The 46,285-nt window shown below is 61.8% G+C and carries 42 protein-coding genes; 22 read left to right on the top strand and 20 right to left on the bottom strand.

Translation table 11 applies throughout. The features are described from left to right. Window positions 1-306: 306 nt before the first annotated feature. The 3 genes from cueR to KPB06_RS13005 all read left to right on the top strand — a co-directional run bounded on the left by cueR (window position 307) and on the right by KPB06_RS13005 (window position 1,556). On the top strand, window positions 307-711 hold the full coding sequence (gene cueR / locus KPB06_RS12995) for a Cu(I)-responsive transcriptional regulator (RefSeq protein ID WP_059583527.1): 405 nt from the start codon (window positions 307-309) through the stop codon (window positions 709-711). A gap of 215 nt (window positions 712-926) precedes the next feature. Next, a complete protein-coding gene (locus KPB06_RS13000; RefSeq protein ID WP_080970925.1) occupies window positions 927-1,073 on the top strand; it encodes a DUF3563 family protein in 147 nt (48 codons plus the stop codon). 147 nt (window positions 1,074-1,220) lie between these two features. Further along, a complete protein-coding gene (locus KPB06_RS13005; protein ID WP_059583561.1) occupies window positions 1,221-1,556 on the top strand; it encodes a hypothetical protein in 336 nt (111 codons plus the stop codon). Window positions 1,557-1,571: 15 nt separating this feature from the next. On the opposite strand, the gene KPB06_RS13010 is transcribed toward KPB06_RS13005, so the two are convergent. Both KPB06_RS13010 and KPB06_RS13015 read right to left on the bottom strand, forming a co-directional pair. Continuing rightward, window positions 1,572-2,417, bottom strand: coding sequence for a 23S rRNA (adenine(2030)-N(6))-methyltransferase RlmJ (locus KPB06_RS13010; RefSeq protein ID WP_059583529.1), 846 nt, complete (start codon window positions 2,415-2,417; stop codon window positions 1,572-1,574). A gap of 112 nt (window positions 2,418-2,529) precedes the next feature. Beyond that, entirely contained in the window at window positions 2,530-3,501 is a 972-nt protein-coding gene (locus tag KPB06_RS13015) for a potassium channel beta subunit family protein (protein ID WP_059583531.1), read from the bottom strand. Window positions 3,502-3,665: 164 nt separating this feature from the next. Here KPB06_RS13015 and KPB06_RS13020 point away from each other — a divergent pair, with 164 nt between their 5' ends. Beyond that, window positions 3,666-4,454 carry a 3-hydroxybutyrate dehydrogenase gene (locus tag KPB06_RS13020; RefSeq protein ID WP_059583533.1) on the top strand — a complete coding sequence of 263 codons (789 nt, stop codon included), beginning with the start codon at window positions 3,666-3,668 and terminating at the stop codon, window positions 4,452-4,454. Window positions 4,455-4,573: 119 nt separating this feature from the next. Here KPB06_RS13020 and KPB06_RS13025 read toward each other — a convergent pair whose 3' ends face one another. After that, window positions 4,574-5,773, bottom strand: coding sequence for an amino acid aminotransferase (locus KPB06_RS13025; protein ID WP_059583535.1), 1,200 nt, complete (start codon window positions 5,771-5,773; stop codon window positions 4,574-4,576). A gap of 259 nt (window positions 5,774-6,032) precedes the next feature. On the opposite strand from KPB06_RS13025, the gene uvrB reads away from it, so the two are divergent. The 5 genes from uvrB (at window position 6,033) to KPB06_RS13050 (ending at window position 11,586) form a co-directional block, all read left to right on the top strand. Beyond that, window positions 6,033-8,123 (top strand): excinuclease ABC subunit UvrB, encoded by a 2,091-nt coding sequence (gene uvrB, locus KPB06_RS13030; RefSeq protein ID WP_059583537.1) that lies wholly within the window; start codon window positions 6,033-6,035, stop codon window positions 8,121-8,123. A 223-nt stretch (window positions 8,124-8,346) separates the two neighbouring features. Further along, entirely contained in the window at window positions 8,347-8,898 is a 552-nt protein-coding gene (locus KPB06_RS13035; protein WP_059583539.1) for an iron transporter, read from the top strand. Between the two features lie 55 nt (window positions 8,899-8,953). After that, complete coding sequence (locus KPB06_RS13040; RefSeq protein WP_059583540.1) at window positions 8,954-9,292, top strand: cupredoxin domain-containing protein; 339 nt, start codon at window positions 8,954-8,956, stop codon at window positions 9,290-9,292. A 57-nt stretch (window positions 9,293-9,349) separates the two neighbouring features. Beyond that, a complete protein-coding gene (locus KPB06_RS13045; protein ID WP_059583542.1) occupies window positions 9,350-10,192 on the top strand; it encodes an FTR1 family iron permease in 843 nt (280 codons plus the stop codon). Further along, complete coding sequence (locus KPB06_RS13050; RefSeq protein ID WP_059583543.1) at window positions 10,189-11,586, top strand: 4Fe-4S binding protein; 1,398 nt, start codon at window positions 10,189-10,191, stop codon at window positions 11,584-11,586. Before KPB06_RS13045 ends, KPB06_RS13050 begins: the two co-directional genes overlap by 4 nt. 276 nt (window positions 11,587-11,862) lie before the next feature. Here KPB06_RS13050 and hemP read toward each other — a convergent pair whose 3' ends face one another. From hemP to KPB06_RS13065, 3 genes are all read right to left on the bottom strand, one after another. Next, window positions 11,863-12,108: a hemin uptake protein HemP gene (hemP, locus tag KPB06_RS13055; protein ID WP_034207822.1), complete on the bottom strand. Its 246-nt coding sequence runs from the start codon at window positions 12,106-12,108 to the stop codon at window positions 11,863-11,865. A 140-nt stretch (window positions 12,109-12,248) separates the two neighbouring features. Further along, window positions 12,249-12,731: an SRPBCC family protein gene (locus KPB06_RS13060; RefSeq protein ID WP_059583545.1), complete on the bottom strand. Its 483-nt coding sequence runs from the start codon at window positions 12,729-12,731 to the stop codon at window positions 12,249-12,251. Between the two features lie 100 nt (window positions 12,732-12,831). After that, the gene (locus tag KPB06_RS13065; protein ID WP_059583547.1) at window positions 12,832-13,704 is read right to left on the bottom strand and encodes a pirin family protein; all 873 of its coding nucleotides are present in this window, start codon (window positions 13,702-13,704) and stop codon (window positions 12,832-12,834) included. A 121-nt stretch (window positions 13,705-13,825) separates the two neighbouring features. Here KPB06_RS13065 and KPB06_RS13070 point away from each other — a divergent pair, with 121 nt between their 5' ends. Next, entirely contained in the window at window positions 13,826-14,800 is a 975-nt protein-coding gene (locus tag KPB06_RS13070; RefSeq protein WP_059583548.1) for a LysR family transcriptional regulator, read from the top strand. A 405-nt stretch (window positions 14,801-15,205) separates the two neighbouring features. Here KPB06_RS13070 and KPB06_RS13075 read toward each other — a convergent pair whose 3' ends face one another. From KPB06_RS13075 to KPB06_RS13115, 9 genes are all read right to left on the bottom strand, one after another. Further along, window positions 15,206-15,634 carry an ExbD/TolR family protein gene (locus KPB06_RS13075; protein WP_059583550.1) on the bottom strand — a complete coding sequence of 143 codons (429 nt, stop codon included), beginning with the start codon at window positions 15,632-15,634 and terminating at the stop codon, window positions 15,206-15,208. A 13-nt stretch (window positions 15,635-15,647) separates the two neighbouring features. Further along, window positions 15,648-16,382, bottom strand: coding sequence for a MotA/TolQ/ExbB proton channel family protein (locus KPB06_RS13080; RefSeq protein ID WP_059583552.1), 735 nt, complete (start codon window positions 16,380-16,382; stop codon window positions 15,648-15,650). Window positions 16,383-16,417: 35 nt separating this feature from the next. Beyond that, entirely contained in the window at window positions 16,418-17,149 is a 732-nt protein-coding gene (locus KPB06_RS13085) for an energy transducer TonB (RefSeq protein WP_060011405.1), read from the bottom strand. A gap of 218 nt (window positions 17,150-17,367) precedes the next feature. Beyond that, entirely contained in the window at window positions 17,368-17,604 is a 237-nt protein-coding gene (locus KPB06_RS13090) for a (2Fe-2S)-binding protein (RefSeq protein WP_059583555.1), read from the bottom strand. A gap of 150 nt (window positions 17,605-17,754) precedes the next feature. After that, window positions 17,755-18,612, bottom strand: coding sequence for a glutamate racemase (gene murI, locus KPB06_RS13095; protein ID WP_059583556.1), 858 nt, complete (start codon window positions 18,610-18,612; stop codon window positions 17,755-17,757). Between the two features lie 39 nt (window positions 18,613-18,651). Then, entirely contained in the window at window positions 18,652-19,128 is a 477-nt protein-coding gene (bfr, locus tag KPB06_RS13100; RefSeq protein ID WP_006478315.1) for a bacterioferritin, read from the bottom strand. Window positions 19,129-19,321: 193 nt separating this feature from the next. Continuing rightward, on the bottom strand, window positions 19,322-20,845 hold the full coding sequence (locus KPB06_RS13105; protein ID WP_034183495.1) for a fumarate hydratase: 1,524 nt from the start codon (window positions 20,843-20,845) through the stop codon (window positions 19,322-19,324). Between the two features lie 44 nt (window positions 20,846-20,889). Beyond that, a complete protein-coding gene (locus KPB06_RS13110) occupies window positions 20,890-21,474 on the bottom strand; it encodes a TIGR00645 family protein (protein ID WP_059583558.1) in 585 nt (194 codons plus the stop codon). 111 nt (window positions 21,475-21,585) lie between these two features. Next, window positions 21,586-22,494: a DMT family transporter gene (locus KPB06_RS13115; RefSeq protein WP_059642269.1), complete on the bottom strand. Its 909-nt coding sequence runs from the start codon at window positions 22,492-22,494 to the stop codon at window positions 21,586-21,588. Window positions 22,495-22,819: 325 nt separating this feature from the next. Between KPB06_RS13115 and acs the strand changes: the two genes are divergently transcribed. The 8 genes from acs to KPB06_RS13155 all read left to right on the top strand — a co-directional run bounded on the left by acs (window position 22,820) and on the right by KPB06_RS13155 (window position 34,092). Then, complete coding sequence (gene acs / locus KPB06_RS13120) at window positions 22,820-24,802, top strand: acetate--CoA ligase (RefSeq protein ID WP_089464952.1); 1,983 nt, start codon at window positions 22,820-22,822, stop codon at window positions 24,800-24,802. Between the two features lie 85 nt (window positions 24,803-24,887). Further along, window positions 24,888-25,232, top strand: coding sequence for a DUF4212 domain-containing protein (locus KPB06_RS13125; RefSeq protein WP_060966372.1), 345 nt, complete (start codon window positions 24,888-24,890; stop codon window positions 25,230-25,232). Window positions 25,233-25,235: 3 nt separating this feature from the next. Next, on the top strand, window positions 25,236-27,251 hold the full coding sequence (locus KPB06_RS13130) for a sodium:solute symporter family protein (protein ID WP_060314223.1): 2,016 nt from the start codon (window positions 25,236-25,238) through the stop codon (window positions 27,249-27,251). A gap of 256 nt (window positions 27,252-27,507) precedes the next feature. Further along, window positions 27,508-28,761 (top strand): tyrosine-type recombinase/integrase, encoded by a 1,254-nt coding sequence (locus tag KPB06_RS13135; RefSeq protein ID WP_275920447.1) that lies wholly within the window; start codon window positions 27,508-27,510, stop codon window positions 28,759-28,761. Between the two features lie 375 nt (window positions 28,762-29,136). After that, on the top strand, window positions 29,137-29,460 hold the full coding sequence (locus tag KPB06_RS13140) for a helix-turn-helix transcriptional regulator (protein WP_275920448.1): 324 nt from the start codon (window positions 29,137-29,139) through the stop codon (window positions 29,458-29,460). Then, entirely contained in the window at window positions 29,460-31,133 is a 1,674-nt protein-coding gene (locus KPB06_RS13145) for a hypothetical protein (RefSeq protein ID WP_275920449.1), read from the top strand. The genes KPB06_RS13140 and KPB06_RS13145 overlap by 1 nt, the downstream gene beginning before the upstream one ends. Window positions 31,134-31,310: 177 nt before the next feature. Continuing rightward, window positions 31,311-32,099 carry a hypothetical protein gene (locus KPB06_RS13150; RefSeq protein ID WP_275920450.1) on the top strand — a complete coding sequence of 263 codons (789 nt, stop codon included), beginning with the start codon at window positions 31,311-31,313 and terminating at the stop codon, window positions 32,097-32,099. Window positions 32,100-32,292: 193 nt separating this feature from the next. Beyond that, window positions 32,293-34,092, top strand: a complete 1,800-nt coding sequence (locus KPB06_RS13155; RefSeq protein WP_275920451.1) for a UvrD-helicase domain-containing protein — start codon at window positions 32,293-32,295, stop codon at window positions 34,090-34,092. Window positions 34,093-34,244: 152 nt separating this feature from the next. Here the strand turns inward: KPB06_RS13155 and KPB06_RS13160 are convergent, their stop codons facing one another. After that, on the bottom strand, window positions 34,245-34,820 hold the full coding sequence (locus KPB06_RS13160; protein WP_275920452.1) for a hypothetical protein: 576 nt from the start codon (window positions 34,818-34,820) through the stop codon (window positions 34,245-34,247). 233 nt (window positions 34,821-35,053) lie between these two features. Between KPB06_RS13160 and KPB06_RS13165 the strand changes: the two genes are divergently transcribed. Next, on the top strand, window positions 35,054-35,305 hold the full coding sequence (locus KPB06_RS13165; protein WP_186165079.1) for a helix-turn-helix domain-containing protein: 252 nt from the start codon (window positions 35,054-35,056) through the stop codon (window positions 35,303-35,305). 52 nt (window positions 35,306-35,357) lie between these two features. Here KPB06_RS13165 and KPB06_RS13170 read toward each other — a convergent pair whose 3' ends face one another. Together KPB06_RS13170 and KPB06_RS13175 are read right to left on the bottom strand one after the other, a co-directional pair. Then, complete coding sequence (locus KPB06_RS13170) at window positions 35,358-35,996, bottom strand: hypothetical protein (RefSeq protein ID WP_275920453.1); 639 nt, start codon at window positions 35,994-35,996, stop codon at window positions 35,358-35,360. A gap of 16 nt (window positions 35,997-36,012) precedes the next feature. Beyond that, a complete protein-coding gene (locus KPB06_RS13175; RefSeq protein WP_275920454.1) occupies window positions 36,013-36,306 on the bottom strand; it encodes a hypothetical protein in 294 nt (97 codons plus the stop codon). Window positions 36,307-36,851: 545 nt separating this feature from the next. Between KPB06_RS13175 and KPB06_RS13180 the strand changes: the two genes are divergently transcribed. Beyond that, on the top strand, window positions 36,852-37,691 hold the full coding sequence (locus KPB06_RS13180; RefSeq protein ID WP_338083646.1) for a PAAR domain-containing protein: 840 nt from the start codon (window positions 36,852-36,854) through the stop codon (window positions 37,689-37,691). 156 nt (window positions 37,692-37,847) lie between these two features. Beyond that, complete coding sequence (locus tag KPB06_RS13185) at window positions 37,848-42,821, top strand: DEAD/DEAH box helicase (protein ID WP_275920455.1); 4,974 nt, start codon at window positions 37,848-37,850, stop codon at window positions 42,819-42,821. A 148-nt stretch (window positions 42,822-42,969) separates the two neighbouring features. Here KPB06_RS13185 and KPB06_RS13190 read toward each other — a convergent pair whose 3' ends face one another. Beyond that, the gene (locus tag KPB06_RS13190; protein ID WP_275920456.1) at window positions 42,970-45,555 is read right to left on the bottom strand and encodes an AAA family ATPase; all 2,586 of its coding nucleotides are present in this window, start codon (window positions 45,553-45,555) and stop codon (window positions 42,970-42,972) included. 56 nt (window positions 45,556-45,611) lie between these two features. After that, window positions 45,612-45,752, bottom strand: a complete 141-nt coding sequence (locus tag KPB06_RS13195) for a hypothetical protein (protein ID WP_198105328.1) — start codon at window positions 45,750-45,752, stop codon at window positions 45,612-45,614. A 271-nt stretch (window positions 45,753-46,023) separates the two neighbouring features. Here KPB06_RS13195 and KPB06_RS13200 point away from each other — a divergent pair, with 271 nt between their 5' ends. Then, window positions 46,024-46,203 carry a hypothetical protein gene (locus KPB06_RS13200; protein WP_420831940.1) on the top strand — a complete coding sequence of 60 codons (180 nt, stop codon included), beginning with the start codon at window positions 46,024-46,026 and terminating at the stop codon, window positions 46,201-46,203. Window positions 46,204-46,285: the final 82 nt, after the last annotated feature.

A 46,285-nucleotide genomic window follows, 5' to 3' on the forward strand; every position in this document is an offset into this window, starting at 1 on the left:
CCCACCCCTTCCCATCCCGAACAGGACCGTGAAACGACTCTACGCCGATGATAGTGCGGATTCCCGTGTGAAAGTAGGTAATCGTCAGGCTTCCTAAGCCAAGAACCCCCGCCTGACAAGGCGGGGGTTTTTGCATTTTGGCATCCCAAAAAGCATGCGCCGAGCCGCGCCCGTTCCATCCGCGCTCCTGCGACCAAGCTGTCCCTCGGAACGAAACCTCTCGATTTGATACGATCGACGTGTCGTCGGCGACGGCATTCGTCGCCGTTCGTGTTCGAAACCAGGGCTTGATGAAGAGGGCAGGGAATGAATATCGGCGACGCGTCGCGCGAATCCGGGGTCAGCGCGAAAATGATCCGGTACTACGAACAGGTCGGCCTTCTTGCGCCGAGCAAGCGGACCGATGCCGGCTACCGGATCTACGGCGCGGACGAAATCCATATCCTGCGATTCATCCGTCAGGCGCGGCGACTCGGCTTTCTGGTCGAGGACATTCGCAAGCTGCTGATGCTTTGGCAGGATCGCTCGCGCGCCAGCGCCGAAGTGAAATCGATTGCTCTCGAGCACGTGGCCGAACTGGACAAACGCATCGCCGAACTCAGCGACATGCGCGACACGCTGGCCGATCTGGCCGCGCACTGCCATGGTGACGGGCGGCCTGAATGCCCGATTTTGGCGCGCCTCGCCGACCCCGTCGATGAACCAAATTAGTGCGCTTCCTCGAGCCGCAAAACGGGCCCCGACTACATTCCTATAAAAATCAATGAGTTATAGGTGGTCGGTGCGGCTCCATTCCAAATCGGAATGGTTCCCATGCAAGTATTTCACTAGCATCTTGGTGCGGCGTCGCTATAATTCGGGATAACCCTATACGGGAAATCCCTGAATATCGATTCACCAGGGGTCCCTCTTCCTTGGAGAACGTCATGATCGCCTACATCGTCGAAAAGCTGAGCAACTGGTTCGAGTCCGCAGAACGTGAGCGCCGTGAGGCTTACCTCGCCACGTCGTCGGACATCGTTCAGCTCGAGCGCCGCATCCGCTCGCTCGAAACCAACGGCTACTCGCTGTAATCGGAGTGACCGTCGGGTGCCGAGCGGTACCGAACGATAAGCAAGCCCCGTATTGACGGGGCTTTGTTTTTTTGTGCGCCGGATCTGGCGAAATCGCCGGTGCAGCGCTATGGTATGGGCCTACTTTTCATCGGGAAGGACACGATCATGCGTGTGCGTGTCGATGTGCGACGCAGTACCTGCGCGCGTCTCGTTCTGGGCGCGGCAATGCTCGTCCATGGCTTCGCGGTAGGTGCCGCGACGTCGTCCAGGCCGCTCGTGCTCGATACCCAGCGCGGTATCCAGGACGGCAGGGGCGGGTTGGTGTTGCAGACGGCACCGTTGTCTTCGGAGCCGATCGTCGAGCCGGCAGGCATGCGGGCTCCAGCCGGGCAGGGACCGAATACGTCGGTTCCGCTGTTCGTCGCGCCGTACATCAATGTTCCCGCATGGAACGGGCAGCCGGCCAACCAGCCGAGACTGGCGCCCAGACCGCAACCGTAACCGCCGGTCGCCCGATCAGTTGCCGCGGTGCTCGATCTGGCAGCGGGCGCCGCTATCCTGTCCCAGCTTCTCGACCAGGTAGGGCAGGACCTCGTTCATGCTCTGGGCGAGCGTATATGGCGGATTCAGGATGAACATCCCGCTTCCGTAGAGGCCCAGTCCATCGGTCGGCGGATTCGACACCGTCAGCGTCAGGTGGAGCCAGTTGTTCGGCTGCAGGCGCTTCAACTGCTCGGGAAAGCGTTGCGATTCCGTCCGCGTGACCTGCGGATACCAGATGGCATAACAGCCGGTCGCGAAACGCTTCAGGCATTCCGTCACGCAGCTCACCGTGCGCGCGTAATCCTTCTTGTCCTCGTAGGACGGGTCGATCAGTACGAGTGCGCGTCGCGGCGGCGGCGGCAGCAGCGCCTTGATACCTTCGAAGCCGTCGCCGGCGAAGATCATCGCGCGTCGCCCCGCATCGCGAAAATTGTGGCGCAGCACATCGATTTCCGTCGTATGCATTTCGAACAGACGCATCCGGTCCTGCTCGCGCATCGACCGCCAGGCGATGTACGGGGAGCCCGGGTAGAAGTGCAGTTCGCCGTCGTCGTTCAGCGCGCGGACTTCATCGATATAGTCGCCCAGCGCTTCCGGAAGGCTCTTTTCGTTCCACAGCCGGCCGATGCCGGTATCGAATTCCGACGTCTTCGCTGCATAGCCGTCGCGCAGCGAGTACACGCCGGCGCCCGCGTGCGTATCGATGTACCAGTACGATTTGTCTTTCTTGTTCAGGTAGCGCAGCAGCTGGACGACGACGGTGTGCTTGAGCACGTCCGCGTGGTTGCCTGCGTGAAAACCGTGACGATAACTGAGCATGGCTGGCTGCCTGAAACGAAAGGTGAATCGATTAAAAACGGTCGAACGTGCGCGGCCGTCAGGCCGGGCACCGATGCGGCCGCGTATTGTACGCGAGTGGTCGCGAGTCGCCTTACTCGTATGCGTCGCCGACTACCGCCTCGATGCGCTGCTTCACATCCGGCGTCAGCTTCGCGGCAACGTCGAGCGCGCGCATGTTGTCGCCGATCTGGTCGACCCGCGAGGCGCCCGTGATGACCGAACTCACGCGCGGATTCGCGAGCACCCACGCAATGGCCAACTGGCCGGTGCTGCAGCCGAGCTCGGCGGCGATCTCGCCGAGCCGTTCGACGATGTCGTTGGCGGCCCGATCGGTCAGGCGTTCGCGCATCCAGTCGTAGCCTTGCAACTGCGCGCGGCTGCCGGCCGGCACGCCGTTGCGGTACTTGCCGGTGAGCAGGCCCGACGCGAGCGGGCTCCAGGTCGTGAGGCCGAGGCCGTAATCGTCGTAGAGCCGCGCATATTCCTGTTCGACCCGGGTGCGGTGGAACAGGTTGTACTGCGGTTGTTCGACGACCGGCCTGTGCAGATGATGCCGCTCGGCGATCTCACATGCCGCGCGGATCTCGTCGGCGCTCCATTCCGACGTGCCCCAGTACAGCGCCTTGCCGCGCACGATCATGTCGCTCATTGCCCAGACGGTTTCCTCGATCGGCGTATGCGGATCGGGGCGATGGCAATAGACGAGGTCGACATAGTCGAGCTGTAGCCGGCGCAGCGAGCCGTCGATCGCGTTCAGCAGGTATTTCCGGTTCAGCGTGTGATACTGGTTCGGGGCTTCCGCGAGCCCCCAGAAGAACTTCGTGGACACGATATAGCTGACGCGCGGCCAGTCGAGCGACTTGAGCGCGTGGCCCATGATTTCCTCGGATTTGCCGCCGGCGTAGACCTCGGCGTTGTCGAAGAAATTGACGCCCGCGTCGCGTGCCGCGGCGAGGCATTCGCGCGCGACCCGCTGGTCGACCTGGTTGCCGTACGTCACCCACGAGCCGAGGGAAAGCTCGCTGATCTGCAGGCCGGAGCGGCCTAGCCGTCGATAGTGCATGAGATTCTCCTGCTGAACGGAACCGACCTTAAGCTTAGACGTTTTGCGCGCGAACGGCGGGTCCGATCGGGCACAATGGCGGCTGGCACGCCGATGCGATTTCGCGATGCGCGCGGATGCGGCGGGCGCGTGTTTCATCGATCCGACAACGGGAGGAGACGGACATGGCAGCAGATCTGAATGGCAAGACCGCAGTCGTCACGGGCGCCGCGAGCGGCATCGGCAAGGAAATCGCGCTCGAGCTCGCCAAGGCAGGCGCGGCCGTCGCGATCGCCGACCTGAACCAGGACGGCGCGAACGCGGTCGCCGACGAGATCGTCAAGGCAGGCGGCAAGGCGATCGGCGTCGCGATGGACGTCACCAACGAGGAAGCGGTGAACAACGGCATCGACAAGGTCGCCGCGACGTTCGGCTCGGTCGACATCCTCGTGTCGAACGCGGGCATCCAGATCGTCAACCCGATCGAGAACTACTCGTTCGCCGACTGGAAGAAGATGCAGGCGATCCACGTGGACGGCGCGTTCCTGACGACGAAGGCCGCGCTCAAGCACATGTACAAGGACGATCGCGGCGGCGTCGTGATCTACATGGGCTCGGTGCACTCGCACGAAGCGTCGCCGCTGAAGTCGGCGTACGTGACGGCCAAGCACGGGCTGCTGGGTCTCGCGCGCGTGCTGGCGAAGGAAGGCGCGAAGCACAACGTGCGCTCGCACGTCGTGTGTCCGGGCTTCGTGCGCACGCCGCTGGTCGACAAGCAGATTCCGGAGCAGGCGAAGGAGCTCGGCATCAGCGAAGAGGACGTGATCAAGAAGGTGATGCTCGGCAACACGGTCGACGGCGTGTTCACGACGGTGCAGGACGTCGCGCAGACGGTGCTGTTCCTGTCGGCGTTCCCGAGCGCCGCGCTCACGGGCCAGTCGGTGGTCGTCAGTCACGGCTGGTTCATGCAGTAACGCGGATGTGGGCGGTGTCGCCGCCCGCCGCGTTGGATGGCGCAAAAAAACGCGCTCCGTGGAGCGCGTTTTTCATGTCGGCAGGGCGGGGCCGGCGACGGCCGCCGCCCGGCGCCGCTTTACTTCAGGACCGCTGCGACCGCTTGGGCGACCACGTCGAGGTTGCGCGTGTTCAGCGCGGCGACGCAGATCCGGCCCGTGCCGACCGCATAGATGCCGAACTCGTCGCGCAGGCGATCGACTTGTGCCGAGGTCAGGCCCGAATACGAGAACATCCCGCGCTGCGCGTTGATGAAGCTGAAATCGCGATCGACGCCGCTTGCCTTCAGGCGTTCGACGAGACCGTTGCGCATCGCACGGATGCGGTCGCGCATTTCGCCGAGTTCCTGGACCCACGAAGCGTGCAGTTCCGGCGACGCGAGCACCGCTGCGACCACCGCGCCGCCATGGGTCGGCGGGTTCGAGTAGTTCGTGCGGATCACGCGCTTCAGTTGCGACAGCACGCGCGTGGCTTCTTCCTTGCTCGACGTGATGATCGACAGCGCGCCAACGCGCTCGCCGTACAGCGAGAACGACTTCGAGAACGACGACGACACGAACGCGTTCAGGTCGGCCGCGGCAAACAGGCGCACGGCAGCGGCATCGGCTTCGATGTTTTCGCCGAAACCCTGGTAGGCCATGTCGAGGAACGGCACGAGGTTGCGCGCCTTCACGACGTCGACGACCTGTTGCCATTGCGCTTCGGTGAGGTCCACGCCGGTCGGGTTGTGGCAGCACGCGTGCAGCACGACGACCGTGCCGGCCGCGTAGCTGTTCAGCGCCGACAGCATGCCTTCGAAGTTCACGCCGTTGGTGGCCGCGTCGTAATACGGGTACGCGACGACTTCGAAGCCGGCCGCCTCGAACAGCGCGCGGTGGTTTTCCCAGCTCGGATCGCTGATCGCGACCTTCACGTTCGGATTCACGGTGCGCAGGAAATCGGCGCCGATCTTCAGCGCGCCCGTGCCGCCCAGGGCCTGCGCCGTGACGACGCGGCCCGCCGCGATCAGCGGCGAATCGTTGCCCAGCAGCAGCTTCTGCACGGCCGCATCGTAGGCGGCGATCCCGTCGATCGGCAGGTAACCGCGCGGCAGGCCGGCTTCGACACGCGCCTTCTCCGCGTCGCGAACCGCGCGCAGCAGCGGAATCTTGCCTTCCTCGTTCGTGTACACGCCAACGCCGAGGTTGACCTTGGTCGGACGCGTATCGGCGTTGAAGGCTTCGTTCAGGCCCAGGATCGGGTCGCGGGGAGCAAGCTGGACAGCGGAGAAGAGCGACATGATGATTCGGCAGTAGTGAAAAGAGGGTCAGGCTTTCAGCCGGCGGGACGGGTGCAGCGGACCGCGCCAACGGCGCGACGCCGGAAAGCGCAGCAGCCTGACATTGTAGCGAATTCGCGCTGGCGGGGGCGGTGATTCCGTCGCGATTGGCGCGGCGAAACGCGATTTCGGGCGGCCGTCGCGCGTCAGGAGCCGACAGCAGTTCGCTCGGCCGCGAAGCGCTAGAATGCTTTCTTTGCCCTTGCTCCGGCCGCATTCCATGTCCGAACATCATGCCGAAGTCGGCGACGCGCTCGACGAATCCAAATTCGTCACTTTCGAAGGGTCGCCGTTCCAGCTTTACCAGCCGTATCCGCCCGCGGGCGACCAGCCGAGCGCGATCGACACGCTCGTCGAAGGGGTCGGCGACGGCCTTGCCTTCCAGACGCTGCTCGGCGTAACCGGCTCGGGCAAGACCTTCACGATGGCCAACACGATCGCGCGGCTCGGCCGCCCGGCGATCGTGTTCGCGCCGAACAAGACGCTCGCCGCCCAGCTTTACGCGGAGTTCCGCGAGTTCTTCCCGCGCAACGCGGTCGAGTACTTCGTCTCGTACTACGACTACTACCAGCCCGAGGCCTACGTGCCGCAGCGCGACCTGTTCATCGAGAAGGATTCGTCGATCAACGAGCACATCGAGCAGATGCGGCTGTCGGCGACGAAGAGCCTGATGGAGCGCCGCGACGTGGTGATCGTCGCGACGGTGTCGGCGATCTACGGTATCGGCAACCCGTCCGAATACCACCAGATGATCCTGACGCTGCGCACCGGGGACAAGCTCGGCCAGCGCGACGTGATCGCGCGGCTGATCGCGATGCAATACACGCGCAACGAGCAGGATTTCCAGCGCGGCACGTTCCGCGTGCGCGGCGACACGATCGACATCTTCCCGGCCGAGCATGCGGAAATGGCCGTGCGCGTCGAGCTGTTCGACGACGAGGTCGAGACGCTGCACCTGTTCGACCCGCTGACAGGGCGCGTGCGGCAGAAGATCCCGCGTTTCACCGTGTATCCGTCGTCGCACTACGTGACGCCGCGCGACACCGTGATGCGCGCGGTCGAGACGATCAAGGACGAACTGCGCGAACGGCTCGAGTTCTTCCATCGCGAAGGCAAGCTCGTCGAGGCGCAGCGCCTCGAGCAGCGCACGCGCTTCGACCTCGAGATGCTGCAGGAGCTCGGCTTCTGCAAGGGCATCGAGAACTATTCGCGGCATTTCTCGGGGGCGGCGCCCGGCGATCCGCCGCCGACGCTCGTCGACTACCTGCCGCCCGATGCGCTGATGCTGCTCGACGAATCGCACGTGCTGATCGGCCAGTTGAACGGCATGTACAACGGCGACCGCGCGCGCAAGGAAAACCTCGTCAATTACGGGTTCCGCCTGCCGTCGGCGCTCGACAACCGGCCGCTGAAGTTCCACGAGTTCGAGCGCAAGATGCGCCAGGTCGTGTTCGTGTCGGCCACGCCGGCCGACTACGAGAAGCGCGTGACGGGTCAGATCGCCGAGCAGGTCGTGCGGCCGACGGGCCTCGTCGATCCGGAAATCGAAGTCCGGCCGGCGAGCTCGCAGGTCGACGACGTGCTGACCGAAATCAACGCGCGCGTGAAGGCCGGCGAGCGCGTGCTGATCACCGTGCTGACGAAGCGCATGGCCGAACAGCTGACCGAGTTCCTGGCCGACCACGGCGTCAAGGTGCGCTACCTGCACAGCGACATCGACACGGTCGAGCGCGTCGAGATCATCCGCGACCTGCGGCTCGGCACGTTCGACGTGCTGGTCGGGATCAACCTGCTGCGCGAGGGCCTCGACATTCCCGAAGTGTCGCTCGTCGCGATTCTCGATGCGGACAAGGAGGGCTTCCTGCGCGCCGAGCGCTCGCTGATCCAGACGATCGGTCGTGCCGCGCGGAACGTGAATGGCAAGGCGATCCTCTACGCGGACAACATGACCGAGTCGATGAAGCGCGCGATCGGCGAAACCGAGCGGCGCCGCGCGAAGCAGATCGCCTACAACGAAAAGATGGGCATTACGCCGCGCGGCGTCGTGAAGCGCATCAAGGACATCATCGACGGCGTCTACAACGCCGACGACGCGCGCGCGGAGCTGAAGGAGGCGCAGCAGCGCGCGAAATTCGAGGACATGTCGGAAAAGCAGCTCGCGAAGGAAATCAAGCGCCTCGAGAAGCAGATGGCCGACTACGCGAAGAATCTCGAATTCGAGAAGGCCGCCGCGACCCGCGACCAGCTTGCCGTGCTGCGTGAACGCGTGTTCGGCGCGAACGTCGGCGACCACATCAGCGGTGGCCGGTAAATCTTTCCAAGCGTCACGGAATCCTTCGGTAAAGCGCCTGTAAGCCTTGTCGGATCAGGGGTTTACGGCGCTCCCCGTTTGTTCCGGAACGGGTTCGGTGCTAAACTCCGCATGTATTGAGAATAGTTCGCATTAACGTTCTTCGTCGCGTTAGTGTTTCCGGCGGGCGGCAGCGGCGGCTCGCATGTCGTCAAGATAGTCAGACAAATAACAAGGAGTGTCCATGTTGGGTTCTTCGTTCATCCGCACGACGGTTGCGGTAGCGGCGGCGTTTGCCGCGATGTCGGCCTCGGCTGCCGAGTATCCGATCGGCAAGCAGCAGATCCAGGGCGGCATGGAAATCGGCGCGGTGTATCTGCAGCCGATCACGATGGACCCGGAAGGCATGATGCGCAAGGCGTCGGATTCCGACATCCACCTCGAGGCCGACATCCATGCGGTCAAGAACAACCCGACGGGTTTCGCGGAAGGCGACTGGATGCCGTACCTGCAGGTCACGTACAAGCTGACGAAGCAGGGCGACACCAAGTGGAAGGCCGAGGGCGATCTGATGGGCATGGTCGCGAGCGACGGCCCGCACTACGGCGACAACGTGAAGCTCGCCGGCCCGGGCAAGTACCACCTGACGCTGGTCGTCAAGCCGCCGATGCAGTCGGGTCACATGGCGTTCGGTCGTCACGTCGACAAGGAAACGGGCGTGGGCCCGTGGTTCAAGCCCATCACGCTCGAGTACGACTTCCCGTTCGCCGGTATCGGCAAGAAGGGCGGTTACTGATCGGTGGTATCACGAACGGCGCGCTTCGGCGCGCCGTCGGCGTAGAGAACCCAGAATGAAAATTCCCCAGAAAATCGTCGCCGCAGCCGCAGCCGCTGCGCTGTGGCTTGCCGGCGCGGCGCATGCGGCCGATCTGCCGACGTTCAAGCTCGAGATGACGGATGGCAAGCTGAATCCCGCCCGCATCGAAGTGCCGGCCGGCCAGCGTTTCAAGATCGAGATCAGGAACACCGGCAAGGGCGCCGCCGAATTCGAGAGCGTGCAGTTGCGCAAGGAGAAGGTGCTCGCGCCGGGCGCCGATTCGTTCGTGGTCGTCGCCCCGCTGTCGCCGGGCGAATACAAGTTTTTCGACGATTTCCACCAGCAGGCACAGGGCGTGATCGTCGCGAAGTAACGTGTTTTATCTGCGCGCGGGCGGGCCAGGCCGTGCCCCGCGCGTCAGGAGGTATCGATGGGTCAGATCTTGTTCATCGTCTGGCGGGAGAGCGTCGAAGCGCTGCTCGTCGTCGGCATTCTCTATGCATGGCTGAAAAACGGCGACGACGACGCGCGCCGCGGTTTGCCTTTCCTCTGGACGGGCGTCGCTGTCGGCCTGCTGATGGCAGTCGGCCTCGGCGCCGCGCTGGTCGGGTTCACCGAAGTGTTGTCCGGCGACGCGCAGGACTATTTCCAGACGGCGATGGTGCTGATCGCGTGCGTGCTGATCGTGCAGATGGTGCTGTGGATGCGCCGGCACGGCCGCACGCTGAAGCGCGACATGGAGCAATCGCTGCAGCAAAGCACGCGTGATTCGAACTGGTGGGGCGTCGCCGTGCTGGTCGCGCTCGCGATCGCGCGCGAAGGCAGCGAGACGGTGATCTTCCTGTACGGCCTCGGTTTCGGCCAGTCCGGCCACGTCGACGGCAGCCAGATGCTCGCGGTCGTGATCGGCCTGGGCCTCGCGTTCCTCACGTTCTATCTGCTGCAGCTCGGCGGCAAGTACTTCTCGTGGCGGCATTTTTTCCGCGTCACCGAAGTGATGCTGCTGTTCCTCGGCGCGGGCCTGTTCCAGACCGGCGTCGACAAGCTGATCGACAAGGAAATCCTGCCGCTCGGCATCTCGCAGGTGTGGGATACGTCCGCGATCCTCGATGATTCGGGCACGTTCGGTTCGCTCGTCGCGACGCTGACCGGCTATCGCGCGCACCCGGCGCTGACCAACCTGGTGGCGTATGCGGTGTACTGGGCGGTCGTCTGGTTGCTGATGAAGCGTGCGAGCCGCCGTCCGGCCGTCGTAGCGGGTCGCGCGGCATGAGCGTTGTCGCCGCCGTCAAGCCGGGCTGGCTCGCGCAGGCCGGCCAGTGGATGCAGCGCCACGGTGCGCTGATCCGCGGTATTCAGTGGATCGTCGTCGCCGTCTACGCGTTCCTGATCATCGTGCCGGCGGTGTTGCCGCTGCCGGACGATTCCGCGCATCTGTGGAACAACCTCACGCTCATCGCGCAGTTCGCGTTCTGGGGCATCTGGTGGCCGTTCGTGCTGCTGTCGATGGTGATGCTCGGCCGCGTCTGGTGCGGTGTGCTGTGCCCGGAAGGCGCGCTCACCGAATACGCGAGCAAGTTCGGCCGCGGCGGCCCGATTCCACGCTGGATCCGGTGGGGCGGCTGGCCGTTCGTCGCGTTCGGCATCACGACGATCTATGGGCAGATGGTGAGCGTGTACCAGTACCCGCTCGCGGTGCTGTTCGTGCTCGGCGGCTCGACCGTCGGCGCGATCGTGATCGGCGTGCTGTACGGCCGCGAGAAGCGCGTGTGGTGCAAGTATCTGTGCCCGGTCAACGGCGTGTTCGGGTTGCTCGCGCGGCTTGCGCCGATGCGCTACAAGGTCGACGAGGACGCGTGGCGCCGTTCGTACAGGAACGGCGAGCACGGCCATCGCGTGATTCCGATCAATTGCGCGCCGCTCGTCCCGTTGCGCAACATGAAGGGCGCGGCGGACTGCCATATGTGCGGTCGCTGCAGCGGGCACCGCGACGCGATTTCGCTGTCGCTGCGCTCGCCGTCCGACGAAGTCGTGAACCTCGGTGCGGAGCGAGCCAACCCGTGGGACACCGCACTGATCCTGTACGGCCTGCTCGGCGTGGCGATCGGTGCGTTCCACTGGACCGTCAGCCCGTGGTTCGTGCAGATCAAGCAATGGCTCGCGGGCTGGCTGATCGACCACGACATCACGTGGCCGCTCGAGACCAATGCGCCGTGGTTCCTGCTCACGCACTACCCGGATCGCAACGACGTGTTCTCCTGGCTCGATGGCGGGCTGGTCGTCAGCTACATCGTCGGCACGGGGCTCGTATACGGCACGGCACTCCTAGTGTTGCTGGCCGGCGCCACGCTGATGCTCGGCCGCTTCGATCGCGTGCGCCTGCATCACCTCGCGCAGGCGCTGATCCCCATCGCGGGTGCGGGCGTGTTCCTCGGGTTGTCGGCCACGACGCTGTCGTTGCTGCGCGCCGAGCATGTGCCGCTCGGCTGGGCAACCGATGTGCGCATCGCGATTCTGGTCGGCGCCAACGTATGGAGTGCGTGGCTCGCGTGGAAGGTGACGGGGCGCTATGCGGCGTGGCCGCGCCGGCTCGCGGCATTCGCGTGGTTCGCCGTCGGGCTGGCTGTCGTCGACAGCGCATGGTGGTTGATGTTCTGGGGATTCTGAGGCGGCGCGTATGCCGCTCTCGCCGTCGCGCATTGACGGCAGCCACGACACTTGGGCAGCGTGCTTCGCGCATCGGCTGCCCAAACAAAAAAAGCGACACGTCCATCGACGTGTCGCTTTTTTCTTCCTTGTGCGAGAACCAAAAAAAGTGGCTTGGCTTGCTGCAACGGCTGCTTGAGTGTGTTTGCACGAAGGGGTCTAGATCTCGCGTGCAAGCCGTTACGCTGGCTACTGCCCAACACCTCTCAGGGAGGTGGTCCCCACAATACTCGGTCGTTACTTCGTCAGGATCAGTTTGCCGAGCCGCGTGGCGCGCAACTGATACGTCTCTCCGTTATGCGCGATGCTGACGTGGCTTTGGCCTTGCAGCAACGCATCACTGTTGACGACCCGCGTGCCTGCATCGCGGTTGCCGGCGGGTTTCGCCGGCGTGGTGACCGCTGCCGTCTTCTGACGGCTGCTGGCTGCGGTGCCGGTGGTCCGGCGCAGGGTCAGCGTGGTCGGGCGCATGGTGTCGGTCATTCGGTTTGATCGGTGACTGTCGATACGATGGAATGAATTCTAAATGATAACTATTCCCATTTACAAAAACTCTTTATCGATCGATGGTTCTAGTCTGATAGTTTGAATCAAAAGGGGCGGCCCGCAGGCCGCCGCCGGGCTCAGTGCAGCGGATCGGGGTCCTTGCGACCCTGCGCGTATTCGCGGATCAGGCGCACCGTGTCGATATCCGACGTGCGGTATGCCTCCTTGACGATCCCATGCGTCTGTCGCGCTTCTTCGCTGTCGTCGGTGACCGTCAGCGTCGTCCGGTACTCGAAACGCAGGAACAGTTCGTGGTCGTCGCGCTCCTCGATCGTCATCGTCAGCGAGCCGCCGATCTCGCCATCGGCTGCTCGGATGTCGTAGCGGACCTGCTGGTTCGGCGTGAACGTCACGTGGTCGCGCACCGTCGCGTGGCCGTAGTGCAGTTCGCGTTCGAGCGTCGTGTCCGTCCGTTCGTGGATGACGCAACTGTCGAGGCCGATCACGAACAATTGCGGCTGTTCCGCACGGAGCACGAGGCCTTCCCAGAGCTGGTCGCGAGTGAGAGTCGGCACGGCCGGATCGTCGGAGTTGATCTGGATCAGATGTTCGAAGTTCAAGGGGACGGGTTCCTTCTGGGTGGCGGGTGGCCACATGGTTCAAGAAGTTATTGTGACGCAAAACCGCCGGCTTCGCGGCACCTGCGACCCCCGATCGAAACTACGCCTCGATGCGACCCATGCGCCCGGTCTGATAGTCGACAACGGCCTGCCGGATCTCTTCCTCGGTATTCATCACGAACGGGCCGTAACGGACGATCGGCTCGTTGAGCGGCACGCCGCCGATCAGCAGCAGGTCGAGCGACGTGTCGCCGGCAGCGAACGTGACGGTGTCGCCATCGTCGCCGTAGACGATCATGTGTCGCGGGTCGACAGCCTGCCTGTCGGGCCCGTAGAGGCCCGTTCCGTCGATCGGATAGGCAAACACGCGATAACCGGCCGGCACCGGCTGCGTGACCGTTGCGCCGGGCTCCAGCGTGAAATGCTGATAGAGGATCGGCGTGCGCGTCTCGATCGCGGCCTGTACGCCAAACGCTTCGCCGGCGATGACGCGCACGCGCGCGCGACCGTCCGGCGACGTCGCCGCCGGAATGCGAGCGGCCGGAATCTCCTGGTAGCGCGGCGCGATCATCTTGTCGCGGCGCGGCAGGTTGACCCACAGCTGGAAGCCGTGGGAGCGGCCGCCGGCCTGCGCGAACGCCGGGTCCGGCATTTCGCTGTGGACGACGCCGGCTCCGGCCGTCATCCATTGCACGTCGCCCGGGCCGAGCGTGCCGGCATGGCCGGACGAGTCGCGATGGCGGAAGCGTCCGTCGAGCGCGTAGGTCACGGTCTCGAAGCCGCGATGCGGATGGTCGGGCGCGCCCACGGCTTCGCCGGGCGCGTAATCGACAGGGCCCATTTCATCGAGCAGCAGGAACGGATCGAAATCCATCAGCAGCCGCGTCGGGAACGGGCGGTGAACCACGAAACCGCCGCCTTCGGTGGTGCGAAGCGCGGGGTAGGTGCGATCAAGCGAGCGAGCGGTGGTCATGGGAAGCCCTCGAAATCATCGGAATAGCGTTATTTTCGAAACATAGCGCTATTATATTGGGCGTTTTACCGGTCGATTTGCGGCGGATCGCAATGGATTGTTCTGAAATTGGAACGATGAGATGAATATCGATGCACATAACCTGAACGACCTGATGTACTTCTCGCAGGTCGTCGAACATGGCGGTTTCTCGGCCGCCGAGCGCGTGCTGGGCATCTCGAAATCGCGTCTGTCGCGGCGCCTGACCGAGCTCGAGGCGGCGCTTGGCGTGCGCCTGCTGCAGCGCTCGACGCGCAAGCTCGCGCTGACCGAGGCAGGGGAGCTGTTTTACCAGCATTGCCAGGCGATGCTCGCGGAAGCGCAAGCCGCGATGAACGCCGTGCAGCAGTTGCGCGCGTCGCCGCGCGGCTCGGTACGTGTCAGCGTGCCGGTGACGCTGTCGCAGACGATGCTGTCGCGCATCCTGCCCGAATTCCTGCGCCGCTATCCCGAGGTGAAGGTGCACGTCCGCGTGACGAACCGCGTGATCGACCTGTTCGAGGATTCGATCGACGTCGCGTTGCGCGTGCGCTCGGAGCCGCCGCAGAACGCGAACATCGTCGTGCGGCCGCTGTGGCGCACCGAGCAGATGCTGGTCGGCGCGCCGAGCCTGCTGAGCCAGAATGCACCGCCGCTGGTGCCGGACGACCTGACCGGCTTCGAGACGCTCGATACGCCGAGCGTCGACGGCCGGCACGTCTTCAACCTGATCGCGCCGGACGGGACGCGCCACGTGCACGAGCACGATCCTCGCCTCGTGACGGCCGACCTGATGACGATCCGCGAGGCCGTGCTCGACGGCCTCGGCATCGCGGCGCTGCCGGAGATGATGTACGGCAACGCGCTGCGCGCGGGGCAACTGTCGCCGGTGATGCCGGGCTGGACGCTGCCGGTGCCGCAGTTGTATGCGGTGTTCGTGTCGCGGCAGGGGATGCCGCCCGCGGTACGTGCATTCGTCGATTACCTCGTCGAGAAGCTCGACCATGGCGCGTACAAGGATCCGGGTTGCCCAGAACGTGCGAAGAAGGAAGCGGCGGCCGATGTTTCGGCCACCTGAACACGGCGGGCACGACGACGCAAATTTGTTTTGTCATTGAAGCGCCGCCTGCAATCGCAAGTTTCAATCGCCGGAACCTTGAATGCGTGCGCTGGCGAGCCTATATTGAAATCCCATTTCGTGAAGGAAGTTCTGAGCGAAATCAGGTGGCCGCATATATTGTGAGCCAGATAGGGCAGAACGCGCAGTCCGTGCAGACCACGGCAAAGTCGCATTTGCGTTGCTCGAGGCGTAACCGATACCGCCGAAGAGCCCGCCGCCCGAAGGCGCCCGCGTGCGCATGAAAAAAGGCCTTCATCTGGCGATGAAGGCCTTTTACTTTGGGTGCGGCCGGCTAGGTGCGGCCGGCTAGGTGCGGCCGGCAAGGCGCGCAGTGACTACTGGCGACGACAGAACGTGCGCGTGTTACTTCGTTTTCGCGCCGGGCTCCGTCACGAAGCCGAGCTTGGTCAAGCCGCCAGCCTGTGCATCCGACATCACTTCCGCGACGTGCTCGTAGGCCACCTTGCGGTCCGCGCGCAGATGCAATTCCGGCTGCGGCGTGCGCTTCGCGGCTTCCGCGATGCGCGCCTGCAATTGTTCGCGCGTGACCGTGTGGTCGTCCCACAGGATCGTGCCGTCACCCTGGATCGCGACGTCGACGGTCTGCGGCTTTTCGTCGACGGGCTGGCTGCTGGCGTGCGGCAGGTCGATCTTCACCGCATGCTGCATCGCCGGGATCGTCACGAGGAAAATGATCAGGAGTACGAGCATGACGTCGACGAGCGGCGTCATGTTGATCTCGCTCATCACGGCATCGTCGTCATCGTCGCTGAAACCGGTGTTCATGGCCATGGTTCACCTCGTCTCAGCTGGCGGTGCGCGATGCGAGACGCAGGCCATCGCGCGTCGACGACGACGCGAGGCTCGCGCCCGTCACGAAGTACGCGTGCAGACCGTGCGCGAAGCGGCGCAGCTTGCTGACGATACCCTTGTTCGCGCGGATCAGCGCGTTGTAGCCGAGCACCGCGGGAATCGCGACGAACAGGCCGAAGGCCGTCATGATCAGCGATTCGCCGACCGGACCCGCGACCTGGTCGATCGACGTCTGGCCGGTGGCGCCGATCGCGAGCAGCGCGTGGTAGATCCCCCAGACCGTGCCGAACAGGCCGACGAACGGCGCGGTGCTGCCGACCGATGCGAGGATCGCGAGGCCGCTCTGCATGCGCGAAATGCCTTCGTCCATCGTGTCCTTCAGGCAGCGCGTGACCCAGTCCGATACGTCCATGCGATCGTGCAGATGCGGTTGCGTGTGATGGTGGTGGTCGACGGCTTCCTTGCCCGACAGCGCGAGCGCGAGGAACGGGTTGTCGTTCGGCGTCGACGCGGCGAGGCCGAGCTTCTTGATGCCGTCGTCGAAATCGTCGGAATGCCAGAAAGCCTGTTCGGCGTTCTTCGTGAGGCGGTTCAGGCGGATCACGTTCCAGCCCTTGATGACGATCACGATCCACGACAGGACCGACATCACGAGCAGCGTGATCGCAATGGCGCGCGTGACGAAATCACCTTGCGCCCAGACGTGCGCGATACCGTAGCTTTGCATTTTTTGTTTCCTTTGAATCTTCCGGATGAGGCAGGTTAGTCGGTGAGCCCGAAGCTGTAGGGCTGTGTGCGGGCGGCGCGGATCGCCTCGCCGTTCTCGACGTACGGACGGCAGGTGGTCGCGCGCATCGCGTCGAGTGCGGCATCGTCGAGGCGCGGATAGCCGCTGCTCTTCTGCAGATCGATGCTTTCGATCTTGCCGGTCACGCCGACGACGAAGTGGACATAGGCGGTGCCCGATTCGCCGCGGCGTCGCGACATCGACGGATAGTCGGGCTTCACGAAGTTGCATTGGAGCGTCGGCACGTTCTTCGGCGCGCTGACCTGCATCGTTTCGCGCGCCGGGCCCGGCGTAGCGGCCGGTGCCGCGGGAGCGGGCGCGGCGGGAGCGGGTGTCGGATCGGCGGCGGGAGCCGGGGTGGGCGACGGCGCCGGCGAGGGCGCGACCGGCTGCGGGGTCGGCTTCGCGGCTTTCTGCACCGGTTTCGGCTCGACCTTCGGCTTCACGCGCGGCACGGGCTTCGGCGGGGCGGGCTGCGGAATCGATTCGGCCGCGACCTGCTGCGCGATCGGCGCAGGCGTGATGAGCTGCGCGGTGATCGTCTGGACCTCGACCGATTTCGGCGGCGGCGCGTTGCGATGGAGCCATGCGGCCGTCAGCATGATCGCGTGTGCGGCTAGCACGCCGACCGCGACGACGATCACTCGGGGATTCATACGTGGTGCAGCCGGCATGGCGCCGGCAGGAGCGAGATGCGAAGCCTGCATGTTAGCTTGAAAGAACGACGCCGCACCCGGGGCGCGGCGGGTGAATCGGCATCACTTGCGGAAGATCAGCAGCGAGATGCAAACGGTGGTTACGAATCCAATCAGCAATTCCATCACAGGCTCCTTGGCAGGTAAGCCGTTGGCTCGCGCAGACGGTGGCTTGCTGACGGTCAAGACAAAAAATGCGGCCCGGGCCGCATGCACACGCTTGGCGCCGCTCAGGCCGCCTTGCGGTCGTAGAACGTGACCGGGATCGGATGAGCATGATGCTCGACACCGCACCGGCTCGCGCAGACGCCTTGCTCGGCCATGAGGTCGCGTACGGACTCCTCGCACTTGCCGCAGCACGTGGCCACGCCGAGCTCGAACTGGAGTTCATCGAAAGAGTCCACGCCCTCCGCGAGGGACGCGCGAATCTTGCGATCGGAAACAGACTTGCACACGCACACGATCATGATGAGTTGCGATAGCTAACGTTAATGCGAATTATTATCATTAATTTTGCAGGTGTTGACAAGCCTGGGTCGGGCTTTTTTTAAGGTCATCGGACCCTTGAAAGGAAGCGGCGGCTTGGCCGGTGCGGGAGCCCGGCGTGCCGGCCCGCGTCAGGCGGTCGCGCAGGCGTGCGCGTTCGGCGAGGAAATGGTGACGGATTCGACCGGTGCCTCGAGGCCGAGCAGCGTCGACGCGAGCGCGCGCAATTGCAGGCCGTCGCTCGTCGAGCACAAGCGCGTCGGCGCGGCGTGCGTGCCGGCCGGCGCGCGCAGCCCGCGTTCGTCGAGCACCCGCGCGAGCTGGCGGGCGATGGCATCGCTCGTGTCGACGATCGTCAGCCGCTCGCCAACAATGTCACGAATCGTTTCTGTGAAGAACGGATAGTGCGTGCAGCCGAGTACCAGCGTATCGGCGCCGTCGTCGAGCATCGGCTGTATGTAACGCTCGAGCAGTGCCCGTAGTGCGGGCGAGTTCGTGTCGCCGCGCTCGATCGCTTCGACGAGCCCGTGGCCGGGCTGACAGATGAAGCGGCGGCCGGCGCCGTAGCGGTCGAGCAGCGCCTGGAAGCGCGGGCTGTTCAGCGTCGACTGCGTGGCGAGGACGCCCGCGACGCCGGTCGCGGACAGCGCGGCGGCCGGCTTGATGCCCGGCTCGACGCCGACGAGCGGTATCGACAGGCGTTCGCGGATGGCCGCGATCGCCCGAGCCGTTGCCGTGTTGCATGCGATGACGAGCGCTTTCGCGCCTTCGCGCGCGAGCCACTCGCCGATGGCCAGCGTGCGTTCCGTAATGAATGCCTCGTCGCGCGGGCCGTATGGCGCGTGGTGCGAGTCGGCGACGTAGACGAACGATTCGCCGGGCAGGTGCGCGCGCGCGGCGCGCAGCACCGACAGGCCGCCGAGCCCCGAGTCGAAGATGCCGACAGGGGCGGCGGCGTGCGGCGCGCTAGCGGCGGACGGGTGCGTCATCGTCGGGCGGGCGGCGGGCTGGCGGGCAGGGCAGGGCGATTACTCGGCCGAACCCATCATCGTTTGCTGATAGTTCTGCAGGCCGACCTTGCCGATCAGGTCGATCTGCGTTTCGAGCCAGTCGATGTGCTCTTCGGTGTCGTCGAGGATTTTTTCGAAGATCTCGCGCGACACGTAGTCGCGAACCGATTCGCAGTAGGCGATCGCTTCCTTGCAGGTGGACTGCGAGATCTGCTCGAGCTTCAGGTCGCACTTCAGGATCTCTTCGGTTTCCTCGCCGACGAGCAGCTTGTGCAGGTCCTGCAGGTTCGGCAGGCCGTCGAGCATGAACACGCGTTCGATCAGCCAGTCGGCGTGCTTCATTTCGCCGATCGACTCGTCGTATTCGTGCTTGCCGAGCTTGTCGAGGCCCCAGTGCTTGTACATGCGCGCATGCAGGAAGTACTGGTTGATCGCCGTGAGTTCATTCTTCAGTTGGGCGTTCAGATATTCGATGACTTTCTTGTCGCCTTGCATGGCTGTTCCTTGTTCAGTGGAGCTTCAGAAACCGAACGATAATCGCTCGAACGAGAAAAGCCAAGCCTCGAAGCCTTGTCGGGCCTGCCTTTTGCGTGTAATGAGAATCAGCCTTGAATAACCGGCCGCGCACAATAATGAGAATGAGAAGTAAAAAGGCCGGACGTGCGTCCGGCCTTTCGTTCGATCGCGCTTACGCGGCTGCGACCGGGATCTTGCCGATCTTCGCCTGCCATTCCTTCGGACCCGTCTGGTGCACCGACGTGCCCGACGAATCGACAGCAACTGTTACAGGCATGTCCTGCACGTCGAATTCGTAGATCGCTTCCATGCCGAGGTCTTCGAACGCGAGCACCTTCGCGCCGCGAATCGCCTTCGACACGAGGTAGGCCGCGCCGCCGACCGCCATCAGGTAGGCGGCCTTGTGCTTCTTGATCGCGTCGATCGCGACCGGGCCGCGCTCGGCCTTGCCGACCATCGAGATCAGACCCGTCTGAGCGAGCATCGTCTCGGTGAACTTGTCCATGCGCGTGGCCGTCGTCGGGCCGGCCGGGCCGACGACTTCGTCGCGCACCGGATCGACCGGGCCGACGTAGTAGATCACGCGGTTCGTGAAGTCGACGGGCAGCTTCTCGCCCTTCGCGAGCATGTCCGCGATGCGCTTGTGCGCGGCGTCGCGGCCGGTGAGCATCTTGCCCGACAGCAGCAGCGTCTGGCCCGGCGTCCAGCTCGCGACTTCTTCCGGCGTCAGCGTGTTCAGGTCGACGCGCTTGCTGGTTTCCGTGTTCGGTTCCCACTGCACCTTCGGCCAGGCGTCGAGCGACGGCGCTTCAAGCTTGGCCGGGCCCGAGCCGTCGAGCACGAAGTGCGCGTGGCGCGTGGCCGCGCAGTTCGGGATCAGCGCGACCGGCTTCGACGCCGCGTGCGTCGGCGCCGCCATGATCTTCACGTCGAGCACGGTCGCGAGGCCGCCGAGGCCCTGCGCGCCGATGCCGAGCGCGTTGACCTTCTCGTGCAGTTCGACACGCAGTTCCTCGACCCAGTCCTTCGGGCCGCGCGCGATGATTTCCTGGATGTCGATCGGCTCCATCAGCGATTCCTTCGCCATCAGCATCGCCTTCTCGGCGGTGCCGCCGATGCCGATCCCGAGCATGCCCGGCGGGCACCAGCCGGCGCCCATCGTCGGGACCGTCTTCAGCACCCAGTCGACGATCGAATCGGACGGGTTCAGCATCACGAATTTCGACTTGTTTTCCGAGCCGCCGCCCTTCGCCGCGACCTGCACGTCGACCTTGTCGCCCGGCACGATCTCGTAGTGGATCACGGCCGGCGTGTTGTCCTTCGTGTTCTTGCGGGCGCCTTCCGGCGGATTGACGATCGACGCGCGCAGCACGTTGTCCGGGTGCGTGTAACCGCGGCGCACGCCTTCGTTGATCATGTCGGTGAGGCCCATCGTCGCGCCGTCCCAGCGCACGTCCATGCCGACCTTCACGAAGATCGTGACGATGCCGGTGTCCTGGCAGATCGGACGCTTGCCTTCCGCGCACATGCGGCTGTTCGTGAGGATCTGCGCGATCGCGTCCTTCGCCGCCGGGCTCTCTTCCAGCTCGTACGCGCGGCCGAGGGCCTGGATGTAGTCGAGCGGGTGGTAGTAGCTGATGTACTGCAGCGAATCCGCGATGCTCTGGATCAGGTCTTCCTGTTTGATGACGGTCATGGCTGAGACTCTGTGGGGACAGTGGGGAATGCGTTGCCGACGGTTCAGGCCGCCGGTCGGGACGCTGCGGACGCATGCGCCTCGTGGAAATGGGCCGGGTGCGTGTGCGTCGTCAGGCGGTCGACCCACGCCATCACGAGCGCCGACACGAGGAACGACACGTGGATGATCACCTGCCACATGATCGCGTGCGTCGTGTGCTGGTCGGGGTTGATGAACGTCTTCAGCAGGTGGATCGACGAAATGCTGATCAGCGCCATCGACAGCTTGACCTTCAGCACGCCCGCGTTCACGTGGTCGAGCCATTCGGGCTCGTCGGGGTGGCCCTCGATGCCGAGCCGCGACACGAACGTTTCATACCCGCCGACGATCACCATGATCAGCAGGTTCGAGATCATCACCACGTCGATCAGGCCGAGCACGGCGAGCATCACGCTGATTTCGTCGAGGCCCGTCGCATGCGACAGCAGGTGCCAGACTTCCTTCAGGAACAGGAACACGTAGACGGCCTGCGCGACGATCAGGCCCAGATAGAGCGGAACCTGGAGCCAGCGGCTCATGAAAATCAGCGCGGGAAGCGGGCGAAGCGGGCGACGGCCAGGATGGCCGGGCGAATGCGGGGCGGACATGTCGGGGTACGGGCGCGGTGCGCAGGTATCGGGGTAATCTTGAAAAGGCGCGCTATTGTAACGCGTCGGCTGGCGCGACTGCAGCGACGCGCCGGCGCCGCGGGGGACGGATCAGGAGGCGGCCGCCGGCACGCGTTTGACGCGCAGGCTCGCGAGCACGATGCCGGCGACGACGCACGCGAGCGCGATGCCGTGCGCGAGCGTCGGGCGCTCGCCGAGGAACGCGATGCCGTACGCGGCTGCTGCGATCGGCAGCACCGCGCTGAACACGCCGGCGAGGCTCCCCGGCACGTGCCGGATGCCCTTCATCCACAGCCAGAACGAGAAGATGCTGGCCGACAACCCGTACCAGACGACGAGCGCCCAGGTGCCGGCGGGCACGCTCGCGTAATCGAAGCGCCACAGCGCCGTCGCGCCGAGCGGCAGCATCAGGAACAGGCCGAACAGGTGGGTATACGCGCAGATGTCGATCGGCGCGAGCGTCTGCGTGAGCCGGCGCGACAGGATCACGTAGATCGATTCGCAGCACACCGCGCCGAGAATCAGCAGGTTGCCGGCGAGCGAGCCGGACGCGTCGCCCTGCGCGCCGTGGCCGGCCGCGCTGCCGTTGGCGAGATTGATCGTCACGACGCCGATGATCGCGAGCGCGATCGACACGAGCGCACGGCCGTTCGGTTTTTCACGCAGGATCAGCCATGCGAACAGCGCGACGATCGCCGGGATCGTGCTCGTGATGACGCCCGCGGCCACCGCGCTCGTGCGCTGCACGCCGTTGAGCATCAGCAGCGTGAACATGAAGGTGCCGAAGAACGCCTGCAGGAACAGGTTCAGCCATTCGCCGCGCTTGACCGCGCGCATCTTCGCGGGGCTGAACAGCGGCCACAGCACCGCGATCGCGATCACGAAGCGCAGCGTGGCGAGGATGGCGACGGGGACGAATGCAACGATGGATTTACCGATACCGACGTTGCTGCCGACGAACAGCATCGACAGGATGAGGAAGAGGGCGTAGCGATTCAAGCTGGAATCCGGAAGGCGAGTTCAGTTAGGATTGTAGGGTCGCGGTTGTAACAGCGTAAAGCTGGCCTCGATGCGGCGCGTCGCGCACGAAACGGCCATGCCGCGTAAGTGACGGGTAAGTTGGCGCGCTTATCGTGGAACTGCCGCGCCGCGGGTCACGTTTGCGTGACGTGACTTGATGTGGTGCGGTGCAGCATCGTGCGCAGGCCTTCGCGGCCGCGCGCGGGTGGTGGGAGACAGCGGCGCGCAGCGCCGGCCAGGACGACGCGCGGCGCGCACGATCGCGCCACCATGCAGAGGATTCATGTTCACCAAGGGGTAGTCGATGTCTGCGATTGAATCGGTTCTTCACGAAACCCGTCAGTTCGCGCCGCCCGCGGCGCTCGAGAAGACGGCGACCATTTCCGGCATGCCGGCCTATCGCGCGCTCGTCGCCGAGGCCGAGCAGGATTACGAAGGCTTCTGGGCGCGGCTCGCGCGCGAGGGCCTCACGTGGCACAAGCCGTTCACCAAGGTGCTCGACGAGCGTAACGCGCCGTTCTACACATGGTTCGACGACGGCGAGCTCAACGCGTCGTACAACTGTCTCGACCGTCACGTCGAAGCCGGCCACGGCGAGCGCGTCGCGGTGATCTTCGAGGCCGACGACGGCACCGTCACCCGCGTCACCTATGCCGATCTCCTCGCACGCGTGTCGCGCTTCGCCAATGCGCTGAAGAAACGCGGGATCGGCAAGGGCGATCGCGTCGTCATCTATATCCCGATGTCGATCGAAGGCATCGTCGCGATGCAGGCCTGCGCGCGCATCGGCGCGACGCACTCGGTCGTGTTCGGCGGCTTCTCCGCGAAATCGCTGAACGAGCGGCTCGTCGACGTCGGCGCCGTGGCACTCATCACCGCCGACGAACAGGCGCGCGGCGGCAAGACGCTGCCGCTCAAGAGCATCGCCGACGAGGCGATCGCGCTGGGCGGCTGCGAAGCCGTCAAGAGCGTGATCGTCTATCGCCGCACCGGCGGCAAGATCGACTGGCATGCGGGCCGCGACCTGTGGATGCACGAGCTGACCGACGGCGAATCCGACCGCTGCGAGCCGACCTGGGTCGGCGCCGAGCATCCGCTGTTCATCCTGTATACGTCGGGCTCGACCGGCAAGCCGAAGGGCGTGCAGCACAGCACGGGCGGCTACCTGCTGTGGGCCGCGCAGACGATGAAGTGGACCTTCGACTGGAAACCCGACGACGTGTTCTGGTGCACGGCCGACATCGGCTGGGTCACGGGCCATACGTACATCACGTACGGGCCGCTCGCGTGCGGCGGCACGCAGGTCGTGTTCGAGGGCGTGCCGACGTATCCGGACGCCGGGCGCTTCTGGAAGATGATCGGCGACCACAAGGTGACCGTGTTCTACACCGCGCCGACCGCGATCCGTTCGCTGATCAAGGCGGCCGAAGCCGACGACAAGGTTCATCCGAAGAGCTATGACCTGTCGAGCCTGCGCATCATCGGCACGGTTGGCGAGCCGATCAATCCGGAAGCGTGGATGTGGTACCACAAGCACGTCGGCCACGAGCGCTGCCCGATCGTCGATACGTGGTGGCAGACCGAAACCGGCGGCCACATGATCACGCCGCTGCCGGGCGCGACGCCGACCGTACCGGGTTCGTGCACGCTGCCGTTGCCGGGCATCATGGCCGCGGTGGTCGACGAGACGGGCCAGGACGTGCCGAACGGGCAAGGCGGGATTCTGGTCGTCAAGCGTCCGTGGCCCGCGATGATCCGCACGATCTGGGGCGATCCGGAGCGCTTCAAGAAGAGTTATTACCCGGAAGAACTCGGCGGCACGCTCTATCTGGCCGGCGACGGCACGGTACGCGACAAGGAGACCGGCTACTTCACGATCATGGGCCGGATCGACGACGTGCTGAACGTGTCGGGCCACCGGCTCGGCACGATGGAGATCGAATCGGCGCTGGTGTCGCATGAACTCGTGGCGGAGGCGGCGGTGGTCGGCCGCCCGGACGACACGACGGGCGAGGCGGTCGTGGCATTCGTGGTGCTGAAGCGTTCGCGCCCGGAAGGCGACGAAGCGGCGGCGCTCGCGAAGGCGCTGCGCGACTGGGTCGGCAAGCAGATCGGGCCGATCGCGAAGCCGAAGGACATCCGCTTCGGCGACAACCTGCCGAAGACGCGCTCGGGCAAGATCATGCGGCGCCTCTTGCGCTCGCTCGCGAAGGGCGAGGCGATCACGCAGGATACGTCCACGCTCGAGAATCCGGCCATCCTCGAGCAGCTCACCGAAGTGCGCTGAGCGCCTGCCGGTTGCGCATCACGCGCGCGAGCCCCTGCGCGGCAATCCCGATTGCCCGCGCAGGGGCTTTTTGCTACATAACGGCATGACCGTTCCGACCCGTTCGGCGCCTGCTGCGCCACCTCCCGTTCCCGCGCCGCTCGCGCGTGCGCACGCACGCTACTGGCGCTTCAACGTCGCGCTGATCGCGGTGCTGATGGTGATCGGTTTCGCGGTGTCGTTCATCGTGCCGTTCTTCGGGCCCGCGCTCGCCGGGGTTCGCTTCGCCGGCTTCAGCCTGCCGTTCTATGTCGGCGCACAGGGCGCGATTCTCGTGTACCTCGTGCTGATCGTCGTCTACATCGGGCTGATGCAGCGCGCCGACCGCACGCTGCGCCGCGCGTACGACGAGCATGCGGCGCGCGCCGGCCATGCGAACGGCGGGCGCTGATTCATGCTGACACATCGACTGATACGCGCGTACGCGCTCTATACGCTCGGGTTTCTCGGTTTCGTGCTGCTGATGTGGCGGATCGAGCGCGCGACGGGCTCGGGCGTGTGGATCGGCTACGTGTTCCTGTTCGTGCCGATCGCCGTGTACGCGGTGATCGGCTTGTTGTCGCGCACGTCCGATCTCGTCGAGTACTACGTGGCCGGGCGGCGCGTGCCGTCCGCGTTCAACGGGATGGCGACGGCGGCCGACTGGCTGTCGGCCGCGTCGTTCATCGGTCTGGCCGGCTCGCTCTACGCGACCGGTTACGACGCGCTCGCGTACGTGATGGGCTGGACGGGCGGGTTCTGCCTCGTCGCGTTCCTGCTCGCGCCGTATGTGCGCAAGCTCGCGCGCTACACGATTCCCGATTTTCTCGGCACGCGCTTTTCGAGCACGGCCGTGCGCGCGCTCGCGGCCGGCGCGGCGATCCTGTGTTCGTTCGTGTACCTGGTCGCGCAGATCCAGGGGATTGGCCTGATCGCGACGCGCTTCATCGGGGTCGATTTCGCGATCGGCATCTTCTGCGGGCTCGCGGGCATTCTCGTGTGCTCGTTTCTCGGCGGGATGCGCGCGGTCACGTGGACCCAGGTCGCGCAGTACATCATCCTGATCAGCGCGATCCTGATTCCGGTGTCGCTGATCGCGATGAAGAACGGGCTCGGCCCCGTGCCGCAGTTCAATTACGGCAAGCTGATGGAGCGCGTCGCGGCGCGCGAGGCGCAGGTGCGCGACGCGCGCGACGAGCAGCAGGTGCGCGATGCATACCGCCGGCAAGCCGCGGACATCCAGACGCGGCTCGACCGGTTGCCGGCGTCCTATGCGGACGCGCGCCGGCATCTCGTCGACCAGCTTGCGGACCTGCGGCGCCACAACGGGCCGCTGCGCGAGATCAGCCAGCGCGAGCGCGAGCTGGCCGATTTCCCGCGCGATCCGGCGGCGGCGCGCGTGGCGTGGACGCAGGCGCGCGACGACCTGCTCGCGCGTGCCGAGCCGCCCGTGCCGATGCACGAGCCGTTTCCGGCCGCGAGCGAAGACGAACGCAAGCCGCGCGAGCGGAATTTCCTCGCGCTGCTGCTGTGCCTGTCGCTCGGTACCGCGAGCCTGCCGCACATCCTGACGCGCTACAACACGACCACGTCGGTTGCGTCGGCACGGCGCTCGGTCGGCTGGACGCTGTTCTTCATCGCGCTGTTCTACCTGAGCGTGCCTGTGCTCGCGGTGCTGATCAAGTACGAGATCCTCGCGAATCTCGTCGGGCGGCCGTTCGCCGAATTGCCGGGGTGGGTCACGCAGTGGCATCACTTCGAGCCCGACCTGATCAGCGTCGTCGAGGTGATTCGCGACGGCATCGTGCACTGGTCGGAAATCCAGATGCAGCCGGACATGGTCGTGCTGGCCGCGCCGGAAATCGCGGGGCTGCCGTACGTGGTGTCGGGGCTGATCGCGGCCGGTGCGCTGGCCGCGGCGCTGTCGACCGCGGACGGGCTGCTGCTGACGATCGCGAATGCACTGTCGCACGACGTCTACTACTGCATGGTCGCGCCCGATGCGTCGAGCCAGCGGCGCGTGACGATCTCGAAGGTGCTGCTGCTCGGGGTGGCGCTGTTCGCGTCGTATGTCGCGTCGCTCAATACCGGGAAGATTCTGTTTCTGGTCGGCGCCGCGTTTTCGCTGGCGGCGTCGAGCTTCTTTCCGGTGCTGGTGCTGGGGGTGTTCTGGAAGCGCACGACGACGCGTGGCGCGATTGCCGGGATGGTGACGGGGTTGGCGGTGTGCGTGTACTACATCGTGTCGACGTATCCGTTCTTCACGCAACTGACCGGGTTCGCCGGGCGCACGTGGTTCGGGATCGAGCCGATCAGTTCGGGCGTGTTCGGGGTGCCGGCGGGGTTTGCGGTGGCGATCGTGGTGAGTCTGTGCGACAGGCGGCCGGATGAGTATACGCGGGCGTTGGTGGATTACATTCGGCATCCGTGAGGGGGCGGGGCGATGTATGGCGTGTCGGCGGTCCCAAAATGAAAAGCCCCTGATTCCTAGGGAAATCAGGGGCCTCACGTATTCTGGCGGAGAGAGGGTCCGTCAGCATTGAATGCATCGGCGTTCATCGAAGTTCATGGATCATCGCCGAAACCCTTGCCCACATTGGGGTTCGTCGAAATTTGTCGCCAAGTGAACGCAAACGAACTGCGGTAAAATCACACTATAATTTGATAGTCGAATTGATAGTTGATCCATGCCGAGAGCCATAAACAAACTGAACCCACTGGCCGTCACCAAGACAACTAAGCCGGGGCTGTACGCCGATGGTGGCGGTCTATATCTGCAGATCACCACAGCCGGCGTCAAGTCGTGGCTCTTCCGCTACATGCGAAACGGCAAAGCGCGCGGAATGGGTCTTGGACCTGTACACACGATCGGTCTCGCCGATGCCCGAGCACGCGCCCTCGCCTGCCGCCGCCAGTTGCTCGACGGCATCGATCCCATCGACTCGCGCAACGCTGAACGAGCGGCGCAGGGGATCGCACAAACCAATGCCGTGACATTCCAGCATTGCGCCGAAAAGTACATTGAAGCGCACCGGGCCTCGTGGAAGAATGCCAAGCACGCGGACCAGTGGACGAACACGCTGACCACATACGCATATCCGATCTTCGAATCGCTCGCCGTCTCCGCTATTGATACGGCTTTGGTCATGAAGGTGCTGGAGCCGATTTGGACGACGAAAACCGAGACGGCATCTCGCGTTCGAGGCCGTATCGAGTCGGTACTCGACTGGGCCACGGTTCGCGGCTACCGCGTTGGCGAAAATCCTGCCCGCTTGAAGGGGCACCTCGACACATTGCTGCCGAAGCGCTCCCGCGTTCAGAAGGTGGAACATCACCCAGCGCTCCCGTACGCGAACCTTCCTGACTTCATGAAAGAGCTGCGAGCTGCGGAAGGCACCGCCGCACGCGCACTTGAGTTCCTGATTCTGACCGCCACTCGAACAAACGAGACGATTGGCGCGACTTGGCAGGAATTTGATCTGAACGAAGGCGTCTGGACGGTCCCGGCTGAGCGCATGAAGATGCGCAAGGAGCATCGCGTACCGCTCTCGGTGCGCGCGATTGCACTCGTCAGGGCCCAGCAGAAATTGAAGCGGGGCGACTATGTCTTTCCGGGAGCGCGCGACAAGAAGCCTTTGTCCAACATGGCGATGCTGCAACTGCTGGAACGCATGAAGCGCAATGACATTACCGTACACGGCTTCCGGTCAACCTTCCGCGACTGGGCGGGAGAAACGACCCACTACCCGAGGGAAGTATGCGAAGCCGCGCTGGCACACGGGATCAAGGACAAGGCCGAAGCGGCTTATGCTCGCGGCGATCTGTTCACGAAGCGTGCGGCGTTGATGCAAGACTGGGACAAATACTGTAAGCAGGCGGTGACGACGCCGCCCGCACCGACGGAGCCTGATCACGTACCGGCCTCAGATGAACGCGCGTGATGCCGAGGAACAGCTATGAAGATTGACTATCTGGATTTTCGTGCTAGATTTCTTTCCTCGTAGATCGGTCGGTTAATTTGCCGCAATGTTCTGATCTGGAGCCGTGAGCCGGATCGTTTCTGACAAAGCGACCACCTCCATCTACCAAATCGGTGTAGTAACCGAGTCGGAGTCGTTAGCCGACCTTCGGAGCCGTCAGCTGAACGCCCGTCACACTGCGTGAGTGGGGTTTGCCTGTATCTGTTTATGTTTGCGCGTCCAGCGCAGCGCACGCTTTGGCGAATTGCCCGGCGCGTGCGTGAACAGATTGGGTAAGCCCGACTGCGTCTGGACGTTGCACACATGAACGTGTGTCAACCTGATACCAGTACGCAAATGGACTCACGCAAAAAATCTCCCGTCCCGTCGCCTCTGGCCGCTGCCCTTTCGGACGGCTCTCTGGTCACGACTAATTCGCCGGTCGCACAGCATGCGGTCGCCATGCCGCCGTCGGACACCGGAACGGCCGACACGACCGCGCCCGCCGTCGAACCTAATTACCTCGCGCACGAAGTCTGCCAGATGCTCAAGATCGGCAGGACGACCTTGTACAAGCTCGTGAAGTCAGACCAGCTCGTACCGCTGCACATCACCGCCCGCATCCGCGTGTTTCCGCTCTCGACTATCAAGGCGTTCCTCGCCTCGAAGGGGGCCGAATAATGATGCACCAGCAAACATCGGTGCCGGAAGCAACGGGCGCGCAAATCGGTGACGAGGCAGATCAAGCGAGGGTGCCGGATGCGGCCGGCGTGGTCAGCCGTCCGGTTTTGGATTCGCCGCCGGTGCCGAGTATCGACTACCGTGCCGAACCGCATAGCAATTCGAACGAGGTGCAATCATCGGAGCAGCGTGACATCGAAGTGATTGCGACCGCATACGATCTGCACGGCCGCGAACCGCGTCGCGTGATCGATTTCGATCACGCGTCTGGTCGCCGTGTACGTCGGTTGCTGCCGGAACGCGTCTTCACGTCGGCAACTCGGGCTCGGACGGCGCTGATCAAGGCGGGTGTGTCGCTCGGCGGTAGTTCTGTCGCTTCGTCGGCACTCTTCTATGTTGTGATGAAGTGCCCGAATGCGATCGGCATGTATGGGATTCCCTACGGCTGGTCGCACGGTCAGGATGACGGACCGATCTATCGCTTCGGCGATACGGTCTATTCGTCGTCTGGGCCGATTCCCGTCTATGCCGAAGGCCTCGTACCTATCGGTAAGCAAACCGACGACCTTGCGCTGCTGAAGGAAGTGTTGACGGCCGACGTTTCGTCGTGCTCGATCATTCTGGTGGCCGCTCACCTCGCAGGGTTGCTGGTGCCGCTGCTTGGTTGTAACCCGCTCGTGATTGTCGCGTCTGGCGTCTCCGCTCCGGACGAAGCGCATATCAATTCGCTTGCGGATTCCGCATTCGGCACGAAGACCGCCGCTGCTTGGCATGCGCGCTCGTATGCGAACGACGACACGCTCGTTTTGCTCTCGACGGCCAAGTCGCGCAAGCTGGCGTTCCAGCAGGTCCGCCCGCTTTGCGATGCAGCCACGGGCGGTGAATGCCGCGCTGGCAAGCTCGACGCGACACCGGCTCCTATTACGTTCGTAATGACCCGCGAGCCGGACACTTCGGTGAATCTCGGCTCCCCCTGTCCGCCGAACGGATGTGTCGAGATTACCTTTGATGCGTCGCAGGTCGCTGTCGGTGGAGGTGCAGCGCAATCGTCTTCGGCTTCATATACGCCCCTCGATGCAGTGGTAGCGAAGGCGTTCATCGATGCCGTGCTGCGCGACCCGGAGGGAGTTATTCGTAACGCCGACAAGATGATGCCGAAATTCGTCGACCGTTATCTCGGAATGGTGAAGGGCGATCCCAGTGAGGAAGCCGTTCGCATCACGGCGTCCACCTTCGCGATGTTTCGCTACGCGCTTACGTGCGGGCGTCACTTCGGAGTCGTTCCGTGGGAAGTGGAAGCTGTCGATGTGACGATGGACGCCTGCGTGGCACGTTGGTCGGAACGCCATCGCAACCGCAAGCAGGCGTTCGAACGTTACGTCATCGATGCTGTAAAGAAGCTGGCCGATCCGGGCATGGCAGGTCAACGCGTGAAGCCGGTCGAGCGTGAGGTCATGTTCGAGACGGTAAAGGAACGGGAACTCATGTTGATCGAACCCCGTACGTTCGACACGTACATCGCCGCTCACTTCGACAAAACCCGTGTCCTCGATGTGCTCCGCAAGCATCGACTGCTCGTGACGAATGGCGACGGCGCGCAGTACCAGAAGCGCATCGACGGCGCGCGGGCGCGCTACTACGCCGTCGACTTCGCCCATCTCCGGACGTTGTAGGCGAGAAGTGCAAGCGACTTTGCGGCTCGCTTGCGCTTCTCGGTTCGCCTTCAATCCATACCGCGACGGTCCGCGTATTCGACGCGACATCGGCCCAATTCTTCTTGCATTATGAAATCTACGCATACAAAGCAGCCCGTAGAGGTCCAACGCGCATGCGACGCGATCACGAGAAGCGTGATCGGGTTCGATCGCTTGACTTGCTGGATCGATCATCCGGCCCCCGACATCCCGGTTTCCCTTGTGCAACAGCACTGCGGCGAGATGACGATCACGCAATGCTATTCGCGACCGTTCCATCCGGTCTGGCAAACGGAGGTCAAGATTTTTCAACCGAGTCGCGAGGCACTGATCGAATTGCAACGCGCGCTTCGGGCGCGTCACGGCATCCGTATGGGTTACGCCGAGCTGGCATTCGATTGGCTGGTTGCCGATCGGGACGCCGCCGACATGCTCTACCGCTTCATCTTGAAGCATATGCGCGTGTCGTACCTCCGTCACGCAGTCACGTTCGCAGAAGAGACTGCCTATTTCGCGCCGCGCGCAGCGGATGACTTGTCGAAGAGTGCGCGCAACGCCGTGCTATATGCCGATCGACCCAGCAAGTTGTGGGCAGCGCGTCAGGACTGCTCCCCGTGCTGCCATCTGGAGCATCGATTCCAAGGTGTCGACACACTGGCGCAGCACCGACTGTTGAGCTTGGAAGACTGCATCCGTTTCGACCATCGGGCGTATTGGGCTGAGCATCTGAGGTTGTATCGGCTGCCGTCGAAAGTCGAACTCGGCCGCTGGCTCAACCCGGACAGCATCGACGTGTCGGGCACGGCACTCGCAAAACGCGCCGATCGGTTCCTCGATCGCTATAGCCACGGCGGAACCTTTGTGTTGCAGGATTGCTGGCGCGGGAATCCGAGCATCGCGAATGTGTTGACACCGATCGACAATGCGCCGTTCCTCGTAGCGTGACGCCGTGACTGTGTGACGGGAAGAAGGGGGTGAGGCAATGATATATACCCCCAATCTTCATCTCCTTATCCTTCCATCACTTCCGTATCTATATCCATTTCCATCGATACGTCATGGCGATTTCGCATCTTCGTGCCTGTTTCCACGTGATTTTTGAAGAGAAAATTCACAACCTCTTGGCCGGAAGCAGCGCATGGATGTACGTCACGCCGTCACGTGTCACAGGCAATTGATCGTGAAAAATATCCACCTCACCGCCGAGCAACTTGCGATCGTCAATACGAAAATTCCGCGAGTATTCGTGTCCGCCTGCGCCGGTAGCGGCAAAACGCACACGTTGAATGCGCGCGTGCGTCGTCAGCTTGATCGCGGCGTGCTCGCCAAGGAAATTCTTGTGCTGTGCTTCTCGAACACGGCTGTCAACGAATTGAGGAAGCGCCTGCCTGATGCTGTTACGGTGCGGACGTTCCACTCGTTTTCGTTGGATCTCGTGCGTCGAACTGGCGGCCGTAACGCCACGCGTCCTGTGCTGCTGTCGTTGCAACGTAGCATCGTGTTACTTGAGAAAACGCTGCTGGCCTGCCCGAATGCATGCCGTGCCGTGCGGGAAAATACCGGTATTACGCTGCGCACGGACGTCGAAACAAGGCGACTGGCCGCGTTCTTCAAACGATGCAACGGAAGCGATGAAGTGGCACGAAGTCTTGTCGATGACGCTGAATCCGACTTCTCGGACTATGCGGACGTGCTGATGGAGTTGCACCTGATCCGGATCGCGTATGAGAAGCGCATCGAACGTGCGGGTGGGATCGACTATCCGGCCATGCTGCGTCGTGCTTGCTCTGTCATCGATAGCGTTGCGCTTCCGTATGAGCACGTCTTTGTGGACGAGGTGCAAGACATGGACGCCGCGCAGATGCAGCTTCTCGTTGGTTTGGCGAAGCGCGTGCGCAACCTGATGGTCTTTGGTGACCCGAATCAGGCGGTGTACGGCTTCATCGGTGGTCAAGCGAGCGATTTGCGCGAAGTGATCCGTGACGTTGTGACGCTGCCGCTTTCTCGCTCGTTCCGGCTCACGCATGAAAATGCTGCGCTGGCAAACGCGATACTGAGCAACGGCAAGGATCGTACCGTTGGCAATCGTCACGGCGTCACGCCGTCACTGACGCAGTGTGGCTCTGTGCTCGAGCAAGAAGACGAAGTGGTCGAATTGATCAGTAGGCTGAAGGAAGATGGTGTGCCTGGTAATCACATTGCCATCCTCAGTCGAACGAAAGCGCCGCTGCGAGCTGTCGAGCAGGCGCTGCTTGCTGCCGGTCACGAAACGAATTCGATGTACGGCCCTCGGCTACCCGAGTATGTCGATCGTGCTTTGGATACGCTGTCGCTGGTTCAGGCATGCGTTGCCACGGCGAAGGCCGATCGGAAGCCGCAGCGGCTCTGGAGAACCCGCCGTCTTCGCGAAATCATCGGGAGCGACGTACGGGAGGCCGTTATCGATGACTGTCTGCGCATGCTGGCGAAGGCGTCGCGTATCCCGTCGTTCGAAGGTCGCTACGTCATGGCGACGCGAATTTATCTTCGCCTGGCAAGAGCGTCGGGCGACATGCCAAAAAATCTCGCGAGTGAACTGGGGCGCTGGCAAGCCACCAGTCGAAGGTTCAGCACGGTGCGGGCATTTCGTGAGCACATCACGACACTTGGCATGCAGGCGCCCATCGTCACATCGTCTATTCACGGAGCAAAGGGAGGCGAGTGGGATTACGTTATCGTGCTCGGCGTGACTGATGGTTCGATTCCGTTCTATCGCGAGATCAAGAAGGGCGAAATCAGGGAGGAGCGCAGGCTCTTCTACGTTGCGGTTACGCGCGCGCGCAAGCAGTTATACCTGTTCCATGCGCCTTTTTATCATGCGCCATCGCGACAGAAGTTTGTCGAACCATCTCGTTTGCTCGATCGCCGTGTGAGAGCGACGTTGCGTTGCGGCGAGTAACGACGCTGACGCGATAGCCCATGTAATGTCTAGCGGGGTCCGCTACCGGAACACCTCGCTAGTCGCAGCTCAGATTGGTCGGTCGTTAACGTACTGAGCAGTTCGTTAAGTCATCCGCTGAGATGACGCGGGCAGTCAAAGCATGCGGGTGTTTACCATTTTGGGCGAACGCATGGTGTTCCGCGCTGGAGGCATGTGTTGTAGTAATCGGAGATTGCTTTTCCTCTATTCGGATCGGTCACGTTGTCTTCGTAGATATCTTGGACCATGGAAGCCGCATACGCTTGGGCCATTACGGGCAAACCGCCCACGAAGGTCATCTGCTGCTCCTCCGTAAGCCCCTTATTGCGACATCGAATGATCCGCTCTCCCGAGTTGATCTTAGAGTTTGTAAGGTCGGGGCACATGCCCGCGATTTTCCTCGCAGCGTCAAGCTGCTGCTGCCCTTGCTGCTGATCGCGCCGCTGCATAGCCTCATATTTCTGCTTGTCATCAGCATCGAGCGGACAGTTGGCGTTGCAAGGCGAGTGCTGCTTCAGATAGTCGATCCGTTGCTGTTGAGCTTGCTGCGCTTGCTGCTGGGCGGTGTCTTGCTGTGGTATCAGGTTCTTCACTTCCGTGACGGCGTACTGAGCTGAATGAATCGCCCCAAAAATCTGGTTCATCTGCGCGTGTGCGACGGCAGGCGCAATGATGGCGAGAACGATCGAAATTCGCGAAATTCTCATGGTTTCTGATCTCCGTAGCGAATACAAGATAGACCTACAGTTGAATGGAAATTGTCCGGGCGTCCGAGTAAGCCCCTTGCGGGATCGGTGCTGCCGTCGTCATTGCACGACTTGGCTATTGGTATAGCGCGGCATAGTCCACGATCTCTCGCTCCCGTCTTGGAATTCTCGTACAGCCGTTATGTGATGCAAAGTCCGTAGATGAAAACGCATCATAACGTAAAGATCGGGGCATGTCCGCACCGCTCCGAGGCCCCGATCCCAAAGCTAAACTCGTCTCCCTTCGGGACGTGCTGGCTTACAACATCCGCGCCAATCGAGTCGCGAAGTCGTTGTCTCAAGAAGAGCTGGGCTTTGCTGCCGGGTTAGACCGCACGTTTATCAGCCAAGTCGAGCGTGCCCGAGTGAACGTATCAATCGATAACATTGAACGTTTGGCAATTGCCCTTGACGTCGAGCCCGTCCAATTGTTTGAGCGTCCGTAAGTCCTTACAGAAGGCTGCACACGTCAAAGTGGGCGGGCAAGGGTCGGACGAGCTACGGCGGCTTGCTGCCCCGGATTGATATTGCGCCGGTGAGTGCGACTTTTCGCTTATCGAACCCGGTGATGTACTGCGCGTGGTCGGTCGGGCGGCCACGGCGGTCCTCTGTCCGTGTCAGCCGCGCGTTGTAGGCCGCGAGTACGGGTTCTGCTTCGGCGGAATCGACCACCAGCAACGTGTGTCCGTCGAAGGTACGGCCGACCCTCCGCCCTTCGATTCCGACGGCAAGTGCCGCATGCAGGGCGGCCCGACGTGACTGTCGAAACGTCAGGATTACCGGCCGACCGCGCAATACTTCTCGTTCGCTGAACCGGAAAACGTCGTCGTGCGCTCCCTCGAAACAGGTCGGGCGCAAACCCCATTCGAGTTCCCGAATCAGCATTTGCAGCCCATCGAGAGACACACCCGAGAGGTAAAACGGCTGCGCGCGACGCCAGAATTCCGCTTCAGGGTCGTGACGACGCGACGACAAACGTAATGGATCGGACAAGCAACCGAGCATCGCGAGTGCCATCGCCGCCGCGTGCAGCGCGCAGCCGCCGTCCCAGCAGCCTTGGAAACTGAATGCCGGAATATCGGAGCCAGTAAGCGTAAGGCGTCGGCCGGACTGAAGTGCCGGATGGAGTTTCTGCACGGTGGCCTCCATCGGGTCAGTATTCGGAGGGCCGGATGATGAACGTCGCTCGGCGGTCCGCCTCGGTGAGCACCCACAATTTTTCTCGGCGGTCCCCCAGTTCGTAGGCGGAGAGGATTCGCGTGCCGTTCACGATGGCCAGATTGTTCGCTCGTGCATCGGCCGAACATACGACACCCCAATCCCCCCGCAAATGGCGTCGCAATAAGTCATCGACATTGGTGCCGGTTCTATCGAGCAGATCGATTGCTCCCGGCGTGGCAAGGACGCGTCCAAGAGGAAACAGATGTTCGAGACTAAGCGCTATCACGATTAGGTATCCAAATTAATGAAGACGAGCAACGGCACCGAACGAATGTTCGGGATCAGGCTCAGGGGTGGAAAAACAGAAACGCGAGGCGACTACAGGGACATTTCAGGAAAGCGAGGTACGGCGAATGGGATCGAGGGCACTGTTGAAGGCGCGACGCCCAGGCGGAGCCAGAAAGCGCGCAGGCAGCTACGAGGTGGCAGGCAAAACGAGGCGTTTGTGCCAAAAATTCACCAGAAATCAGCCGCGAACCGCCCATCGATGGGTGAAATGTAGCACAAACGACCCAAACCAATAAAAGGGGCGGACTATCCGCGCCCAACATCGGTAATGTTTACTTATCTGGCCCACTGGTCGTGTTCCGGACGCTCTCCGCGTCCGGAGAATGGCCCTCCGACCCGTTTTCCGGCCCGCCAGCGGCTTCGATTTGCCCCGGATAGGGCTTGAGTAGGGTACGGTTATGCAGCGGTGCTACGACTCTGATTTTGCAATGAAAGGGTATTGAAATAAATGCTGCGGCGCAGCAATCGCCGGGCTGCCCATTTTTGGGCAGGAAAACAAGCAATTTTGCTCAATTTTTAAGCAAACAGGTCGTTTCAGGTAATTTGTATTCCGAAGATTTGGGCGGGATTGTGCCGAACCTTGTTTTTGCCTATCCGCAGCCTATCCAAATCAGAGTTTTCTGCGATCCACGCCGCTACCGGCTCATGGCTGTGGTACATGTCATCGCCTGTTTGCGTTATCAGCAGACAAATGATGTACAGTGGCGAGCGTCTAAGCATCCGGTAAAACCAATGAGCGCATTTATCGTTGAAGGTGACACGACCTCCCACGGCGGCAAGGTATTCGGCTGCGTCTCGATCAGTATAATTAACGGCAAGCGAATCGCGCGACTGGGAGACATGGTGTCTTGTCCCAAATGCGGCGGCGCATACCCGATTGTCACGAGCAAAAATCCCGGCATGGACATGAACGGTCGTCCACCGGCTTTTGAGGGTGACAAAACAGCTTGCGGCGCGACGCTCATCTCGTCGCAATCGCTCGCGTCGGCTAACGTCCCGACTGGCGTGGGCTCGGTGGCTGGCCGTGAAGCATCGGTTTCCCACGAGGCCCCCGACCGTTCAGATGGCCGATATCGCGGCCGATTTCAAGTCCTTAACGAGACCACGGGTGAGCCGATCCCGAACCATCCGTACACGCTGCACACGGCAGATGGCCGAACTCTCTCTGGCAAAACCGACTTGAACGGTTACACGGAGTGGCATGAGGCCGACGCACCCGCTTCTCTCCAGTTCTCGTCGGCATCAACTCAAGCGGTTGGCTGGAACGGTATCCTCGACACGCCGCCTCTATCGATGGCCAACGCGTTACCCAATCCCCTATAGTTCTCCCGATACTTGGCTGGGCAAGGTCACGGATCATTTCTGCACAGCACACGCCGCAGGCACATGTCGGGCTCGGTGCCGTTCCGCTACGCTAGGCCGAAAGGCATAATGTCGGCTTCGTGGTTTCATCGCCACAATAACAAGCGACTCAGCACTATGACCGCCCTCGAAATGCTTCTCGACACCTTCCGCCAAACCGCCATTACCGAAAGGGAGAAGGGAACCTACTTCGAAGAGTTGATCGTCACCTATTTGCGGAATGAAGCCACATACCGCGACCTGTACAGCGACGTATGGACTTACTCCGAATGGGCCAATCTGCAAGGGCTGGACAAGCGGGACACGGGTATTGACCTTGTGGCGAAGACGCGCGGCACGGATGAGTTCCATGCGATCCAGTGCAAGCTGTTTGCACGAGAATACAAGGTCCAGAAGAGCGACATCGACAGCTTCTTCACGGCATCGGGCAAGAAGCCGTTCACACGCCGGATCATCGTCGCAACGACGAATCATTGGAGCGAGCACGCCGAGGATGCGTTGCTGGATCAGCAGCCACCGGTTAGCAAAATCGACCTGACCGCCCTTGAAGAGAGCCAGATCGATTGGTCGCGGTATCAGCCGAAGACGGCACCGGTCATCAAAGCGAAGAAGCGGTTGCGTGACCATCAGACCAGCGCGTTGAACGCAGTCGTTCATGGTCTGGACGACTCCGACCGTGGCAAGCTGATTATGGCTTGCGGGACAGGGAAGACGTTCACCAGCCTGAAAATTGCTGAAGCCTTGGGCGGTGCCGGCAAGCGGGTACTTTTCCTTGTCCCCAGCCTGTCGCTGCTCTCACAATCCCTGACTGAATGGACGCAGGAGAGTGAGACGCCACTTCATAGCTTCGCGGTTTGTTCCGACAGCGACGTTGGCAAGAAGCGCAAGAAAGAAGACGACATGGTGCAAACCTTCGTCCATGAACTGCGCTATCCAGCCACGACGGATTCAGCCCGATTGGCGGCTGAGATGGCGAAGCGGCATGACGGGTCGCACATGAGCGTCGTTTTCAGCACGTATCACTCAATCGACGTAATCAGCCGTGCGCAGAAGCAGTTTGGGATGGCCGACTTCGACCTGATTGTCTGCGACGAAGCGCACCGCACGACTGGCGCGACGTTTGGCGACGATGACGAAAGCACCTTTGTCCGGGTTCACGACGCCGACTACATCCGCGCCGCCAAGCGCCTGTACATGACGGCGACGCCACGCATCTATGGGGATTCAGCCAAGGCCACGGCTGAACGGGACAACGTGGCGCTTTGTTCGATGGATGACAAGGCACTGTACGGCGACGAACTGTTCGTCATCACGTTCTCGGAAGCCGTCAAGCGCGGGCTGCTGGTGGATTACAAGGTGATCGTGCTGGCGGTCGAAGAGACACACGTCAACCGGCGTCTGCAAGACCTGCTGCGGGACGAGAACAACCAGTTGAAGGTGGACGACGCGGCCAAGATTGTCGGCTGCTGGAAGGCTCTGTCCAAGCAAGGGTTGACTGAAGACTTGGTTGGCGACGGCGATCCCATGAGCCGCGCGGTGGCCTTCTGTCAGGTCATCGAAGTCTCGAAAGGTGCCAAGTCGCACAAGGTCAGTTCGAAACAGATCGCCGCAATGTTTCAAGCGGTCGTCGAAGCGTATCAGGAATCGGAAGAGACAGAAGAATTTGAACAGGCGGCCCGTCTTCACTGCGAAGCCGAACACGTTGACGGTGGCATGAATGCCAGCGAGAAGGAAGCGAAGCTGGCATGGCTGAAGGCCGAGACGCCCGAGAATACCTGTCGCATTCTCAGTAACGTGCGCTGCTTGTCCGAAGGTGTCGATGTCCCCGCACTGGATGCCGTGCTATTCCTGACGCCGCGTAACTCACAGGTTGATGTGGTGCAGTCGGTTGGCCGTGTCATGCGCAACGCGCCCGGCAAGAAGCGCGGTTACGTGGTGTTGCCGGTGGTGATCCCGGCTGGCATCGAAGCGCATGAAGCCCTGAACGACAACAAGACCTATGCCGTGGTCTGGCAAGTGCTGCAAGCACTGCGTTCGCACGATGACCGCTTCGACGCGATGGTGAACAAGCTGGACCTGATTGGCCAGGACACCAGCAAGATGGAAGTCATCGCGATCACCGACAAAATTCAGAAGAAGCAAGCGAAGGGCAAGGGTCCAAAGAACAAGGACGCCGGTAAGGGCGGCTTCACCATCGGCGAAGCGGTCAAGAAGCGCACGGAACCGGACCAGCAGGAACTGCAATTCGAGATCGGCGAGATCGAGAAAGCCATCTACGCCAAGCTGGTCCAGAAGGTCGGCAACCGACATCACTGGGAAGACTGGGCGAACGACATCGCGAAGATCGCCCGCACCCACATCGACCGCATTGCGGCCATCGTCGAGAATCCAGCCAATGTGAAGGAACGAGATGCGTTCTGTGCGTTTGCCGATGAACTGCGTGATGACCTGAACGGCAGCATCACGGACGGTGAGATCATCGAGATGTTGGCGCAGCATCTCATCACGAAGCCGGTGTTCGATGCGCTGTTTGCAGACTACAGTTTTGCGAAGCACAACCCGATGTCGCTGGCGATGCAGCGCGTGTTGGACGTTCTGGATGAACATCGCCTGGACAAGGAAGCCGACACGCTAGAACGGTTCTATGAGAGCGTGAAGCTGCGGGCCGAAGGCATCGACAATGCGGCGGGCAAGCAAAAGATCGTCGTCGAGCTATACGACAAATTCTTCCGCAACGCTTTCCCGAAGATGACCGAACGGTTGGGGATCGTGTATACGCCGGTCGAAGTCGTGGACTTCATCATTCACAGCGTCGGGCATGTGTTGGAGACCGAATTCGGCCAGACGTTGGGTAGCAAGGGGGTCCACATCATCGATCCCTTCGTCGGGACGGGCACGTTCGTGACCCGCCTATTGCAAAGCGGTCTGATAAAGCCGGAAGAACTGCCGCATAAATACAAGCACGAAATACACGCTAACGAGATCGTCCTGTTGGCGTATTACATTTCTTGTATCAATATCGAGTCGGTCTATCACGGCATCGTTGGCGGCAAGTATCAGCCGTTTGAAGGCATCTGTCTCGCCGACACCTTTCAGCTTTACGAGAAGGAAGACTTGGTTGACATCGCATTGGCGCAGAACAGTGCCCGGCGCAAACGGCAAAAGAAGCTGGACATTCGCGTCATTTTTGGCAACCCTCCATATTCGGTTGGTCAGGCCAGCGCGAACGACAACAACCAGAACGTTGCGTACCCACATCTCGATAATCGTATTCGCGTCACGTATGCGGAGCGATCTACTGCGACGTTGAAAAATGCTTTGTATGACAGCTACATTCGTGCAATTCGATGGGCTAGTGATCGTATCGGCGACAGCGGTGTGATCGGCTTTGTGACCAACGCGGGCTTTTTGGAAGCCAGCACTGCTGATGGTCTGCGGCAATGTCTCGCTGAAGAGTTTTCTAGCGTCTACGTGTTCCATCTGCGGGGCAACCAACGAACTTCCGGCGAACGATCACGTAGAGAAGGCGGTAAGATTTTCGGTAGCGGAAGTCGTGCTCCGATTGCAATTTCATTGCTCGTCAAGAATCCGAGCGCCGCGCAGCACGGCCAGATTCATTTCCACGACATCGGGGATTACCTGACGCGGGAAGAAAAGCTCGAAAAAATTAGTGCGTTTGCAAGCATCGCGGGTATCACACAAGCGGGGGGCTGGCAAACGGTAACACCGGACAAGCATGGCGACTGGCTGAATCAGCGGGACGACCACTTTAGCGATTACATTGTCTTGGGTGACAAAGACTGTACCGAAACGAAGAAGCTATTTGCTAACTATTCGAATGGTTTGAAGACTCAGCGCGATGCGTGGTGTTACAACGCTTCTCAAGCGGCGGTGGCGACCAACATGGCTCGCATGATTGACTTCTACAACAGCGAAGTTGAACGCTTCAACCGGGCGCATGCAGGTCTGGACAAGAAGTCGCGAGAAGCGTTAGTGGACGGCTTCATCGATGTAAATCCTGAAAAAATCAGTTGGTCAGTCAACCTGAAACAGGAGCTTGTAAAAGGGCGGCGCTTTACCGCTGACGAGAGCGGAGAAATTGTGCCGAGCCTGTACCGCCCATTTGCGAAACAATGGTTGTATTTCAGCCGCCGCTTCAATGAACGGGTGTTGCAAATGCCACGTATCTTCCCGGATGTGAGGGTCGAGAACCGGGTCATTATGATTAAGGGTAATACAGCCGATGCCGGGCAAATTGCGCTGATGGTAGACAGGATTGTCGATCTTCAGCCCGACCGAGGCGTCCAATGCTTCCCGCTCTATCTGTACGACGAACCGGAACTAGAACCCGTCCACGAGCGACCACAAGTCGGGCTTTTTGATACCGTGCGACCCGTCGCCGTCGAACCCAAGCGCCGCGATGCTATCTTGGATGAAGGTTTAGCGCACTTTCAGTCCGCCTATCCCGGGGAACAAATCAGCAAGGAAGATGTTTTTTACTACGTTTATGGGCTGCTGCATTCGCCGGACTATCGCGAACGCTACGCCGACAATTTGGCGAAGGAGTTGCCACGTATCCCATGTGTCAAGAGTGCTGCTGATTTCTGGGCCTTCTCAAAGGCTGGCCGGGAGCTCGCTGACCTGCACGTCAACTATGAGACCGTCGAGACGTACCCGTTGCAGATGGAAGGCGGCGGTTTGCTATTGACCGATGCCGACTACCGGGTCGAGAAGATGCGGTATGGCAAGAATGGCAAGGACAAAGACCTGACTACGTTGATCTACAACGACAAGATCACTGTCACGGGCATCCCGCTGGAAGCCTATGAATATGTCATCAACGGGAAACCGGCGCTGGATTGGGTCGTCGAACGTCAATGCGTGAAGACAGATAAGGACAGCGGCATCGTCAACGACGCGAACGACTACGCCACCGAGACGATGAACAATCCGCGCTACCCATTGGAACTGTTCCAGCGGGTCGTGACAGTCAGCCTGGAAACCATGAAGATCGTGAAGGCGTTGCCGCGTCTCGATCTGCAGAAGCGGGAACCGGCCTCAGTCGTCTCTACGCTTGTGGAAGCTGGCTGAGGGCTCCGATCATAAAAGGCCAGCGGAAACGTAATACCCATTTGCCTGCGGGCTTTCTTGCCCGCAGGCAGCTTGGGCCGAACTCATTTTCAACGAAGGGCTGTTACCGCTGCCGTTGTTGGCGTAGGTCGTCTATTTCCTCTCGTTGCTAAGCTACCGCTCGCTTATCAAAATCTCCGATCCAATCGATCATCAGCTTGAGATCAGCGGCCAATTCCTCAACGCCGGGCAGGTTGGCGTCGACCTCGTCGGAATGGGAATGTTCGAACTTTGAATACTTCGTCATCATCTGATCGACGAGTACGCAATCTTCTGGGGTAATCTTCGCTAGTGAACGAATCTGCTGGGTCTGGACGGAGCGCCGAAACCGCTCGATTAAGCCGCTCAACATGACCTTTTCGACGGACCGCTCAACTAATATTCGAAAATCGCCGCAGACTGCCTTCATCTCATTGTCATACCCCGCATCGCCCCCATCCAGCAGCTTGCGCAAAACCGGTAACCGGTGATCGCGCAGCTTTGCGAAACCTTTGTCGGGACGCTCCCTTCTCACGTCGAGCGTATCCACCATGCCTACCAGCGTGCCCAGCCGCCGCAGTGATATGAATGCCCGTGACGGGAACGTACCACCCGTGGTTGCCGCGTTTTTACTGGCTTTGTCCAGCGCATCCTCCAGAAGCGCCAGCAATGAAAGTCTATGTGTAAAAACAATCACCTGCCGTGTACGCGACAACTCAACCAAGCGATCGGCAACGCGCTCTTCAAACTCCTGGTCAAGCGAGGAGATGGGGTCGTCGAAAACAAAAGGAGTTGGTTGCCCCGAGCCCGTGATGTCAGCAAGGAAGGCCGCCAACGCAACGATCCGGCTTTCTCCCTCGCTCAAAACGGCGTGCGCCGCAGCGTTCTGTTTCGTATCACGTAGCGTAAGCGTGAACGAGATTCGGCCCTTTCCCTCTTGCAGCGGCTCGGGGCTGACGAGAAGACGCTTTCCTCCAAGCACCGATATCTCCGCTAGGAAGCGCTCCTGATAGCCCTTCGCAAGCTCCTCGTCCGCCAAGTCGTTCTTCTTGCGGGTGAGTGCATGCGTGCCCGCCAACCGAATGGCATTTTCGATATTCTGGACTACGCCCCTCCGTTGGATTTCGGCATCCAGAGCAGCTTTCTGCTGCGCAATCCACTCGCGCGCACGTAGCTCCTTCAATGCTTTCTCGTGTTCGGCCTTTTTCCCATCTTTCTGTAACTCAGTAAGGATCGCTCCTTCTTTCCCCAGCGACGCAGTGAGCGCTGCAATTCCGTTATCCAGTTGCACCCAATTGATCGCCGGCAGCTCGGTTCCGAGAGCAGCTATCTCGGCCGCCTCACGGCGAGCTTGAATGCTTCCCAGCAAACTGTCGGCATCAATTGCCTCAATCTTCACTAGGCCGACATCCAACCGCCATTTGTCGACCGACGGCATTGCGGGCAACGCCTTGATCAGGGTATCGCGTAGCTTCTCAGCGGCCCTTGCGCTCGTCTCAAGCCCACCTTTTACATAGGCCTCAAAGTCCGAAAGCCTACTCCGCGAAGCTTCGTCGAGCGGCTGCTGGCACAAAACGCACTTATCCTCGTTATCATCGACCGCTGGGAACAATCGTTTTGGATAAGCCTGCTCTTCGGAATATTGCCGCGCCTGTTCCCACATCAGGCGCCAGCTTTGTTTGCCGACGCCGTCGAGCGGAGCGTTAGCAAACACCCGTTCTGCGTCGTCACTCGCAGCCTTCCGCTTCTCGGCTGCATCACGTCTGGCATTGAGAAGTGCGAGAAGTTTGTCGTCGGACAGGGCATCACGAAGGCTCTTCACTTCGCTTTCGAGCTGTGCGAGGAGTTTCTTCTGACGCTCCAACTCCTTCAGGCGACCAGAGATGTCCTGTTGCTTCAGGCTATTCTCGATCTTGAGCCGTTCGTCCGAGTCCGCATCCGTCCAGATGCACGCGGCCTCGATGGCGTCCCGCGTCGTTGTGGGTTTAATCGCCGCCCAGAATAGTCCCGATTTGGTGTCTGTGTGGTCTGGGGGTATTTGAGGAAGTTTTGTTGGTAACGCGCCCTTCCGTCGCGTTAACTCAGCGACCACCCGTTCTGATATATCGATCAGCGCCGAGATGAACCGCATGCGGCGCGGTTCATAAGACGCAACATTTTTGTCATTAACGTATGACGCCGCGACTGCAGAATCGAAAACGTGGATATGCCGGAGCTTGCCTGCGGGTCCAGTTGCCGCCGTCCATCCGATGACCTCGGACTTGCCATTGTGCGTAACCAGAAATTCAGCGGAAGGCTCAATGGGATTTGCGAGAAAGACGTTGGGAAGAAGGTCTGTTCGCGTTCGTGCGCCACACGCATTTTTCACTAGCCGAGCAAAACCCGACTTCCCGGCTCCGTTTGGGCCATAGACAATGGCGAAATCCTTGTTGTCGAAATCGAGCGTAGCGTCCGACCGGATCGCGTTGACTCCATTCACCTTCTCGATTTTAGACAATCTGATACTCAGGGCCGCGATCCCAGCAGCAAACGCACCTGTAGGTATCTTCTCGAATACGGCAGCTTGATCTTTCGACGCCTCGGCAAGACAGAGATCTGCAAGGGCGTTTATATCCTTGTCCTCCGGCGCTCGTTGCGATCCAAGCAACCGCGCAGCCGCTGTTTGCAGCCAGCGCGGACGCTCAGCCAACCAATCTTCAAATGAGTCTTTACTCATCCCGTCCCCCACGCAGTTGCGCCTTCGGTACACGCTGTGCCGAACTGTGCAGATTCTTATTTTGATTTCGGCTTGGTCTTTGTCGCACCTTTGCGCTGAGAAAGATCGGAAGCCGCCACTTCTTTTTGCTTTTTGGTGGACTTTGGATCGCGCAGAATCTTCGCCGCGTCAGACGCAGCTTTTTTCCCCGTTGCCATGGTCGCCCCTCAAGATGTTCTCATTCGGCTGGTTTTGCCGACTCCGATAAGCGTATGACCTCGCGCCTCGATTGACAAGAGCAACAGCTATCGATAATCGAATTCAAGCAACTAACCCGCTAGCGCTCTCTCGTTAGCCCGAGTCGCTGGCTCATTACGGTACACCGTAACGGGCCATGCGGCGGGTCGCTTGCGCATGGATCAACAGGGTCAACCGTGAATTTGATCCATGGTAGAATTGATCTACCAATTAAAGTGATCCACTCAAATCATGCGCAAACTCTATTACGGGCGGATTTCCACCACGGACGGCCAGTCCGCTGCGAGCCAGTACGAGGACGCTCGCGCCCACGGCGTGCAGGATAATGACGTTTTCATTGACGAGGGCGTGAGCGGCTATCACGTTGCCCCCGATGCGCGGGAGCAGTGGCGCAGAGCTGAATGGAGTTGACCCTGTAATCCCGGACACAGCGTCACACTAAGGTTGCTGACTCCATTGAGCGCCGGAACTCGCGAGGCGAGCGGTACTTCAG

This window comes from Burkholderia semiarida (assembly GCF_029268935.1).
GTDB lineage: Bacteria > Pseudomonadota > Gammaproteobacteria > Burkholderiales > Burkholderiaceae > Burkholderia > Burkholderia semiarida.

Excerpts from the sequence above, each read along its gene's own strand:
- cueR (WP_059583527.1), top strand. The coding sequence starts at position 307 with ATGAATATCGGCGACGCGTCGCGCGAATCCGGGGTCAGCGCGAAAATG.
- KPB06_RS13000 (WP_080970925.1), top strand. The coding sequence starts at position 927 with ATGATCGCCTACATCGTCGAAAAGCTGAGCAACTGGTTCGAGTCCGCA.
- KPB06_RS13005 (WP_059583561.1), top strand. The coding sequence starts at position 1,221 with ATGCGTGTGCGTGTCGATGTGCGACGCAGTACCTGCGCGCGTCTCGTT.
- KPB06_RS13010 (WP_059583529.1), bottom strand. The coding sequence starts at position 2,417 with ATGCTCAGTTATCGTCACGGTTTTCACGCAGGCAACCACGCGGACGTG.
- KPB06_RS13015 (WP_059583531.1), bottom strand. The coding sequence starts at position 3,501 with ATGCACTATCGACGGCTAGGCCGCTCCGGCCTGCAGATCAGCGAGCTT.
- KPB06_RS13020 (WP_059583533.1), top strand. The coding sequence starts at position 3,666 with ATGGCAGCAGATCTGAATGGCAAGACCGCAGTCGTCACGGGCGCCGCG.
- KPB06_RS13025 (WP_059583535.1), bottom strand. The coding sequence starts at position 5,773 with ATGTCGCTCTTCTCCGCTGTCCAGCTTGCTCCCCGCGACCCGATCCTG.
- uvrB (WP_059583537.1), top strand. The coding sequence starts at position 6,033 with ATGTCCGAACATCATGCCGAAGTCGGCGACGCGCTCGACGAATCCAAA.
- KPB06_RS13035 (WP_059583539.1), top strand. The coding sequence starts at position 8,347 with ATGTTGGGTTCTTCGTTCATCCGCACGACGGTTGCGGTAGCGGCGGCG.
- KPB06_RS13040 (WP_059583540.1), top strand. The coding sequence starts at position 8,954 with ATGAAAATTCCCCAGAAAATCGTCGCCGCAGCCGCAGCCGCTGCGCTG.
- KPB06_RS13045 (WP_059583542.1), top strand. The coding sequence starts at position 9,350 with ATGGGTCAGATCTTGTTCATCGTCTGGCGGGAGAGCGTCGAAGCGCTG.
- KPB06_RS13050 (WP_059583543.1), top strand. The coding sequence starts at position 10,189 with ATGAGCGTTGTCGCCGCCGTCAAGCCGGGCTGGCTCGCGCAGGCCGGC.
- hemP (WP_034207822.1), bottom strand. The coding sequence starts at position 12,108 with ATGACCGACACCATGCGCCCGACCACGCTGACCCTGCGCCGGACCACC.
- KPB06_RS13065 (WP_059583547.1), bottom strand. The coding sequence starts at position 13,704 with ATGACCACCGCTCGCTCGCTTGATCGCACCTACCCCGCGCTTCGCACC.
- KPB06_RS13070 (WP_059583548.1), top strand. The coding sequence starts at position 13,826 with ATGAATATCGATGCACATAACCTGAACGACCTGATGTACTTCTCGCAG.
- KPB06_RS13075 (WP_059583550.1), bottom strand. The coding sequence starts at position 15,634 with ATGGCCATGAACACCGGTTTCAGCGACGATGACGACGATGCCGTGATG.
- KPB06_RS13080 (WP_059583552.1), bottom strand. The coding sequence starts at position 16,382 with ATGCAAAGCTACGGTATCGCGCACGTCTGGGCGCAAGGTGATTTCGTC.
- KPB06_RS13085 (WP_060011405.1), bottom strand. The coding sequence starts at position 17,149 with ATGCAGGCTTCGCATCTCGCTCCTGCCGGCGCCATGCCGGCTGCACCA.
- KPB06_RS13090 (WP_059583555.1), bottom strand. The coding sequence starts at position 17,604 with ATGATCGTGTGCGTGTGCAAGTCTGTTTCCGATCGCAAGATTCGCGCG.
- murI (WP_059583556.1), bottom strand. The coding sequence starts at position 18,612 with ATGACGCACCCGTCCGCCGCTAGCGCGCCGCACGCCGCCGCCCCTGTC.
- bfr (WP_006478315.1), bottom strand. The coding sequence starts at position 19,128 with ATGCAAGGCGACAAGAAAGTCATCGAATATCTGAACGCCCAACTGAAG.
- KPB06_RS13105 (WP_034183495.1), bottom strand. The coding sequence starts at position 20,845 with ATGACCGTCATCAAACAGGAAGACCTGATCCAGAGCATCGCGGATTCG.
- KPB06_RS13110 (WP_059583558.1), bottom strand. The coding sequence starts at position 21,474 with ATGTCCGCCCCGCATTCGCCCGGCCATCCTGGCCGTCGCCCGCTTCGC.
- acs (WP_089464952.1), top strand. The coding sequence starts at position 22,820 with ATGTCTGCGATTGAATCGGTTCTTCACGAAACCCGTCAGTTCGCGCCG.
- KPB06_RS13125 (WP_060966372.1), top strand. The coding sequence starts at position 24,888 with ATGACCGTTCCGACCCGTTCGGCGCCTGCTGCGCCACCTCCCGTTCCC.
- KPB06_RS13130 (WP_060314223.1), top strand. The coding sequence starts at position 25,236 with ATGCTGACACATCGACTGATACGCGCGTACGCGCTCTATACGCTCGGG.
- KPB06_RS13135 (WP_275920447.1), top strand. The coding sequence starts at position 27,508 with ATGCCGAGAGCCATAAACAAACTGAACCCACTGGCCGTCACCAAGACA.
- KPB06_RS13140 (WP_275920448.1), top strand. The coding sequence starts at position 29,137 with ATGGACTCACGCAAAAAATCTCCCGTCCCGTCGCCTCTGGCCGCTGCC.
- KPB06_RS13145 (WP_275920449.1), top strand. The coding sequence starts at position 29,460 with ATGATGCACCAGCAAACATCGGTGCCGGAAGCAACGGGCGCGCAAATC.
- KPB06_RS13155 (WP_275920451.1), top strand. The coding sequence starts at position 32,293 with ATGGATGTACGTCACGCCGTCACGTGTCACAGGCAATTGATCGTGAAA.
- KPB06_RS13160 (WP_275920452.1), bottom strand. The coding sequence starts at position 34,820 with ATGAGAATTTCGCGAATTTCGATCGTTCTCGCCATCATTGCGCCTGCC.
- KPB06_RS13165 (WP_186165079.1), top strand. The coding sequence starts at position 35,054 with ATGTCCGCACCGCTCCGAGGCCCCGATCCCAAAGCTAAACTCGTCTCC.
- KPB06_RS13185 (WP_275920455.1), top strand. The coding sequence starts at position 37,848 with ATGACCGCCCTCGAAATGCTTCTCGACACCTTCCGCCAAACCGCCATT.
- KPB06_RS13190 (WP_275920456.1), bottom strand. The coding sequence starts at position 45,555 with ATGAGTAAAGACTCATTTGAAGATTGGTTGGCTGAGCGTCCGCGCTGG.
- KPB06_RS13195 (WP_198105328.1), bottom strand. The coding sequence starts at position 45,752 with ATGGCAACGGGGAAAAAAGCTGCGTCTGACGCGGCGAAGATTCTGCGC.
- KPB06_RS13200 (WP_420831940.1), top strand. The coding sequence starts at position 46,024 with ATGCGCAAACTCTATTACGGGCGGATTTCCACCACGGACGGCCAGTCC.